The 56,333-nt window shown below is 66.6% G+C and carries 51 protein-coding genes and 1 tRNA gene (2 of these 52 cut by a window edge); 25 read left to right on the top strand and 27 right to left on the bottom strand.

Annotation, left to right across the window (positions count from 1 at the left end; translation table 11 throughout):
- Both AC1RHV_RS24790 and AC1RHV_RS24785 read left to right on the top strand, forming a co-directional pair.
- Window positions 1–509 carry the 3' portion of a helix-turn-helix transcriptional regulator gene (locus AC1RHV_RS24790; protein WP_119451421.1) on the top strand. Its footprint begins 274 nt before the window's first position, so 509 of the gene's 783 nt are visible here — the last part of the coding sequence; the start codon falls outside the window, past its left edge; the stop codon is at window positions 507–509.
- Between the two features lie 188 nt (window positions 510–697).
- Window positions 698–1,561: an alpha/beta hydrolase gene (locus AC1RHV_RS24785; protein WP_119451422.1), complete on the top strand. Its 864-nt coding sequence runs from the start codon at window positions 698–700 to the stop codon at window positions 1,559–1,561.
- An 8-nt stretch (window positions 1,562–1,569) separates the two neighbouring features.
- Here AC1RHV_RS24785 and AC1RHV_RS24780 read toward each other — a convergent pair whose 3' ends face one another.
- Entirely contained in the window at window positions 1,570–2,031 is a 462-nt protein-coding gene (locus AC1RHV_RS24780) for a YkgJ family cysteine cluster protein (RefSeq protein ID WP_059373686.1), read from the bottom strand.
- Window positions 2,032–2,270: 239 nt separating this feature from the next.
- Between AC1RHV_RS24780 and AC1RHV_RS24775 the strand changes: the two genes are divergently transcribed.
- Window positions 2,271–2,876 carry a DNA-3-methyladenine glycosylase I gene (locus AC1RHV_RS24775; protein WP_119451423.1) on the top strand — a complete coding sequence of 202 codons (606 nt, stop codon included), beginning with the start codon at window positions 2,271–2,273 and terminating at the stop codon, window positions 2,874–2,876.
- Between the two features lie 19 nt (window positions 2,877–2,895).
- Here AC1RHV_RS24775 and AC1RHV_RS24770 read toward each other — a convergent pair whose 3' ends face one another.
- Window positions 2,896–4,818 carry an LTA synthase family protein gene (locus AC1RHV_RS24770; RefSeq protein ID WP_192353537.1) on the bottom strand — a complete coding sequence of 641 codons (1,923 nt, stop codon included), beginning with the start codon at window positions 4,816–4,818 and terminating at the stop codon, window positions 2,896–2,898.
- A gap of 346 nt (window positions 4,819–5,164) precedes the next feature.
- Between AC1RHV_RS24770 and AC1RHV_RS24765 the strand changes: the two genes are divergently transcribed.
- On the top strand, window positions 5,165–7,252 hold the full coding sequence (locus AC1RHV_RS24765) for an AsmA family protein (protein ID WP_492302197.1): 2,088 nt from the start codon (window positions 5,165–5,167) through the stop codon (window positions 7,250–7,252).
- Window positions 7,253–7,255: 3 nt separating this feature from the next.
- Here the strand turns inward: AC1RHV_RS24765 and AC1RHV_RS24760 are convergent, their stop codons facing one another.
- Both AC1RHV_RS24760 and AC1RHV_RS24755 read right to left on the bottom strand, forming a co-directional pair.
- Window positions 7,256–8,845, bottom strand: coding sequence for a sensor domain-containing diguanylate cyclase (locus tag AC1RHV_RS24760; RefSeq protein ID WP_175213798.1), 1,590 nt, complete (start codon window positions 8,843–8,845; stop codon window positions 7,256–7,258).
- A gap of 4 nt (window positions 8,846–8,849) precedes the next feature.
- Window positions 8,850–9,467: a TetR/AcrR family transcriptional regulator gene (locus tag AC1RHV_RS24755; protein WP_492302196.1), complete on the bottom strand. Its 618-nt coding sequence runs from the start codon at window positions 9,465–9,467 to the stop codon at window positions 8,850–8,852.
- Window positions 9,468–9,582: 115 nt separating this feature from the next.
- Between AC1RHV_RS24755 and AC1RHV_RS24750 the strand changes: the two genes are divergently transcribed.
- The 6 genes from AC1RHV_RS24750 to AC1RHV_RS24725 all read left to right on the top strand — a co-directional run bounded on the left by AC1RHV_RS24750 (window position 9,583) and on the right by AC1RHV_RS24725 (window position 15,510).
- Window positions 9,583–10,329 carry an SDR family oxidoreductase gene (locus AC1RHV_RS24750; protein ID WP_492302195.1) on the top strand — a complete coding sequence of 249 codons (747 nt, stop codon included), beginning with the start codon at window positions 9,583–9,585 and terminating at the stop codon, window positions 10,327–10,329.
- 151 nt (window positions 10,330–10,480) lie between these two features.
- A tRNA-Lys gene (locus AC1RHV_RS24745) sits at window positions 10,481–10,556 on the top strand.
- A gap of 196 nt (window positions 10,557–10,752) precedes the next feature.
- Window positions 10,753–11,268 carry a sigma-70 family RNA polymerase sigma factor gene (locus AC1RHV_RS24740; RefSeq protein ID WP_054457552.1) on the top strand — a complete coding sequence of 172 codons (516 nt, stop codon included), beginning with the start codon at window positions 10,753–10,755 and terminating at the stop codon, window positions 11,266–11,268.
- Entirely contained in the window at window positions 11,265–12,233 is a 969-nt protein-coding gene (locus AC1RHV_RS24735; RefSeq protein WP_492302194.1) for a FecR family protein, read from the top strand. The genes AC1RHV_RS24740 and AC1RHV_RS24735 overlap by 4 nt, the downstream gene beginning before the upstream one ends.
- Before the next feature lie 87 nt (window positions 12,234–12,320).
- Window positions 12,321–14,753, top strand: coding sequence for a TonB-dependent siderophore receptor (locus AC1RHV_RS24730; RefSeq protein WP_492302193.1), 2,433 nt, complete (start codon window positions 12,321–12,323; stop codon window positions 14,751–14,753).
- A 100-nt stretch (window positions 14,754–14,853) separates the two neighbouring features.
- Window positions 14,854–15,510 carry an HAD family hydrolase gene (locus AC1RHV_RS24725; RefSeq protein ID WP_492302192.1) on the top strand — a complete coding sequence of 219 codons (657 nt, stop codon included), beginning with the start codon at window positions 14,854–14,856 and terminating at the stop codon, window positions 15,508–15,510.
- 26 nt (window positions 15,511–15,536) lie between these two features.
- Here the strand turns inward: AC1RHV_RS24725 and AC1RHV_RS24720 are convergent, their stop codons facing one another.
- On the bottom strand, window positions 15,537–16,016 hold the full coding sequence (locus tag AC1RHV_RS24720) for an Lrp/AsnC family transcriptional regulator (protein WP_054457549.1): 480 nt from the start codon (window positions 16,014–16,016) through the stop codon (window positions 15,537–15,539).
- A gap of 165 nt (window positions 16,017–16,181) precedes the next feature.
- Between AC1RHV_RS24720 and AC1RHV_RS24715 the strand changes: the two genes are divergently transcribed.
- From AC1RHV_RS24715 to AC1RHV_RS24690, 6 genes are all read left to right on the top strand, one after another.
- The gene (locus tag AC1RHV_RS24715) at window positions 16,182–16,976 is read left to right on the top strand and encodes an HpcH/HpaI aldolase family protein (RefSeq protein ID WP_175213803.1); all 795 of its coding nucleotides are present in this window, start codon (window positions 16,182–16,184) and stop codon (window positions 16,974–16,976) included.
- A 43-nt stretch (window positions 16,977–17,019) separates the two neighbouring features.
- Complete coding sequence (locus tag AC1RHV_RS24710; protein ID WP_492302191.1) at window positions 17,020–18,222, top strand: pyridoxal phosphate-dependent aminotransferase; 1,203 nt, start codon at window positions 17,020–17,022, stop codon at window positions 18,220–18,222.
- A gap of 30 nt (window positions 18,223–18,252) precedes the next feature.
- Entirely contained in the window at window positions 18,253–19,437 is a 1,185-nt protein-coding gene (argE, locus tag AC1RHV_RS24705; RefSeq protein ID WP_192353541.1) for an acetylornithine deacetylase, read from the top strand.
- Between the two features lie 41 nt (window positions 19,438–19,478).
- Window positions 19,479–20,795, top strand: coding sequence for an MFS transporter (locus AC1RHV_RS24700; RefSeq protein WP_492302190.1), 1,317 nt, complete (start codon window positions 19,479–19,481; stop codon window positions 20,793–20,795).
- Window positions 20,796–21,028: 233 nt separating this feature from the next.
- Complete coding sequence (locus AC1RHV_RS24695) at window positions 21,029–21,676, top strand: YiaD family glycine zipper/OmpA-like lipoprotein (RefSeq protein WP_054457545.1); 648 nt, start codon at window positions 21,029–21,031, stop codon at window positions 21,674–21,676.
- Window positions 21,677–21,744: 68 nt separating this feature from the next.
- Window positions 21,745–22,065, top strand: coding sequence for a 4a-hydroxytetrahydrobiopterin dehydratase (locus tag AC1RHV_RS24690; RefSeq protein WP_175209664.1), 321 nt, complete (start codon window positions 21,745–21,747; stop codon window positions 22,063–22,065).
- Here the strand turns inward: AC1RHV_RS24690 and AC1RHV_RS24685 are convergent.
- From AC1RHV_RS24685 to AC1RHV_RS24660, 6 genes are all read right to left on the bottom strand, one after another.
- Window positions 22,062–22,550 (bottom strand): MarR family winged helix-turn-helix transcriptional regulator, encoded by a 489-nt coding sequence (locus tag AC1RHV_RS24685; RefSeq protein ID WP_054457543.1) that lies wholly within the window; start codon window positions 22,548–22,550, stop codon window positions 22,062–22,064. The genes AC1RHV_RS24690 and AC1RHV_RS24685 overlap by 4 nt on opposite strands.
- On the bottom strand, window positions 22,547–22,774 hold the full coding sequence (locus tag AC1RHV_RS24680) for a hypothetical protein (RefSeq protein WP_054457542.1): 228 nt from the start codon (window positions 22,772–22,774) through the stop codon (window positions 22,547–22,549). Before AC1RHV_RS24680 ends, AC1RHV_RS24685 begins: the two co-directional genes overlap by 4 nt.
- Window positions 22,771–24,396 (bottom strand): FAD-dependent oxidoreductase, encoded by a 1,626-nt coding sequence (locus AC1RHV_RS24675; RefSeq protein WP_492302189.1) that lies wholly within the window; start codon window positions 24,394–24,396, stop codon window positions 22,771–22,773. Before AC1RHV_RS24675 ends, AC1RHV_RS24680 begins: the two co-directional genes overlap by 4 nt.
- Before the next feature lie 121 nt (window positions 24,397–24,517).
- Complete coding sequence (locus AC1RHV_RS24670) at window positions 24,518–25,216, bottom strand: DUF6776 family protein (protein ID WP_054457540.1); 699 nt, start codon at window positions 25,214–25,216, stop codon at window positions 24,518–24,520.
- Window positions 25,217–25,363: 147 nt separating this feature from the next.
- Window positions 25,364–26,050 carry an N-acetylmuramate alpha-1-phosphate uridylyltransferase MurU gene (murU, locus tag AC1RHV_RS24665; protein WP_492302188.1) on the bottom strand — a complete coding sequence of 229 codons (687 nt, stop codon included), beginning with the start codon at window positions 26,048–26,050 and terminating at the stop codon, window positions 25,364–25,366.
- Window positions 26,050–27,090, bottom strand: coding sequence for an aminoglycoside phosphotransferase family protein (locus AC1RHV_RS24660; RefSeq protein ID WP_119451437.1), 1,041 nt, complete (start codon window positions 27,088–27,090; stop codon window positions 26,050–26,052). The genes murU and AC1RHV_RS24660 overlap by 1 nt, the downstream gene beginning before the upstream one ends.
- A 169-nt stretch (window positions 27,091–27,259) precedes the next feature.
- Between AC1RHV_RS24660 and AC1RHV_RS24655 the strand changes: the two genes are divergently transcribed.
- The 3 genes from AC1RHV_RS24655 to rsmA are packed head-to-tail and all read left to right on the top strand — an operon-like array spanning window position 27,260 to window position 32,013.
- Complete coding sequence (locus tag AC1RHV_RS24655) at window positions 27,260–29,620, top strand: LPS-assembly protein LptD (RefSeq protein ID WP_054457537.1); 2,361 nt, start codon at window positions 27,260–27,262, stop codon at window positions 29,618–29,620.
- Window positions 29,617–31,203, top strand: a complete 1,587-nt coding sequence (locus tag AC1RHV_RS24650) for a peptidylprolyl isomerase (RefSeq protein ID WP_492302187.1) — start codon at window positions 29,617–29,619, stop codon at window positions 31,201–31,203. The genes AC1RHV_RS24655 and AC1RHV_RS24650 overlap by 4 nt, the downstream gene beginning before the upstream one ends.
- Before the next feature lie 18 nt (window positions 31,204–31,221).
- Window positions 31,222–32,013 carry a 16S rRNA (adenine(1518)-N(6)/adenine(1519)-N(6))-dimethyltransferase RsmA gene (gene rsmA / locus AC1RHV_RS24645; protein ID WP_119451439.1) on the top strand — a complete coding sequence of 264 codons (792 nt, stop codon included), beginning with the start codon at window positions 31,222–31,224 and terminating at the stop codon, window positions 32,011–32,013.
- Window positions 32,014–32,068: 55 nt separating this feature from the next.
- Here the strand turns inward: rsmA and AC1RHV_RS24640 are convergent, their stop codons facing one another.
- Window positions 32,069–33,211, bottom strand: a complete 1,143-nt coding sequence (locus AC1RHV_RS24640; RefSeq protein WP_313388864.1) for a glycerate kinase — start codon at window positions 33,209–33,211, stop codon at window positions 32,069–32,071.
- A gap of 106 nt (window positions 33,212–33,317) precedes the next feature.
- On the opposite strand from AC1RHV_RS24640, the gene pyk reads away from it, so the two are divergent.
- Window positions 33,318–34,760, top strand: a complete 1,443-nt coding sequence (gene pyk / locus AC1RHV_RS24635) for a pyruvate kinase (protein ID WP_054457531.1) — start codon at window positions 33,318–33,320, stop codon at window positions 34,758–34,760.
- A gap of 53 nt (window positions 34,761–34,813) precedes the next feature.
- On the opposite strand, the gene AC1RHV_RS24630 is transcribed toward pyk, so the two are convergent.
- On the bottom strand, window positions 34,814–36,043 hold the full coding sequence (locus AC1RHV_RS24630) for a nucleoside recognition domain-containing protein (protein ID WP_175181095.1): 1,230 nt from the start codon (window positions 36,041–36,043) through the stop codon (window positions 34,814–34,816).
- Window positions 36,044–36,196: 153 nt separating this feature from the next.
- On the opposite strand from AC1RHV_RS24630, the gene AC1RHV_RS24625 reads away from it, so the two are divergent.
- Window positions 36,197–38,443, top strand: a complete 2,247-nt coding sequence (locus AC1RHV_RS24625; RefSeq protein WP_125473211.1) for an acyl-CoA dehydrogenase — start codon at window positions 36,197–36,199, stop codon at window positions 38,441–38,443.
- A gap of 38 nt (window positions 38,444–38,481) precedes the next feature.
- Here the strand turns inward: AC1RHV_RS24625 and def are convergent, their stop codons facing one another.
- From def to glyQ, 8 genes are read right to left on the bottom strand one after another with little or no spacing between them, the layout of a single operon-like run.
- Entirely contained in the window at window positions 38,482–39,015 is a 534-nt protein-coding gene (def, locus tag AC1RHV_RS24620) for a peptide deformylase (RefSeq protein WP_492302186.1), read from the bottom strand.
- 33 nt (window positions 39,016–39,048) lie between these two features.
- Window positions 39,049–39,444 carry a lactoylglutathione lyase gene (gloA, locus tag AC1RHV_RS24615; RefSeq protein WP_054457526.1) on the bottom strand — a complete coding sequence of 132 codons (396 nt, stop codon included), beginning with the start codon at window positions 39,442–39,444 and terminating at the stop codon, window positions 39,049–39,051.
- A 12-nt stretch (window positions 39,445–39,456) separates the two neighbouring features.
- Window positions 39,457–40,599 carry a 2-aminoethylphosphonate--pyruvate transaminase gene (locus AC1RHV_RS24610; RefSeq protein ID WP_175213808.1) on the bottom strand — a complete coding sequence of 381 codons (1,143 nt, stop codon included), beginning with the start codon at window positions 40,597–40,599 and terminating at the stop codon, window positions 39,457–39,459.
- Between the two features lie 20 nt (window positions 40,600–40,619).
- Window positions 40,620–41,615 carry a M48 family metallopeptidase gene (locus AC1RHV_RS24605; protein WP_175213809.1) on the bottom strand — a complete coding sequence of 332 codons (996 nt, stop codon included), beginning with the start codon at window positions 41,613–41,615 and terminating at the stop codon, window positions 40,620–40,622.
- A complete protein-coding gene (locus tag AC1RHV_RS24600; RefSeq protein WP_054457522.1) occupies window positions 41,602–42,330 on the bottom strand; it encodes a lysophospholipid acyltransferase family protein in 729 nt (242 codons plus the stop codon). Before AC1RHV_RS24600 ends, AC1RHV_RS24605 begins: the two co-directional genes overlap by 14 nt.
- Window positions 42,331–42,334: 4 nt before the next feature.
- The gene (gene gmhB, locus AC1RHV_RS24595) at window positions 42,335–42,874 is read right to left on the bottom strand and encodes a D-glycero-beta-D-manno-heptose 1,7-bisphosphate 7-phosphatase (protein WP_054457520.1); all 540 of its coding nucleotides are present in this window, start codon (window positions 42,872–42,874) and stop codon (window positions 42,335–42,337) included.
- Entirely contained in the window at window positions 42,871–45,009 is a 2,139-nt protein-coding gene (gene glyS / locus AC1RHV_RS24590; RefSeq protein WP_192492663.1) for a glycine--tRNA ligase subunit beta, read from the bottom strand. Before glyS ends, gmhB begins: the two co-directional genes overlap by 4 nt.
- Window positions 45,010–45,921, bottom strand: a complete 912-nt coding sequence (gene glyQ, locus AC1RHV_RS24585) for a glycine--tRNA ligase subunit alpha (RefSeq protein WP_025136700.1) — start codon at window positions 45,919–45,921, stop codon at window positions 45,010–45,012.
- 276 nt (window positions 45,922–46,197) lie between these two features.
- On the opposite strand from glyQ, the gene AC1RHV_RS24580 reads away from it, so the two are divergent.
- The gene (locus AC1RHV_RS24580; protein WP_054457517.1) at window positions 46,198–46,965 is read left to right on the top strand and encodes a crotonase/enoyl-CoA hydratase family protein; all 768 of its coding nucleotides are present in this window, start codon (window positions 46,198–46,200) and stop codon (window positions 46,963–46,965) included.
- A 159-nt stretch (window positions 46,966–47,124) separates the two neighbouring features.
- Complete coding sequence (locus AC1RHV_RS24575) at window positions 47,125–48,648, top strand: fumarate hydratase (protein ID WP_054457515.1); 1,524 nt, start codon at window positions 47,125–47,127, stop codon at window positions 48,646–48,648.
- A gap of 452 nt (window positions 48,649–49,100) precedes the next feature.
- Here the strand turns inward: AC1RHV_RS24575 and AC1RHV_RS24570 are convergent, their stop codons facing one another.
- From AC1RHV_RS24570 to AC1RHV_RS24560, 3 genes are read right to left on the bottom strand one after another with little or no spacing between them, the layout of a single operon-like run.
- Complete coding sequence (locus AC1RHV_RS24570) at window positions 49,101–50,336, bottom strand: CaiB/BaiF CoA transferase family protein (protein ID WP_119451446.1); 1,236 nt, start codon at window positions 50,334–50,336, stop codon at window positions 49,101–49,103.
- On the bottom strand, window positions 50,333–51,193 hold the full coding sequence (locus AC1RHV_RS24565) for a MaoC family dehydratase (RefSeq protein ID WP_492302185.1): 861 nt from the start codon (window positions 51,191–51,193) through the stop codon (window positions 50,333–50,335). Before AC1RHV_RS24565 ends, AC1RHV_RS24570 begins: the two co-directional genes overlap by 4 nt.
- Before the next feature lie 7 nt (window positions 51,194–51,200).
- On the bottom strand, window positions 51,201–52,115 hold the full coding sequence (locus AC1RHV_RS24560; RefSeq protein WP_054457509.1) for an SDR family NAD(P)-dependent oxidoreductase: 915 nt from the start codon (window positions 52,113–52,115) through the stop codon (window positions 51,201–51,203).
- Between the two features lie 149 nt (window positions 52,116–52,264).
- Here AC1RHV_RS24560 and AC1RHV_RS24555 point away from each other — a divergent pair, with 149 nt between their 5' ends.
- A complete protein-coding gene (locus AC1RHV_RS24555; protein WP_054457503.1) occupies window positions 52,265–53,164 on the top strand; it encodes a LysR family transcriptional regulator in 900 nt (299 codons plus the stop codon).
- A 128-nt stretch (window positions 53,165–53,292) separates the two neighbouring features.
- Window positions 53,293–54,288: a tripartite tricarboxylate transporter substrate binding protein gene (locus AC1RHV_RS24550; protein ID WP_192354666.1), complete on the top strand. Its 996-nt coding sequence runs from the start codon at window positions 53,293–53,295 to the stop codon at window positions 54,286–54,288.
- Here AC1RHV_RS24550 and AC1RHV_RS24545 read toward each other — a convergent pair.
- The 3 genes in view from AC1RHV_RS24545 to AC1RHV_RS24535 are tightly spaced (at most 56 nt apart) and all read right to left on the bottom strand, a layout consistent with a single transcriptional unit that may run on beyond the window.
- Complete coding sequence (locus AC1RHV_RS24545; protein ID WP_125473202.1) at window positions 54,285–55,247, bottom strand: NAD(P)H-dependent flavin oxidoreductase; 963 nt, start codon at window positions 55,245–55,247, stop codon at window positions 54,285–54,287. The two genes, AC1RHV_RS24550 and AC1RHV_RS24545, sit on opposite strands and share 4 nt — an antisense overlap.
- A gap of 19 nt (window positions 55,248–55,266) precedes the next feature.
- Window positions 55,267–56,241 carry a Bug family tripartite tricarboxylate transporter substrate binding protein gene (locus AC1RHV_RS24540; RefSeq protein ID WP_175181103.1) on the bottom strand — a complete coding sequence of 325 codons (975 nt, stop codon included), beginning with the start codon at window positions 56,239–56,241 and terminating at the stop codon, window positions 55,267–55,269.
- 56 nt (window positions 56,242–56,297) lie between these two features.
- A protein-coding gene (locus AC1RHV_RS24535; protein WP_492302184.1) for a class I adenylate-forming enzyme family protein crosses the window boundary here: on the bottom strand, window positions 56,298–56,333 show its 3' portion. The gene runs 1,485 nt beyond the window's last position; the window shows 36 of its 1,521 coding nt (coding positions 1,486–1,521); the start codon falls outside the window, past its right edge; it ends in the stop codon at window positions 56,298–56,300.

Genomic DNA, 56,333 nt, shown 5'->3' with positions numbered 1-56,333 from the left:
ACGCCTGCGGGCGCCTGCCGGACCGCTGCCGCTCCTGGCCCGCGTCCAGGCTGATCGAAGCCCTGATGGACCGCTTCACGTCGGTCCAGCCGAACACGACCTTGTCTCCCGCCTACCAGGAACAGTTGTTCGATGTGCTGCTGGAAGAGCTCAAGCAGCGCGAGCATGAACCCGTGCTGTTGCCCATGCCTGTCGATCCGCGTTTGCAGGATCTGGCCAATACGCTGCTGGACCGGCCCGACGACACCGCTGGCATCGATGAGTGGGCGCAGCGCCTGAGCATGTCCTCGCGCACGCTGATGCGCCGTTTCCGCCAGGAAACGGGCGTTACGCTGGGGCAATGGCGCCAGCAGGCGCGCTTGTTGCGCGCCCTGGAGCTGCTTTGCCGCGGCGGCTCCGTCACCGAGGCCGGCCTCTCGGTGGGTTACGAGAGCACCAGCGCCTTCATCGGCAGCTTCCGCGCCGCCTTCGGCGTGACGCCTACGCGCTACCTGGCCGAACGCGAGTAGTTCAGCCCCCCGGCCGTGGGCTTTACGGATTTTCACGGTTCTCCGACAGTTTTGCCGATCTTCCCGGACACCCCCTGCCTAGTATGACGCCAGGGTCGGACAGGCCTTTTCGTCCTGCCCGCCATGCTTCAGGGGTGTTTCATGAATGACTTGTTTTTATTGGCGTTGCCGCCGTCCGGGAGTGCGCCGTGAGCCAGCAACGCGTCGGCGCGCTGCTTATCCACGGCTTGGGCGGCACAGAATTCGACATGGGCGCCATGCACAAGGTGCTGGCGCGCGCCGGGGTCGAACCCCACGGCGTGACCTTGCCCGGCCATGCCGGTTGTCCGGAAGACCTGCTTGATGTGACGGTCGAGGACTGGATGGCGGTGGTCACGCAGCGCTATCGCGAACTTTGTGCGCAATACGAGGTACTGCATGTCATCGGCATGTGCCTGGGGGCGCTGCTGGCGGTGGAGCTATGCAAGCGCGAATCGCACACGCGCGGCGCGTTGGTGTCGCTGTCCGCGCCGGTGTTCCTGGATGGATGGAGCACGCCCTGGTACCGGGCCGTGCGCTACCTGGTGTATCGCCTGCCGGGCCTGCGGCGGCGGATTCGCGTGCGCGAGGAAGATCCATATGGAGTCAAGAGCGAACTGGTGCGCGCCTTCATCAAGGCGGGGTTCGCGCGCGGCGACGGTTTCCATTACCAGTGGGTGCCGCTGGCTTGCGTGCGCCAGGTGGACCGGTTGCGCGGCATGGTGCGGCGCGGGCTGGAGCGCATGCGCTGCCCGACTTTGATCATGCATGCGGAAGAGGACGAGCTGACCAGTCCGCGCTCAGCCCGCTTCCTGGAGCGGCGCATATCCCAGTCGACGGTGGTGATGCTGGAGGACAGCTATCACATGATCTGCGTGGACCAGGAGCGCGAACGCGTGATGCGCAATGTGCTGGGCTTCCTGGGCAAGGACCCCGACATCGTCCGAATGCGCAAGCGGGTTCGGGCCCCCGCGGCCGATGTCTGCTCCAGGCAGGCGATGCTGGCGCAGGCCGGCCATTCCTGCGCCGGCTGAAACCCGACTCAGGCCGCGGCGGGCTGGTTGGGGTGCAGCGGGCCTTGCGGGTCGTTCTCGGCGTCCGGCCGGGGCGGCACCGGGGCCAATCCCAGCGCCAGGCGCAGGCGCTGGCAATCCGGATTGGGCGAGCCGTCCGGCATCCAGATGTCGAATTCCCGGCACGGCGTGGGGCGGTTTTCGTAGATGGCGCAATGGATGCCGGGCTGGCCGAGTTCGCCGCGCAGCGAGATGCAGCGGCCGCCGCCGGTTTCCGTGCCCTTCATGCACGCGCGCAGCGGGCTCATCTGGGTGACCAGTTCCACCGGCACATGGCCGCCGTTCTCGCCTGCCAGTTCGCCGCAATAAAACGACACCCTGAAATGCGCACAGCACGCCCCGCAGTCCAGACAGGGGTTGGCGGCCGGGTCGTCGCCTGCCAGGACGGCGGGAGAGACGAAGGAAATGAGAGAGGACTCTAGCAGGGACATGGCGCGCGGAAGGCTGAAAACCTGTCCAGGCCCCGGCTGGCTCGCAAAACGGGCTGCATGATGCAGACCCCCCGTGCAGCGCCGGGATGCGCGCGGACAGGGCCGGCGCGGGATCAGGGCTGCAAATAGTAGCGGGATATGATCGGCGGCCGCCATGCTTTTTTTGCGCATGGGCGGACTTTTATCGGGGACGTTGCTGCGGTAGCATCGGTAGCCCCGATAGCGCCCAGGAGCCTGCCTTGAACGCCAACATCGAATCCCCCGACGGTCTGATCCGTTGCGGCTGGGTGGACACGTCCGCCGAGTACATGGCCTACCACGACACTGAATGGGGCTACCCCGAGGGCGACGACCGGGCGCTGTTCGAGCAGCTTTGCCTGGAAGGATTCCAGTCGGGTTTGAGCTGGCGCACCATCCTGTCCAAGCGCGACGCCTTCCGCCGCGGCTTCGCCAACTTCGAGCCCGCCAAGGTGGCGCGCTTCGGCGAAAAAGAGGTGTTGAGGCTGCTGGACGACGCCGGCATCGTGCGCCATCGCGGCAAGATCGAAGCCGTCATCAACAATGCCGCCCGTGCGCTGGAAATGATCGAGCGCGAAGGCTCGCTGGGCGCCTACCTGTGGCGCTTCGAAGCCCCGAAGGGGGCGCCGTCGACCCGCGGCGCCTCGACCTCGGCGCAATCCGAGGCCTTGTCCAAGGCGCTGAAGAAACTGGGCTGGAAATTTGTCGGGCCCACCACCGTCTACGCTTTCATGCAGTCGGTGGGCATGGTGAATGACCACAGCCCCGATTGCCATTGCCACGCCGCCAGCGAGAAAGCCCGCAAAGCGTTCAAGCGGCCGGCGTAGCGGCCGCGGGGCAGGGAACTCACAGGGCCGGCTTGTCGCCGGAGGCGGAGGATGCGCCAGCCTGTTCCGGCAGGCTGTAGCGGCCTTCGCGATAGGCCCAGCTGGGCCACAGCGCATGCGCCAGCGCCTCGGCCGCCAACTCGGGATCCAGCGGCACGGGTGCGTATTCCTCGGGCGCCGTGTAGCGATATTGCAGCGGCGTCTTGTTGGGCGCCATCACTAGCAGATCGTCTTCCTTCAGATAGCCGTAGGTGTTGTCGTACTGCATGATCGCCCGGCCTGGCGTGCTGCGGGTAAGGTCGTGGCCGATCATCGGGTGCTCGGTGTCCACGCCTATCAGCGACAGCAGGGTCGGCGCCAGGTCGATCTGGCTGATCAGGCGGTCGTCGCGGCGCGGCTCGATGCCGGCGCCCAGGATCACGGCCGGAATATGGAAGTGGCGCACGGGCACCAGGCTGGCGCCGAAGACGCGGGAATCGTGGTCCGCCGCTATCAGGAACACGGTGTTTTCCCAGTACGGCGAGGCTTTGGCGCGTTCAAAGAAGCGGCCCAGCGCCCAGTCGGCGTAGCGCACGGTGTTTTCCACGGTGGCCGGGTTGCCGTCGGTCTGGATGCGGCCTGCCGGGTACTCCCAGGGCGAATGGTTGGACACGCTGAAGGCCAGCGTGAAGGTGGGCTGGTCGCCGTCTTCGCGCAGCAGCCGGTCCAGCTGGTTGAACATGTCTTCGTCCGACGCGCCCCAGGTGCCGACGAAGGCCGGGTCCACGAAATCGGGCCGGTCCACGATCTGCTTGAAACCGTTGCCCAGGAAGAAGCCCTTCATGTTGTCGAAGTGCGATTCGCCGCCGTAGATGAAGCGCGAATGGTAGCCATGGCGTCCGAGCAGGTCGGCCAGCGAGAAGAAGCCGCGCTGCGAGCGCGGCAGCTTCAGCACCGCCTGCGCCGGAGTGGGCAGAAAGCCCGTGACCACCGCTTCCAGCCCGCGCACCGAGCGGGTGCCGGTGGCATAGGCGCGGGTGAAGGTCCAGGCTTCGCGTGCCAGGGCGTCCAGTTCCGGCGTCAGGTCGGCTCCGCCCAGGCCGGCGCAATACTGCGCGCCCAGGCTTTCTTCCAGGATGATCACCAGGTTCAGCGGCCGCGCCGTTTTGCGGGTGGCCACCTGGCGGTGCAGGCTGGGGTAGTCGGGGTTGGCGGGCGGGTTGGGCAGGCCGGCCTGGGCCAGCACCCTCGCGTGCATCTTGTCGTCGTCCATGCCGCCGTACACGGCGGAGGCGGACTTTTCGTTCTTCATGCTGTAGACGGCATAGAACACGTTATAGAGCGAGTTCAACGCCAGCGTGTTGAGCATGCCGTCCGAGCTATAGGCGACCGAGGACGGGTTGATCGGGCGGTGGCCCAGCGTGCCGCGGATGGCCAGGATGACGATGGCCAGGATCGCCAGACTGGCTAGCGGCATCTGCCACCAGCTCAGTTGCGCGTCGGGCAGGGCGTGGCCGAACAGGCCGTAGGCGCCCCAACCAATGAGGCCCACGACGGCCAGACCGCCCACCAGTGCGCCCTTGTAGCCGCGCCAGAGCATGCCGGAGACTTCGCGCGGATGCTTCAGGTATTCGACGAACAGGCGGTTGGGGCGGGAGTCGTATTCCAGGATGAAGGGCGGGGTGGCCACTTCCAGGAAGGCCAGCAGGATGAAGGCGACCAAATACCAGTAGCCGGCCAGCGTGGCGGCCAGCGGGATGTGTCCGAACAAGGGCGACAGCACGGCCGGCAGCGCCGCCAGCACGGCGATCTGGTGCGCGTCGATGCGCAGCCCGCCGAGCAGCAGGGGGAGGAGCCCCCCGGCATCGCGCACGCGCTTGGACTGCCAGGCGGCCAGCGCCAGGCGGCTGAGCGTCAGCAGCGCAAATGCCGCTACCACGAAAATCAAGGTCGAATGCCGCATCGGGCCTCCAGGTTGTTCTGCTGCCCGGTCAGAGGGGCCGGGGTCTGTCGTTCAGGCATTTGAGCGTGACCGGCGTCGAAAATTCGGTAGGCGCCGACGTCTGGGTCACATTTCGCCGTAGGAAGCCATTTCGGTTTGTAACCGACCGTCCCAGGGCTGGGCACGCGCCATGCTGCGCAAACCCCGGCTGGCACGCGCCGGGCGCCACCGCCTGGAGAGCCGGGCGAGGAAAAATCCGCACACATTATGGGGCCGGAAAGCCTGGCTGGCCCTGCGGGCCGCGATACCCTTAAAGGTAACGAGGGCCGGTAGCGGTGCGCCGGCCGCAATGCCAAGGATAATAACCATGACGCGCTCAGGAAAAATAGCGATCGGGATTGTAGGGGGAGCGGCGCTCCTCGTGGCGATTTTGGTGGCGGTGATCGCCACCTTCGACTGGAACCGCGCCAAGCCCTTCATCAACGAACGGGCCAGCGCCGCGATCGGACGCCCCTTTGCCATCAACGGCGATCTCAGCGTCAAATGGACTCGCGAGCCCGATGAAGGCAGCTGGCGGGCCTGGGTGCCATGGCCGCATGTGATTGCCAACGATATCTCGGTGGCCAATGTGCCCTGGGCCAAGGCCCCCCAGTTCGCAACCCTCAAGCGCGGCGAGTTCAGCCTGGCGCTCCTGCCGCTGTTGCGCCAGCGCGTGGTCATCCGCCGCATCCAGCTGACCGAACCCGCCGCCGATTTGCAGCGCCTGGCCGACGGCCGCGCCAACTGGGAATTTACGTTGCCAGAAACCGGCGAGCCTTCGCCCTGGGTGCTGGACATCAACGAGATCGGCTTTGACAAGGGCCGCGCGGCGCTGGTGGACGAAGTCCTCAAGGCGGACCTGACCGTGATGGTGGATCCGCTGGGCAAGCCAGTGCCGTTCGCGGACGTAGCCGGGGCGGCCTTTGCGACACCGGAGGGTGGCGCCGCGACGTCGCCGCGCGACTACGTATTCGGCTGGAAGCTGGACGGCAAGTTCAAGGGCCTGGCCACCAAGGGTGAAGGCAAGGTTGGCGGCATGCTTGCCCTGCAGGACGCCAGCCAGCCTTTTCCTGTGCAGGCGGACGTGACCATCGGCGGTACCCGGGCGTCAGTCGCGGGGACCTTGACCGATCCGGTCAATCTTGGCTCGCTGGATCTGCGTTTGAAGCTGTCGGGCGCGTCCATGGCGCAGCTGTACCCGCTGACGGGTGTCACCCTGCCGGACACGCCGCCGTATTCCACTGACGGCCATCTGGTGGCCAAGCTGCGCAATCCCGGCGGGGCGGTGTTCGACTACAAGGATTTCAACGGCAAGGTAGGCAACAGCGATCTGCATGGCGACATCAGCTTCGCACTGGGTATGCCCCGGCCCAAGCTGACCGGCAAGCTTTCCTCCAAACAATTGCGCATGGAGGACCTGGGGCCGCTGATCGGCGTGCCGTCGGGCAAGGTGGCGGGCGCCGCAACGGACAAGGCCAAGGACGCGCCGGCCAAGCCCAAGGGCGGCAAGGTGCTGCCCACGCAGGCATTCCGCACGGACCGCTGGCGTGACATGGATGCGGACGTTGCGCTGGACGCCGGCCGCATCGTGCACGACAGCAAGCTGCCGCTGTCGGACCTGTCCGTGCACCTGGTGCTGCAGGACGGCAAGCTGACGCTCGACCCCCTGCGCTTCGGCATGGCCGGCGGCAACATCAATTCCACCATACGGCTGGACGGCTCCGGCTCGACCCTGACCGGGCGCGTGGACATCAGCGCGCGCCGCCTGCGGCTCAAGCAGCTGTTTCCCGCCACAGCCGCCATGCAGAAAACGCTGGGCGAGCTGAATGGCGACATGGCGGTGAGCGGCGCGGGGAATTCGGTGGCCGCCTTGCTGGGCACGGCGACGGGCGATGTGAAAATGCTGGTCAACGATGGCGTCATCAGCCGCAGCCTGATGGAGATCGCGGGGCTCAACGTGGGCAACTACGTCGTCTCCAAGCTGTTCGGCGACGACGAGGTGAAGATCAATTGCGGCGCGGCCGATCTGGAAATGAAGAACGGCGTCATGACGCCGCGCGTGTTCGTGTTCGACACCGAGAACGCGCTGATCAGCATTACCGGCACGGCTGACTTCAAGAACGAGAAGATGGACCTGGACATCACCCCGGACAGCAAGGGCTTCCGCATCTTCTCGCTGCGCTCTCCCTTGTATGTGCGGGGTACGTTCGGATCGCCGGACGTGGGCGTGCATGTGTTGCCGCTGGCGGCGCGTGGCGTGGGCATGGTGGCCCTGGGCGTACTGCTGACGCCGGCCGCCGGGCTGTTGGCGCTGGTTGCGCCCAGCACCACCGACGACAATGCCTGCGGCCCCTTGCTGAAGGAGATGCGCGTGCCGCCCAAGGCCCCGCCGCCCGCTCAGCCCAAAGGCAAATAGGGCTCAGGCCGGCGAGGCCCGGCGCGCTCCGGCCTGGGCATCGTCGTCCGCGACGCAGACGGCGTTGCGGCCATGGTTCTTGGCGTAGTAGAGCGCCTGGTCGGCGCGCTGTAGTACGGCGTCGAGCGTCGCGCCATGTGCGGGGTAGGCCGCCACGCCTGCCGAAATGGTGAGGGGCGTGGCGACGGCGCCCGGCTCCGTGGCAATGCGCTGGCGCAGCCGCTCGACCAGCGCGATGGCGGCTTCCAGGGGGGCGCCGGGCAGCAGCATGACGAATTCTTCGCCGCCGGCGCGCGCCACGGTGTCGCCGCTGCGCGAACCTTCGCCCATCAGCTTGGCCAGGGACTGCAGTGCGCGGTCTCCCACCGCGTGGCCGTAGCGGTCATTGATGTGCTTGAAGTGGTCAATGTCGATGACCACGGCGGCCACCGGTTGCTTCTCGGCTTGCAGCAGCGCCAGCGCCTCGTCCATTCCTCGCCGGTTCAAGAGGCCCGTCAAGGTATCCGTGGTGGTTTCACGGCGCAGGTCGCGGATCTTGTGATGGATCGAGGACAGGCCCGCCAGCAGCGCGCGCTTGAGTTGCGCGGCTTCAAAGTACCAGGAGCGCACGTCGCGGATGCGATCCGCCGAATCCGCGTTCTGCATGTGCTTGGCGATGCCGGCCAGTTCGCCTAGCGGCCGGGCGATCCAGCGCGACAGCAGCCAGATGGAGGCCACGGAAAGCAGCAGCAGGGGCAGGGTATGGAGAGCCGTGGTCAGAAGCAGATCGCCCAGGGGCTGCAACGTGGCGTCGACGTGGCGTTGCGCGATGATGCTCCAGCCCATGCCGGGCACTGGCGCATAGCCCGTCAGCAAGGCGTGGCCGTCGTCGTCGGTGAAGCGCATTTCACCGGTTTCGCCCCGCAAGGCGGGGGCGAACGCGTCGGATTTGGAGACGCTTTGTCCCAACCGGCCGCGGTCGGGGTGATAGATCAGGGTGCCGTTGCGATCGATGACGTAAAGAGAGGAGTCGCCGCGGTAGAAGTGCTGGCTCAGCAGGTGATCCAGCATGTTGTGCTCATGCAGGTAGAGAGTGCCGCCGAGAAACCCCAGATAGCGGTGGTCGGCCGAGAAAATAGGGTGGGTGTACAGGATCAGCCAGCGGTTCTTGAGGTCCATGAACGGAGGGCTGACCGTGGGGAGCAAGGTTGCCTGCGCGCGCCTGACGGCCTCGCTGTTCAGCTGCTGGCCCAGCAACGCGCGGTCCGATGTCGATGCCGCCAGTACCTTGCCTTGCGGCGACACGACAAACGTGGAGTTGAATTGGCCGAGTTGCCGTTCCTGCCGCTGCGTCTCGGCCACCATGTGTTCGGGGTGCACTTCCATGTCGGCCAGCATTTCCGCGCTATACGACAGATAGTTTCTGAGGTCGGTCAGGAACACGTCGGTCACGGAAGCCAGCTTGGACGCGTAGGCCTGATTGAGTTCCAGCGCGGTGCGCAGCAGAAGGTCGCGCTGCACCAGGTAGCTGGCATGCAGGCTGCCCATCAGCGCGAGCACAACCGACAGCAAGCTGATCCACAGGATGAGATGCCGCAGATTGATCCGGAACATGACGTTATCCGTTGGGTATGCTTTCGGTCAGCGCGTCCCAGGCTCTCATTGCCTGTCTGGCCACGGCTTGCAAGGTCTTGCGGCTGGCGCCGTCGCGCGCCTGGATCGACATGCCGTGCAGCACGGTGGTGTAGAAGGCGGCCAGGCTCTTGAGGTCGGCGCCGGCCGGCAGTTCGCCATGCGAGGCGCCGGCATTGAGGCGGGCCAGGATGCGGCTTTGCATGTCGCGGCGGTTGTCGCCCAGGAAGTCGCCCACGCCGGCCTGAGTTACGCAGCCTGCCGGCGCGCTCAGCACGATCATGCAGCCCGAGGGCGTGCCGGGAGCGGTGAAGCGTTCGGCGGACGCCAGCAGCATGGACTGGATGGCTTCGCGCGCCGTGGGCGCTTCTTGCAGCGCACGCCGGGCCGAGCCACCCTCGGTCTCGCGGTAGAGCTCCACCGCTTCGCGGAATAGTCCTTCCTTTGAGCCGAATGCGCCATAGAGGCTGGGCGAATTGATGCCCATCGCCGCCGTGAGGTCGGTCAGCGATGCTCCGTCATATCCCTTCGACCAGAAGACGTCCATGGCCTTGCGCAAGGCCTGGGCACGGTCGAAGTTCCTGGGGCGCCCACGTTCTGCCATAGGCGTGATTTTACCCGGCAGGGATTTTTGTGGTGATTGATAAAAAAATAGTTGACGGGCGATGGAGGGCTCGGCGAATATATTTGTACTGATCACTACAAATATGGATATCGCAATGCCGAATCTGACTGGAAAAATTGTCTTCGTCACCGGCGGCAGCCGGGGTATCGGGGCCGCCATCGTGCGCCGCCTTGCAGCCGATGGCGCCGACGTGGCGTTCACTTACGTGAGCGCCTCCTCGGCCGCCGGTGCGCAGGCGCTGGCGCGTGAACTGTCGGTGGACGGGCGCCGCGCGCTCGCCATCCAGGCAGATGCGGCAGACGCGTCCGCAGTCCGCGGCGCGGTCGACCGGGCCATCGCCGAGCTGGGCCCCATCGACGTGCTGGTCAACAACGCCGGCATCTTCCTGACCGGCGCGATAGGCGAGACCAGCCTCGACGACTACGAACGCACCATGGACGTCAACGTGCGCGCGCCCTTCGTCGCCATCCAGGCGGCACAGGCGTCCATGCCGGACGGCGGACGCATCATCAACATCGGCAGCTGCCTGGCAGGCCGCGCGGGCCGCGCCGGTGTCGCGCTGTATGCCGCCAGCAAGTCCGCGCTGGTCGGCCTGACCCAGGGCCTGGCGCGCGACCTGGGCGCACGTGGCATCACCGCCAACGTAGTGCACCCCGGCCCGATCGACACCGACATGAATCCCGCCGACGGCGCGCATGCGGCGGACCTGGTGGCGGTGCTGTCCTTGCCGCACTACGGTGAAGCGCGTGACATCGCCGGCATGGTGGCGTTCCTGGCCGGGCCGGAAGGGCGCTACGTCACGGGTGCGAGCCTGGCGGTGGACGGCGGATTTGCGGCTTGAGGCCGGTCTGGAAAAAGTTTTTTCCACCTGACTTGCACAAACCCAAAAAGCTGCATATAATCTTTCTTCTTCGCACTACACACATAACGAAACGCAGCGGCAGCGGACTAAACAACGCGCAGCAAAGCGGACGAGACTGAGTGAAGTTGCAGGGCTGTTAGCTCAGTTGGTAGAGCAGCGGACTCTTAATCCGTAGGTCGAGTGTTCGAGCCACTCACAGCCCACCAGAATTTCAAAGGCCGTTGACGTCATCGTCAACGGCCTTTTGTTTTTGCCGCGTCAAGCTGATGTCAGGGCAGGCTGCGTGAATCGCCGGGTGTAGGGAAAACGCATCCGCGCAGCGGTGGAAAAAGCGCGATGGCGGGGCATGGACTTTGATATGATTGCTAATCATTCTTATTCCAGTATTTCCTCGCGCGCACCATGTCCGCTCCCGATACCGCCCGCCACGCGGCCTTGTTGACCTGGTACAGCGATCATCATGGCTGGCTGGTCGGGTGGCTGCGCCGCAAGCTGGGCTCGTCCTGCGACGCGGCTGATTTCGCGCAGGACACCTTTGTGCGGTTGATCGGCCGCGACGATCTGGCGGCGATCAGGACGCCGCGCGCCTACCTCACGACGACCGCCACCCGGCTGGTGATCGACGACGCACGGCGGCGCAAGCTTGAGGCGGTTTGCCTGGAAAGCTGGGCCATCCTGCATGGCGGCGAGACATCGCCCGCTCCCGAACAGTTGTTGGAAACCGTCGAGATCCTGGCGGAACTGGCGCGCATGCTCGATGCCTTGCCCGCCAAGCCGCGTAGCGCCTTTCTGCTGCATCGGCTGGAGGGATGGAACTACGGCGAGATCGCGGTCGAACTGGGCGTCTCTTCCAGCATGGTGAAGCAGTATGTCGCGCGCGCGCTTGCCCATTGCTACTTGGTGATGGAGGCGGCGTGAAGGCAGAGGCTATCCCTTGCGTCGTGGCGAACGCGGCCCAATGGATGGCCACCTTGCGCGATGAGTGCGCGAGCGACGCCGACCGCGAAGCCTGTCTGCGGTGGCGGGCCGCGGATCCCGAGCACGAACGGGTCTATCGCCGGCTTGAGGATCTTTGGGGAAGTTTCGACCGGGCCGCGGCCTTCGATTCGCCTGCGGCAGCCCGCCGCATCCTGGAGCAGGCCGACCGCAAGCCGCGTACCGGCCGCCGCGCACTGGGAGCGGCCGCGCTGGCATTGCTGGTGTGTGGGGCCGGCCTGTGGCGCATGGCGCCGCCGGCCTGGCTGCTGGCCGATCACCGCAGCGGAGTCGGCGAGTGGCGCGTCATCGAACTGGACGACCACAGCCGCATTACCTTGAACAGCGATTCGGCGATCGACGTGCGCTTCGATGCCCGGCAACGGCTGATCACCTTGCGGCAAGGAGAGATCCTCGTCGACGTGGCGCACGAGGACGCGGGACGGCCCTTCGTGGTGCAGACGCCGGACGGCACGGCGCAGGCGCTGGGCACGCGTTATGCGGTGCGGCGCGGCGACGGCCATACGGATGTGGTCGTGCAGGAATCCCGCGTGCGGGCCTGCGCTCAGGCTCCCGCGCCGGTGTGCGCCGATCTGGCGGCGGGGCAGCGCGTGCGCATGGGCGCGGGCCAAGTCGGCGAGGTTGAACCAGTAGACGCAGAACAGGCGCTAGCCTGGACACGGCACAGCCTGGTGGTGGATAACCAGCCACTGGCCGATGTGCTGGCGGAGCTGAGCCGCTACCGCAAGGGGCGCCTGCAGTACGACGCGGGTTCACTGGATGGCCTGCGCGTGTCGGGCGTATTCCCGCTGGAAGCGCCCGATCAGGCCCTGGCATCGCTGGCGGCCAGCCTCCCCATCACGGTCAGCCGATACACGCCCTGGCTGGTGCTGGTGCAGCGTCGTTGAAAAAAAATCTGCATTCCGCTGTCCCTGTCGCGGTTTGCTTCGTCATGACTCATGAGTAGCCATCAATCTGGAGAGGGTCGTCCGCTCATGAGTCATTCCAAGTTCACAGTGCGCATCTTGCGCGCGCTGTCCGCCGCGGCCGCGCTGGCCGCGGTTCATCCCGTCTGGGGGCAGTCGTCGACTGCGTCCGTTGCGGCAGTTGCCCGCACGGTCAACGTGCCGCCCGGTCCTCTGGCTCCCGCGCTGAATCGCTACGCCGAGCAGGCCGGCCTGATCCTGTCGTTCGATCCGGCGTTGACTGCCGGGCTGCAAAGCCCGGGCCTGTCAGGCACGGTGGCGCCCAGGGAGGCGTTCGCCGGCTTGTTGGCAGGCACCGGGCTGGAGGCGATTGCGCGCGGCGAGGCAGGCTATACGATCCGGCGCGCGTCCGGCGCTGCCGCCAGCACGCTGGAGCCGATCACGGTGCACGGCAGCGGCGAGCAGGCCTGGGGGCCGGTCGACGGCTATGTCGCGCGTAACAGCGCGACCGCCACCAAGACCGACACGCCGCTGATCGAGACACCGCAGTCGATCAGCGTCATCACCCAGGCGCAGATGGCGGCGCAGGGCGTCAGCCGCGTGGACGAGGCCTTGCGCTATAGCGCAGGGGTGCGCACCGAGCCCATCTACGACACGCGCCGCGGCACCTACTATGTGCGCGGCTTCAACGTCGCCAACAACGGCCAGTATCTGGACGGCCTGAAGCTGGCCTACTCGGGCGGCTACGGCGGCTGGGAGGTCGACCCCTACACGCTGGAACGTCTGGAAGTCCTGCGCGGCCCTTCGTCCGTGCTGTACGGGCAGACCGTGCCGGGCGGACTGGTCAACCAGGTCAGCAAGCGTCCGCTGGATACGCGCAGCGGCGAACTGGCGGTGCAGTACGGCAGCTTCGACCGCAAGCAGCTCTCCGGCGACTTCACCGGTCCCCTGGACGATGCGGGCCAGTGGCTCTATCGCCTGACGGCGGTGGGGCGCGAGGGCGGCACGCAGACCAACCACGTCGATGACGACCGCGTCCTAGTGGCGCCGTCGCTGACCTGGAAGCCCAGCGCGGCGACCTCGATCACGCTGCTCGCGCAGTACCAGCACGATCGCACGGGCAATACGGCCAACTTCCTGCCCGCTGCGGGCACGCTCTGGCCGGTCGCCAACGGCCATATTCCGGTGGACTTTTTCACGGGTGACCCGACCTTCGACCAGACCGATCGGCGCAAGGCGCAGATCGGCTACCTGGCCGAGCATCGGGTCAACGACCAGCTGACGCTGCGCCAGAACCTGCGCTATTCCACGCTGGACGTCGATTACCGCAGCCTGGGGGCGAACGGAGGCTGGGTGCAGACGCGTGAACCCTACACCGACCTGCGCCGCATTTCGCTGGTCAGCAAAGAGGGCTTCCACCTGTTCACGCTGGACAACCAGGCGCAGTTCAATCTTGCGCATGGGCCGGTGGCGCACACGCTGCTGCTGGGCGCGGATTATCAGGAATCGCGCTTTGACCGGCTCTACGGCTTGCGTACGGCCGCGGTGGATCCGATCAATGTGTGGGACCCGGTGTATGGGCGGCCGTTCCCCGGCGCGACACCGCAGGCGTCCAACGATACCAATCAGGTGCGCCGGCAGTTCGGCCTGTATGCGCAGGACCAGATCAAGTTCTACGACAAATGGGTGCTGCAACTGGCCGGCCGCTACGATTGGGCGCGTTCCACCACGGGCGAGACGATCCTGCGCACCGGCGTGGAAACCACGACCCGCAGCAACGACGAACAATTCAGCGGCAAGGTCGGGCTGGTTTACCTGGCCGACAACGGCCTGGCGCCTTACGCGTCGTACACCGAGTCTTTCGAGCCGGTGGCGGGCGCGGGCTACGGCGGTACGCCATTCGAGCCCACGCGCGGCAAGCAGTATGAGATCGGCCTGAAGTATCAGCCGGCGGGCGCCCGCAGCTTCGCGCAGGTCTCGCTCTTCGACCTGCGGCAGACCAATGTGTCGACCGCGGACCTGGCCCATCCCGGCTTCAGCGTGCAGACCGGCGAAATCCGTTCGCGCGGCATCGAGCTGGAAGGCACCTGGGAAGTCACGCCGCAGTTGAACCTGCTGGCGTCCTACACCTACAACGACGTCAAGGTGACCAAGGCGGCGCGGACGGCGGTCAACCTGGGCAAGCGTCCGCCCTACATTCCCGATCACATGGCGTCGCTGTGGGCCGATTACCGCCTGTCGGCGACGGGGCCGCTGGCCGGCCTGTGGTTCGGCGCGGGCGTGCGCTACATGGGGTCGACCAATGACATTCCGGATGCGGTGCATGTGCCTGCCTACACGCTGGTGGACGCGGCGCTGCGCTACGACATGGGGAGCTACCAGTTCTCGCTGAACGCCAGCAACCTGTTCGACAAGCGCTATGTGGCGGCGTGCGACAGCGTGACAAACTGCTATTACGGTCTGGAGCGGACCATCATGGCGCGGGTGGCGTACCGCTGGTAGCGCGATTAAGTTCAGGCTTAATTCTGGGTAAACGCAGGTTGAACCACAGCGGCTGCGTTGCTCTTTATAGTGGGTCCGTACCCACCCGAGAGAGCCGCACATGTCCAGTCCCGCCGCAGTACCCGCCTATCCCCGGGCTGTGTTGTTCGACCTGCTGACGGCCTTGCTTGATTCCTGGACCGTATGGAACCGCGCCGCCGGCTCCGAGGCCGCCGGACGCGCCTGGCGCGCGGAGTACCTGCGCCGCACTTATGGTTGCGGCGCCTATCAACCCTATGAGCGCCTGGTGCAGGAAGCCGCGTCCGCGGTCGGCCTGCCGGCATCCGCACCCGCCGCGTTGGAGGCGGGCTGGGACGAGCTGCCCGCCTGGGATGGCGCCCGTGAATTGCTGCAGGCCTTGCGGCCGCATTGCCGCCTGGCCGTGGTCACCAACTGTTCCGCCCGCCTGGGCCGGCGCGCCGCCGGTTTGCTGGGCGTGGACTGGGACGTGGTGGTGACGTCGGAGGAGGCGGGCTACTACAAGCCCGACCCGCGCCCCTATGAGCTGGCCTTGGCCCGATTGCAGGTGCAGCCGTCCGAGGCCGCGTTCGTCGCGGGCTCGGGCTACGACATGTTCGGCACCAGCAAGGTGGGCCTGCGCACGTATTGGCATAACCGGGTGGGACTGACGCTGCCTGAAGGCGCGGCGCAGCCGGAGCTGGAATCCGCGCGGCTGGAAGCGGCGCTGCCGTGGCTGCAGCGGTTCAACGCGGCCTGATGGCCGGCCGCCGTGGATGCCGCGCGTCAGTCGGCCGGCAATGAAATCGCATCCCCCAGCCCCTTGACCTCCTTCAGCACGAAAGAGGTGTAGACCTCCTTCACGCCGGGCAGGGCGCCAAGCACGTAGCGCGCCAGGTCGCCGAACGCGTCCAGGTCGCGGGCGATGACCGTCAGCTGATGGTCGTAGCGGCCCGACACGCAATGGCAGGTCAGCACCTCCGGCACGTCCTTGATGGCGTCCTCGAACGCCTTGACGTGCTCGGCGCCCTTCATGTCCAGCGAAATCCAGACGAACGCGGTTACTCCGAAGCCAAGCTTCTTGACGTCGACCTCGGCCCGGTAGCCGCGGATCACGCCCTCGTCCTCCAGGCGCTTGACGCGTCGCCAGCAGGGGGAGGGGGTGAGCGAAACGCGCTCGGCCAGATCGGCGCTGGAAAGCCGCCCGTCGACCTGCAAGGCGGCCAGGATCTGCAGGTCCGTGGGATCGAAATTCTTGCTTTGCACGATTTTTCCAAGAAATTGAAGGTTTCGCTAATTTCAATCCAAAATATTACACATTCGCGTCGAAAATTCGGAAATATTCGCGATTCCGCTCCGGTATCTTTGTTCGATTGCTGGAGGGGGCGTCGACGTCATGAATGCTCCCCGTTTGAACACTATGGAGCAGACATGAAAGATCCGAATCCGATACGCAAGAAGCTGTTGGCCCTGGAGCCTTCCGAGGGGTGCTGGCTGACCCTGGCGAGCCCGGCCGTGGCCGAGGCGATTGCGCATTGCGGCTTCGACTGGCTGGTCGTCGACATGGAGCATGCGCCCAACGACATGGCGGGCCTGACGGCGCAATTGCAGGCCATCGACGCGGCACGCGCGCATGGCGCCGCCGCGTATCCGGTCGTGCGCGTGACGGTGAACGACGCCGCGCTGGTGAAGCGCGCGATGGATTGCGGCGCCCAGACGATCATTTTCCCGAACATCGACACGGCCGAGGACGCGGGCCGCGCCATCGCGGCCATGCGCTTTCCGTGCGAAGGCAATGGCGGCGTGCGCGGCGTGGCGGGGCTGGTGCGGGCCGGCATGTACGGGCAGGACCCTTCCTACGTCAGGCGGGCCAATGAGCAGGCCTGCGCGATCCTGCAGATCGAATCGGCGCAGGCGGTACGCAACGTGGCAGCCATTGCCGCGCTGCCTGGGGCGGACTGCCTGTTCGTCGGCACCGCCGACCTGGCCGCCAGCCTGGGCCGGCTGGGAGACATGGCCCATGCCGAGGTGCGCGAGGCCGTGGGCCGCGTGATCGACGCCGGCCGCACGGCGGGCAAGGCGGTCGGCATTTTCGCCAACGATCCCGAAGAGGCCGCGCGTTACCGCAAGCTGGGCGTGCAATTCATTGCGCTGCACTCCGACGTGGCCTGGCTGGCCCGCGGCGCCCGCCAGGCGCGCGCGCAGTTCAGCGAGGCATGCCGCTGAGGCGGCGGCGCGATCTCAATCTACTGGCAAGACAGGAACAGGCATGAATACAGCAGTATCTACCGGCGGCGCCACGGCGAGCGCGCGCGCCAGCGTGCAGAGCTTGCGTTCGTCGCAAATCCGCGAAGTCGCCAATGCGGGCATGGGCCGCGCCGACGTGCTGCCCTTCTGGTTCGGCGAACCCGACGAGCAGACGCCGCCCGCGTTCCGCGACGCGGCCATCGCCCACATCGCTTCCGGGCAGACCTTTTATGTACAGACCCTGGGCGTGCCCGCGTTGCGCGAACGCCTGGCCGGGTATGTGAGCGGGCTGCACGGTCAACGTGATGTGGACAACATCGCAGTCACCAGCTCGGGCACGTCGGCGCTGATGACGGCCGTGCAGGCCATCGTGGGCGCGGGCGATCACGTGGTCGCCGTGACGCCCTTGTGGCCCAACCTGGTGGAAATGCCCAAGGTGCTGGGGGCGCGCGTGACGACGGTTGCGCTGTCGTTCTCCGAGAGCGGCTGGCGCCTGGACCTGGACGCCTTGCTCAGCGCCCTGACGCCGGACGTGCGCGCGCTTCTGGTGAATTCGCCGAACAACCCGACGGGCTGGGTGATGACCGCCGAGCAGCAGCGCGCGGTGCTGGAGCACTGCCGCAAGCACGGCATCTGGATCATTTCCGACGACGTGTATGAACGCTACTACTACGAAGGCGCGGTGGCGCCCACCTTCCTGGACATTGCTGCGCCGGACGACCGGGTCGTCAGCTGCAATTCGTTCTCCAAGGCCTGGCTGATGACCGGCTGGCGCGTGGGCTGGGTCGTGGTGCCGCGCGGGCTGCTGCCGGAAATCGGCAAGCTGATCGAATACAGCAACACCTGCACGCCGGGTTTCGTGCAGACCGCCGCGCTTTGCGCGCTTGAACAGGGCGAGCCCGTCATCGCGCGTACCGTGCAGCGGCTGCGGCTGGCGCGCGACCATCTGGCGTCGAAGCTGTCGCAGGTGCCCGGGGTTGAACTCGCGGGTGCGGCGCCGGGGGCGATGTACACCTTCTTCCGCATTCGGGGCGTGTCGGACAGCCTGGTGTTCTGCAAGGATCTGGTCGTGCGCGGCGGGCTGGGCCTGGCGCCGGGCATGGCGTTCGGTCCCGAGGGCGAGGGCTATCTGCGATGGTGCTATGCCAGCGCGCACGAGCGCCTGGATGAAGGCGTGGCTAGACTGGCGCGCTTTCTGGATGCGGCGCGGAGCAAGGCTGCCTGAGCGCCAGGCCTCAACCTTAGGGTACGACCCATGAATACTGCAGAGCTTCCCCGTTCCCTGGAATGGATAGAACGGCTGGTGCGTTTCGACACGACCAGCCGCCTGTCCAATCTGGGCTTGATCGAAACGGTGCGCGACCACCTGGCCGCGACCGGTCTGGCGCCCCGATTGATCTACAACGCCGACGGCAAGAAGGCGAATCTTTTCGTGACCGTGCCTGCCGCGGACGGCGGCACCCAGGGCGGGGTGGTGCTGTCCGGCCATACCGACGTGGTGCCGGTGGACGGCCAGGCCTGGAGCAGCGATCCGTTCGCGCCCGAGGTGCGCGATGGCCGCCTATATGGCCGCGGCACTTGCGACATGAAGGGCTTCATCGGAACCGCGCTGGCCATGCTGCCGTCATTCACGTCGCGGCGTTTGCGCGTGCCGCTGCATCTGGCGCTGAGCTATGACGAGGAGGTCGGCTGCCTGGGGGCGGACATCATGCTGCGTGAATTGGCCAAGCTGGATATCCGCCCCGATAGCTGCATCGTGGGCGAGCCCACCGAGATGCGCGTCATTTCCGCCCACAAGAGCAGCAATCTGTACCGCTGCACCGTGCATGGGCATGCTGCGCATTCTTCGTTGACGCCGCGCGGCGTCAACGCGATCGAATATGCGGCGCGCGCCATCTGCCACATCCGCGACATGGCCGACGCCCATCGCCAGAACGGCCCTTTCGACCAGGACTTCGAGGTGCCGTACACCACGGCCAACACCGGCACGATCTCGGGCGGCTTGTCCGTCAACACGATCCCGGACCGTTGCCAGTTCGAGTTCGAATTCCGCACCATCCCGGGCGTGCTGGCGCCAGATGTGATCGGCGGTTTGCGCCGCTACATCACTGGCGAGCTGCGCGACCGCATCAAGGCGGAGAACCCGCAGGCCGACATCGAGCTGGAAGCGCTGGCCGAGGTGCCCGGTTTCGATACCGCCGCCACCGCCGAGATTGCGCGGTTGGCGCAGGCGCTGACTGGCGCGCGCGGCACCGAGAAGGTGGCGTATTGCACGGAGGCCGGCCTGTTCCAGCGGGCCGGCATGACGGCGGTCATTTGCGGTCCCGGCAATCTGCAGCAGGCGCACCGGCCGGACGAGTATGTCGCGCTGTCGCAGATCGGCCTGTGCGAACAGTTCATGGAAAAGCTGGCGGGCCATCTTGCGATGGCCGGCCAATGAGTTGATCGATCGTTAATTTTTAGAAAATAACAGAGGGAAAAATGGCTTATTCGGAGAAGACAACGTGGAATGCGGCCGCCGCCGGCCGCAGCAAGGCGGCGCCGGCAGGCGACCGGCGCGCCCAGGCGCGGCGCGCGGTGATCGCCGCGTCCATCGGCAATGCGCTGGAGTGGTTCGACATGATCGCGTACGGCACCTTCGCGCTGATCATCGCCAAGCTGTACTTTCCGTCCGCCAGCGAGAGCTCCTCGCTGTTGCTGGCGCTGGCCACCTTCGGCGTGTCGTTCCTGATGCGGCCGCTGGGCGCCATCGTGTTGGGCAGCTATGCCGACCGGGCGGGCCGCAAGGCGGCGCTGACGGCGTCCATTTTCCTGATGATGATAGGCACGCTGATCATCGTGGTGGTCCCCACGCATGCGCAGATCGGCGTGGCCGCATCGATCATCATCCTGGTCGCCCGGCTGATCCAGGGCTTTTCGGCGGGCGGGGAATTCGGCAGCGCCACGGCCTTCCTCATAGAATATGCGCCGGACCGGCGCGCCTATTACGCCAGCTGGCAGGTCGCCAGCCAGGGCGCGGCGATCCTGCTGGCGGCCTTGTTCGGCGCGGTGCTCAATGCGACGCTGACCCAGGCCCAGCTGGAAAGCTGGGGCTGGCGCATTCCGTTCGTGTTCGGCCTGCTGATCGCGCCGGTGGGCTACTACATCCGCCATCACATGGATGAAACGCCGGAGTTCAGCGCGGCAGAGGCATCGGCTTCGCCGTTGAGCGACATGTTCGCGGGGCAGAAGCTGCGGCTGCTGGTTACCGTTGGCTTCGTGGCGCTGGGCTCGGTGGGCAATTACCTGGCCCTGTACATGCCTACGTACTCGATCCGCCAGTTGGGTCTGCCGCCTGCCATCGGTTTTCTGGCGACGCTGGTCACGGGCGTCATCATGACGGTAGGCGCGCCCTTCGTCGGCGCGCTGGCCGACCGCATCGGACCCGCGCGCATCATGATGGCCGCGGCCCTTTCGACCGCGCTGCTGTGCTATCCCTTGTTCTATCTGCTGGTGTCGTATCCGACGGTGGGCGTTTTGATGATCGTCCAGGTCATCCTGGGCATCCTGGCGACGGCGTACTTCGCGCCCATGCCGGCGCTGATGTCCGCCATCTTCCCCGTGCAGGTGCGTACCACCGGCTTGTCCCTGGGCTACAACATTGCAGTGACGATCTTCGGCGGCTTCGCGCCATTCATCCTGACCTGGCTGATCGCGACCACCGACTCCAAGCTGTCGCCCAGCTATTACCTGCTGGCTATTGCGCTCATGGCGATGGTGTCGCTGAACGTGGCGCGCCGGACGTTCCAGCAGCGTTAGGCGCCGGGCGCCGGCCTTCGCATCGGAGGCCGGCCGGCGGCGGGTGGAATGTAGCCCATTGTTGCGGGCCTGAGCGTTTTTCCGCCCAGGCTGCGGCCGTGTTCCACAGCGCGGCCGCACTATCTTCAGGACCTTCCTGATAGTACAAAATGTTGCCTGCCTCCCTTCGTGTGCTTGCTAGCATGGTCTGGCCGGAATGATCCGGCACACCGACGGAATAAGTGGAGGTTGCCATGAGCTCAAGAACAATATTCAACCGGATCGCAGTCGTTGCGGCGGCGGGTGCATTGCTGGCGGGATGCGCCACGCAGCAGCAGACCAATACCGCCGTGGGCACGGGCGCGGGGGCGGCAATCGGCGCCGGCATCGGCGCCTTGATCGGCCACGGCAAGGGCGCGGCCATCGGCGCCGGCATCGGCGCGGTGGCGGGCGGCCTGGTTGGCTACAACTGGAAGGTCGTCAAGGAAGACGTGCAGAAGTCGGGCGCTTCGTCGCTGGGCATCGACGTGGTCGAAATGCCCGACGGCAGTCTCAAGGTCAACATTCCCAGCGGCGTGTCGTTCGATACCGACAAGACGCAGCTCAAACCCGCGCTGTTGCCGGTGCTGGACAGCGTGGCGCGCTCGCTCAACCAGCATCCTGAACTGCGGGCCAAGGTGGTCGGCCACACGGACAGCACGGGCGCCCTGGCGCATAACCAGACCTTGTCGGTCAACCGCGCCAAGAGCGTGACCGACTACCTTAGCAAGCAGGGCGTGGCAGCGGGCCGTCTGACGGTCGAGGGCCGCGGGCCGAACGATCCGATCGGCGACAATGCGACCGCCGAAGGCCGCGCGCTGAACCGCCGGGTGGAGATCTACCTGTACGCGGTCCAGCAGTAAACCTGGGCCAGCCCAGTGTCCGAGGCGGCTGGCGCAACGCGCCGCCGCCTGTTTTTTTGGAGTCCGTCATGAGCATGTTCCCTCCCGCCCGCATCGGCACCGATACCGCCGTGGCCGCCCTGTCTGGCTGGCAGGCAGTGGCGATGCGCGACGCCATCGAAAAGCGTTTCCGCTTTCCCAATTTCAATGCGGCATTCGGCTTCATGGCGCGCGTCGCCATGTTTGCGGAGAAGCTGAATCATCATCCGGAATGGACCAACGTCTACAACCGCGTGGACGTGACCTTGACCACCCACGACGCCGGCGGCGTGACCGAGCTGGATGTGCGCATGGCGCAGTTCATGGACGAGGCGGCAGCGCAATTGGGCGCCACCGCGCCCAAGGCTTAGGGCGCGTTTCCTGGCGGCGTGGGCGGGAGCGGCTCTTCCGAGCCGTCCGCGTCGGGCTGCAAATGGCTGTTCACGCGGTCCAGCATGTCGCCCAGCAGGCGCTGCTCGTCGGCGCTGAGGCAGCCGAAGATCTCTTCATTGCGGCGGGCGATCAGGTCGATGACGCGCTGGTATTGCACCAGGCCTTCCGGGGTGGGCGCCAGCACCACGCCGCGTCCATCCGAGGCGGACATGGTCTTTTCCACCAGGCCGCGGTCCACCAGCGCCTGTGCTGAGCGGCTGGCCTGGCCTTTGTTCAGATTGGCCGCCAGCGCCAGATCGTTGACCGACAAGGGCGCGTAGCGGCCGATGGCCGCCAGGCAGCGCGCCTCGCCCAGAGGAATCCCGCATTCTTCCAGATAGGCGCGATTCGTGTCCCTGTCCGTGATCTTGTTGAGCACGTGCAGGCGGTAGGTCAGGAATCGTTCCAGGGCGGGCTGTTTCACGTCGGGCGGGCAGGGGCGGAGGCGGGATAGTGTGCCACAGGGCCGTTGGCCAGGCAGGCGGCTTCCGCCTGGGCCAGCAGCGCGGCGGCGTCGCGCGCATCGCTCACGCGGGCCAGCAGCGACAGGCTCAGGATCGACAGGAAGAGCGACGCCTGTTCTTCGCCGACGCGCGTCAGGGTCTGCGCCATGGCGGTATAGACCTGGTCCAGTTCATCGTTGTTCATGCTAGCTCTTCCTTGTGCGCGTCCAGTGCGATCGAGGGGTAGTAGGGCTTGAGCGCGGCGCGCAGGGTGGCGGCCGAGGGGGCAATCCAGCGTCCCAGGACGTAGCCGTCGGGCCGCAGCAGGTAGACGGCGCCGGCTTGCGCGCCGTAGCGCTGGCGTAGCTGCCCGTGTGGGTCCTGCAAGGCATCATCGCCCGTCTTCAGCACACGCAGCGGCTGGGGCGAGTTGCGGGTGGCGGCGGCCAGGGCGTCCAGTTCGGCCGCCAGCGTGGTGTCGGGGGCCAGCGCCAGCGCGACGAAGCCGGCGCCAAAGCATGCGCTGAGATGCAGCGGCGCGCCGCGATCGTGCAGCAGCGCTTCGGGCGCGGGCTGGCCGGGCGCGGCGGTTGCGCCGGCCTGCGGCGCGTCGTCATCCAGGTTCAGCGGCGAGGCATCGTAGGAGATGGGCGCCGACTGCCGCGGGTTGATCAGCTGGCGCACCCGCTCATCCGTCAGCGCCAGGCGCAGGGCGGCCTCGCGCATCAGGCGGAATCCGAAGTCCGGCGGGGCCATGAATTCGGTGCTCTTGGCGCCATAGGCCAGGTTCTGGCGGGTAGCGTGGACGCGCTCCACGCTGTAGCTGTCCAGCAGGCTGTCGGGAGCCTGGCCTCGCAGCACCCAGGCCAGCTTCCAGGCCAGGTTGCCGGCATCGTCCAGTCCCGAGTTCAGGCCCCGCACGCCGAAGATCGGCACCAGGTGGGCGGCGTCGCCGGCGAACAGCACGCGTCCGTGGCGGTAGTTTTCCAAGGTCAGGCACTTGGCGTTGTAGATGGAGATCCACAGCGGCTTCCAAGGCGCGGTTTCGCCGATCATGTCCAGATGGCTTTGCACGCGGGGCAGCACGTTCTCGGGCTTTACGGCCTCTTCGGGGTCCTCGTCGTCGCGGATCTGGTAGTCCACCCGCCACACGTTGCCGGGCTGGCGGTGCATGAGCAGGGTGGAGCCGGGATTGGAAGGCGGATCGAACCAGGCCAGGCGCTCCACGGGGCGGCTGGACTCCTGTTCGATGTCCACGATCACGTAGCGTCCTTCGTACTGCATGCCTTCCAGCTTCAGGCCCATGGCCTCGCGTACGGTGCTGCGGCCGCCGTCGCAGGCGATCAGCCAATCGGCGCGCACAGTCTGGCGGCCGCCTTCGATGTCCACTTCAGCCGTGACGCCGTCCGCGTCGGCGCTCAGGCCGGCAAGCCGCGCCGACCAGCGCAGCTCGGCCAGCGCCGGATGGCGCTGCATGGCCTGATGGGCGTACTCCTCGACGGCGTATTGCTGGATGTTGACCATGGGCGCGTAGCGCTGCAGCGGATCGTGCGGCATCTCGAAATGCAGGACTTCGCTGTTGCGGAAGTAGCTGCGGCCGCCGGTCCAGGCCAGACCGGTGGCGGTCAGGGGCCGGTCGGCGCCGACCCAGCCCATGATTTCCTGCGACCGCCGCGAGATGCAGATGGCGCGGCTGCCGTTGCAATAGTCGTCGTCGGCCTCCAGGGTCAGCGAGGGGATGCCGTATTCGGCAAGCAGGGCGGCCAGCGTCAGGCCGACGGGGCCGCCGCCGGCGATAAGGACGGGAACGTGCGCGGGGAGCGGCATGCTGTCTCCAGAAATTGGTTGTTTACGCAACTATATGCTTAAGAGGTTGCGCACGCAACTATATTTTTGGGGCAAAAAAAACCCGCCGGATCAGGGCGGGTCTTCGGGCGCGGCGTATCTATCAGTTGCGCACGTAATAGATGCGCATCGCCTGCTGCTTCTGGGCGCCGTCCAGCACGCGCAGCACCACGACCTTGGCAGTGAAACCGTCGGGCAGCTTCAGTTGGCCCAGGGCGTAGTCGTAACGGTCGACGTTCAGGGCGGGGCCTTCCGGCGTGACGGTGGCGGCGCGGCCGTTGGGGTAGGTGCCGTCGATGGAGAAGGTCAGGGTGCCCTTGAACGGCGCGCCCTGGCGATCCTCGCGCATGACCAGCACCTGGTAGTCCAGCAGACCGGGCGCGCGCTTGAAGGTGGCCGAGCGGATGCCCAGGTTGCCGCCGCGCGGGTCGGCGGGCATGGCGTCCTGGAACAGCACCAGTTCCTTGTTCAGCGTGTCAATCTTGCTGCGGGCTTCAGAAAGGTCGGCGGTCAGCTTTTCATGGCCGGACTTGTTGGCGTCGCGTTGTTGGGTGGCTTCCTCAAGCTGGCTTTGCAGGCGCTGGCGCTCCAGGTTGGCGGTGCTCAGTTCGCTGTGCAGCTGCTCGGATTGCTCCACGGTCAGGCGTTGCGGGCCGTAGTTGGTCTGCAGGAAGAGCACGCCGCCGGCGCCCAGGGCGATGCCCACCAGCAGCAGGACCAGCCAGCGCGGCATGCGGCGCGTGCGTTGGCCGGGCTGGTATACGGAAGGCTTGAATACAGCCCGTTGCGATCTTCCAAACATCCCCATTCCTAGAAAACTTCCTGTGTGTTTGCTCGCCCGCGCGCTGCGCGCGCAGGTCAAAGCGCTAGAGAATACCCCGTTAGCCGGGACCGTTGGGTGCGCGGACAAGCCTGGTTGCGCACCTTGATATTGTGAAATATGTGGACATCAGCGTGCTTGGCCGGTGAGCTCGGCATCCAGGTCGGCGAGCCGCTGCGGCGTGCCGACATCCGTCCATTTGCCCTGGTGGCGCGCGCCGCGCACCAGGCCGCGGGCCATGGCTTGCCGGAGCAGCGGCGCCAGGGGCGCTGCCGCGCCCCGGGGGACGTCGGCGAACAACGAGGGATGGTAGACGCCGATGCCCGCAAAGGTCAAACGAGGTTCGCCCTGGGCATGGACGCTGCCGTCGGCATCCAGGCGGAAATCGCCAGCCGGATGCTGGGGCGGGTTGTCCGCCAGCAGCAGCCAGGCGCCGCCTTCAGGCAATGTGCGCGCCAAGCCTGCGGCCGCGGCGGGGTCCCAGTCGCACCAGACGTCGCCGTTGACGACGAGGAAGGGCTCGTCGCCCAGCAACGGCAGCGCCTGGACGATGCCGCCGGCGGTTTCCAGCGCGGAGGTTTCGGCCGAATAGCGGATCTGTACGCCGTATATGCTGCCGTCGCCCAGCGCCCTCTCGATTTCGTGGCCGAGCCAGGCATGGTTGATGACCACGTCTCGGATGCCGGCGGCCGCCAGCCGCCGCAGGTGCCAGACGATGAGCGGCTGGCCGCCCACGGACAACAGGGGCTTGGGCAGGCGGTCGGTGAGGGGGCGCATCCGTTCGCCGCGGCCCGCCGCGAGGATCATGGCCCGCATCAGAAGGTGTATCCGACGCTGACCTGGCGGTCGTCGAGCTTGTCCAGCAGGCGCAGCAGCGGCGTGAAGACGCCGTAGCGCTGGGCCACCTGGCGCACGTAGCCGTTCATGCGCGGAATGTGGGCCAGGTAATGCGCCTTGCCATCGCGGTGATTCAGGCGGGCGAACACGCCCAGGATGCGCAGGTTGCGTTGCAGGCCCATCCATTCATAGGCGCGGTGGAACTCCGCGAAATCCGAGTCCACCGGCAGGCCGGCCGCCCGCGCCATTTCCCAATAGCGGATGGCCCAGTCCAATTGCTGGGGTTCTTCCCAGGTCGTGCGGGCATCCGTCACCAGGGAGGCCAGGTCATAGGTGATGGGGCCGGCCAGCGCATCCTGGAAGTCGATGATGCCCGGGTTCGGTCCGTACTTCGGCTGGTCGCAGACCATCAGGTTGGGCGAATGGTAGTCGCGATGCACCAGCACCTGGGCCTGTCCGCCATTGCTCGCGGACAGCAATGCGAAGATCTTTTCCAGCGCGTTTGCGGTCTTGTCGTCCAGCGTCACGCCGTGATGCTTCTGCACGTACCACTCGGGGAAGAGCTTGAGTTCGTCAGCCAGGCGGGCGGTGTCATAAGTGCCCAGGCCGGCAGTGGAGGCCTGTTGCAGGCGGACCAGGGCGGCCAGGGCCTCTCGATACAGCGTCTGCAGTTCGCTGTCCGGCAGTCCGGCCTGAATGCGCTGGTAGTAGGTCTGCTCGCCCAGGTCGGACAACAGCAGCAAGCCCTGGTCCAGATCCTGCTCCAGCACTGCAGGCACGTTCAGGCCGACGTCCGCCAGCAGACGGTCCACGTGCAGGAAGGGCCGGCAATCCTCGTGTGCGGGCGGGGCGTCCATGACTATCAAGGTGCGCTCGCCGGCGTCCAGCCTGAAATAGCGGCGGAAGCTGGCGTCGGCCGACGCCGGACGCAGCGTGTCGATGGCCAGGTTCAGGCTGGCGGGCAGGCCGCCCAGCCAGTGGCGGATCTGCTCCAGGCGGGGGTCGTGATCGTTTTTCAAGGAAGATCCGTGTCAGAAAGGCAATATTGCTGAGAATTGTGTCCCGAGCACATAAGTCTGGGCCTATGGCGCGGCTTCTCTATAATACCGGCTCGTTTCCGTTAGCATTGGCCCTCCGTGGGTGCCGGTGTCGCGTTCCCACCATCGTCAAAAAGGGCTGTTTTCACTCGTGCGCAAGGTTCGATGGTTGATCCTCTCTGCTGTCAGTGTCGCCGCCGGAGCCGTCCAGGCCCAAGGTAGCCAGGGCAGCGCTCCCGCCGCGTCGTCGACCTCGGCGACTCCCGTGTTGCGCACCTCGCCGGGCCTGCGGATCCACCGCCTGCCGGACGACAGCATTCCCGCCTTCATGGAGGCGGACAGCATTGATGGCGATCCCGACTCTGACCTGACCCTGACGGGCAATGCCCAGGTGCGCCGCATCGACAGCGTGATCAAGGGCGACCGCATCAACTACCGCAAGGACACGGGCGAAGTCGACGTGCAGGGCAGCGCGCGCATGATGCGCGACGGCACCCTGGTGATCGGGCCGAATGCCAAGTTCAACGTCGACAAGTCCTCGGGCGAGATCGAAAAACCCAATTTCTGGATGGGCGCCAACGGCGGCTTCGCCGTCGCCGAGCATGCGGACATCTTCAGCCGCTCGCAGATGCGGCTGCACACGGTGACGTACAGCGGCTGCGCCTGCGAAACGCCGTCCTGGTACATCAAGGCCAATACCGTCGACATCGACTTCGATGAGAACGAAGGTGTGGCCCGCAGCGGTGTGCTGTATTTCAAGGACGTGCCCATCCTGGCGTCGCCTTACATGACCTTTCCGGTCAAGCGGGAGCGCAAGTCGGGCTTCCTGATGCCGACCTATGGCACGACCAGCCAGGGCGGTTTCGATTTTTCGATTCCGTACTACCTGAATCTGGCGCCGAACTATGACATGACCGTGCAGCCGCGCTACTTCTCCAAGCGCGGGCTGCAGTTGGGGGGTGAGTTCCGCTATCTCGGTGGCTCCTATAGCGGCATCCTGGATGGTACGTACCTGCCCAACGACAAGCTGACCGACAGCGACCGCTGGATGTACTGGTGGCGCCATCAGCAGATCCTGCCCTACGGCTTCTATGCGGATTGGGATGTCGCGAAGGTATCGGACGACAACTATTTCCGCGACATTTCGCAGTTGGGCCTGAATCAGGCTTCAACGACCTATTTGCCCCAACGCGCGCGGGTGGGTTGGTCGTCCGCGTCGGGCTATTGGAGCGGGTATGCGCAGGTCTACAAGTACCAGACGCTTCAGGATCCCGACGCGCCGCTGGCACCGCCGTATGACAAGGAACCAGAGCTCTCCTTCCGTGGCGCCCGCTATGACTGGGGAGGCTTTGACGTCGACTGGACTTCCACGGCGGTGCGCTTCCGCAGATCGTTGTTCGAAGGGCAGCGACTCGGACCTGATGGCAACCGCTTCCAGACCTATCCGACGGTTTCCTACCCCATCGTCAAACCGGGCTGGTTCATCATCCCGAAGGCTGGCGTAAATTACACCCAGTACGACACCGACTGGTACAACCTGAGTCCGGGCACACCGCGCTCGCAATCGCGAACCGTACCGATCCTGTCCCTGGATTCCGGCCTGGTTTTCGAACGGGATACCACGCTGTTCGGCAAGGCCTCCACGCAGACACTAGAGCCTCGGTTGTACTACCTGTACGTGCCGTATCGTGACCAGTCCAAGCTGCCTGTCTTCGATACGGCTTTGGCGGACTTCAGCTTCTCGCAGGCGTTCGAAGAGAACATCTATACCGGCGGCTGGGACCGCATCGCGAACGCTAACCAGTTAACCGCTGCTTTGACGACGCGTTGGCTGGATGCCAACACCGGTTTCGAGCGCATGTCCTTGGGTGTCGCGCAGCGGCTGTATTTCGCAGACCAGAAGGTGACGCTTCCCTACGAGACGCCACGCGAGAACGTGCGCTCCGACTTCCTTTTGGGGGCGAGCGCGGCTCTCACCGACACGCTTAGCACCGACATTGCTGCGCAATACAATCCCTACGACAGCAACTGGTCGCGCGGCCTGATCAGCGCGCGCTGGTCGCCGCAGCGCCTGACGACGGTGGCAGTGTCCTACCGCTACCAACGCGATCCCCAGCCCGGGGTCCAATATCAGGCGCAGGGTCAGAACCAGGTGAGCCTGGCCATGCAGTGGCCGTTCTCCAAGCGCTGGTACGGCGTCGGGCGCGTGGACTACTCGCTGCGCAGCGGTCCGTCCAGCACGCTGGCCGGCACGATGGATTCGCCTCGCGTCACGCAGGCCATTGCCGGCCTGGAGTACAAGGGAGATTGCTGCTGGGTGGGCCGCATGGTCTACCAGCGATACGCGGTATCCGCCACGGACGCCAACTCGGCACTGTTCTTCCAGCTTGAACTGACCGGTCTGGGTTCCCTGGGAACCGACCCGATGAACCTGCTGAACAGAAGTATCCCCGGCTACACGCGTGTTACGCCGCCTGTGCCCACCGGGACCACATTTGAAAGGTATGAATGATGCGTAGGTTGCACTCTTTGCGCCGCCTCTCTGGCAATGCGCTGCTGTTGGCCGTGTGCGCCGGCTTGCCCGTGGCCCATGCGGCCGAGCAGGGCGGCAAGGCCGCGAACAATGGCGCCAAGCCGAATTCCGCCGCGCAGAAGAACGCTGCGCCCGCGCCGCAGCGCGAGCAGTTCGTCGATGGCATTGCTGCTGTCGTGGACAAGGACGTGATCACGCTGCGCGAATTGCGCGATGCGTCGTTGCGCATTTCGAGCGAGCTCAAGACCCGGGGCATCCAGGTGCCCGATGATCAGACCTTGCAGCATCAGGTATTGCAACGCCTGATCATGGAGCGCGTGCAGCGCCATGAGGCGGATCGCCTGGGCATACGCGTGGATGATGCGCAAATCGACCAAGCCATCCAGACCATTGCGTCCCGCAACAAGATCACCGTGGCCCAGCTACGCCAGGAAATCGAAAGAACCGGCACGAGCTGGGACGGTTATCGCAAGTCGCTGCGCGACGAGATCCGCACGGATCGCCTGCGTCAGCGCGCGGTGGATTCCACGATTGTGATTTCCGACGCCGAAGTCGACGCGTTCCTGAAGGACCAGCGGCGCAATCCGGCGTTCGGCGCCGCGCCGCAGGCAGCCCCGCAACCGCAGGCCCAGCCGCAGCCCGAACCCCAACAGGCCGCTGCGCCGTCGGGCCCGATGCTCTACGCCCTGGCCCAGATTCTGGTGCGCGTGCCGGAAGGTTCGTCGCCCGAGCAGCTGGCGGTGCTGCGCAAGAAGGCCGAAAGCCTGCTGGCGCAAGCCAAGCGTGGCGATGACTTCGCCAGCCTGGCCGCCGCGGCCTCGGACGGTCCCGAAGCCTTGCAAGGCGGCGTCATGGGTGTGCGCCCGCTGGACGGCTGGCCCGACCTGTTTGTTCAGGCCGTCGGCAATCTGCAAAAAGGCCAGGTCAGCGGCGTGATCCAGAGCGGCAACGGTTTCCACATCATCAAGGTGATGGACCGCGGCACCGCCCAGCCGGCGCCCGCCCGCACGGCCCGCGCTCCGGCGCCGGCCCAGGCGCCGCAGCCCGCCGCCGCGCCCGCGCAGGCGCCTGCGCACCAAGGCCCTGTGGAAGTGATGCAGACTCGCGCGCGCCACATCCTGATCAAGACCTCCACCGTCATGAGCGACGAAATGGCGCGTCAGCGCCTGGAGCAGGTGCGTCAGCGCCTGGTGAGCGGCGGCGCCAAGTTCGAGGACATGGCGCGCCAGTATTCGCAGGACGCGACCGCCCCGCAAGGCGGCGAACTGGGTTGGTTGAACCCGGGCGAAACCGTGCCGCCGTTCGAGGCCGCCATGAACGCCCTGAAGCCGGGTGAAATCAGCCAACCGGTGCAATCGCCCTTCGGCTGGCACCTGATCGAAGTGGAAGAGCGCCGCCAGCACGACGCCACCGACGATATGGCTCGCATGAAGGCCCGTCAGACCTTGTTTGAACGCCGCGCCCAGCCGGCTTTCGAGGATTGGCTGGAGCAGTTGCGCGCCCAGGCGTACATCGACAATCGTCTGGAAAAGCAGCAGAAGATCCAGCAGAACAACCGCTAAACGCATTACAGGCTTTACATGTCCCAGCACCAGGCGCGCAAGCGCTTTGGCCAGAACTTCCTGACCGACGAGAGCGTGGTCGAGTCCATCGTCCGGGCGGTTTCGCCCGCCCGCGACGACACCGTGGTCGAGATCGGCCCGGGCTTGTCCGCGCTTACCCGGCCGTTGCTCGAACGCCTGGATCACCTGACGGCGGTCGAGATCGACCGCGACCTGGCGGCGCGCCTGCGCAAGCAGTTCGACGCCAGCCGCCTGACCGTGGTCGAGGCCGATGCCTTGACGGTGGATTTTTCCCAGTTCGGGCCTGCGCTGCGCGTGGTGGGGAACCTGCCCTACAACATCTCCAGCCCGTTGCTGTTCCATCTGATGACCTGGGCCGATCACGTCCGCGACCAGCATTTCATGCTTCAGCGGGAAGTGATTGACCGCATGGTCGCGCAGCCCGGTTCAGGCGACTTCAGCCGCCTGTCGGTGATGCTGCAGTCGCGCTACCGCATGCACAAGCTGTTCGACGTGCCGCCGGAAGCCTTTGACCCGCCGCCCAAGGTGGTGTCGGCGATCGTGCGCATGGTGCCCTTGCCGGCGGACCGTCTGCGTCCGGTCAGCGAGCGGGCCTTCGAAACCGTGGTGGCGCGGGCATTCTCACAGCGCCGCAAGATGCTGCGCCGGGTGCTGGCGGACTGGGCGCAGCAAGTGCCCTGGGAAGCGCTGGACATCGCGCCTACGGCGCGCGCCGAGGATATTTCGGTGGACCGGTACATCCGTCTGGCGGATGCGCTCGTGGCGGCCGGAGTGCTGCAGGCCGAGTGAAGCTGGATCCGCAAAATGAAGAAGCCCGCGCAAGCGGGCTTCTTCATTCGGGTTTCTACAACATGCGCTTCTGCGCGGTCATCCAGAGCTGCATGACGTCGCGGGCGCGGTCGGCCAGCAGTTTTTCGGCGTCCGTGAGCGCCTGCTGCAGCGTGATGGGGCCGGGCGCCAGGCTGAACGCGGCGCTGATGCCGCAGGCGTGCAACGCTTCGTAGCCTTCGCCCAGCGAGCCGGCCAGCGCCACCACGGGCACGCCCGCGCGCTGCGCGATCTTCGCCACGCCGGCCGGAGTCTTGCCGCGCAGGGTCTGCGCGTCCATGCGGCCTTCGCCCGTGAACACCAGGGTCGCGCCTTCGACCGCCCGGGCCAGTCCGCCCAGTTCGGCCACGATCTCCACGCCGGGCCGGAAACCGGCACCCAGGAACGCCTTGGCGGCGAATCCCAGGCCGCCCGCCGCGCCCGCGCCTGGGTGGTCGCGATGGTCGGAGCCCAGGTGCTTGGCGCACACATCGGCGAAATTCGTCAGCATCTGATCCAGGATCAGCACCTGTTCAGGCGTCGCGCCCTTTTGCGGGCCGAACACATGCGAGGCGCCCTGTGGGCCGCACAAAGGGTTGTCCACATCCGAGGCGATGTCGATGCGGATCTGGGCCAGGCGCGGATCCAGGCCGTGGGTATCGATGCTGGCCAGCTTGCCCAGCGCGCCGCCGCCGGGCGGCAGGCTGCGGCCGTCAGCGTCCAGCAGGCGCACGCCCAGCGCAGTCAGCATGCCGGCGCCCGCGTCGTTGGTGGCCGATCCGCCCAGGCCCAGGATGATGCGCTTGGCGCCTGCGTTCAAGGCTGCCAGCATCAGTTCGCCCACGCCGTGGCTGCTGGCGCGCATCGGATCGCGCTTGGCAGGGGCGATGAGTTCCAGGCCCGCCGCCGCGGCCATCTCGATCACCGCCGTGCCGTCCTCGAGCAAGCCCCAGACGGCGTCGACCTTGTAGCCCAACGCATCGTTCACCGTCTGTTGGCGTTCCTTGCCGCCGGTTGCCGCGAGCACGGCTTCGACCGTGCCTTCGCCGCCGTCGGCCATCGGAATGCATACCGTGTGAGCGCCGGGAACAGCGGCCTTCACGCCGCGTGCAATGGCTGCCGCGGCATCGGGGGCGGACACGCTTTCTTTGAAAGAGTCGGGGGCGATGACGATTTTCACGGGTTCAGTCGAGCTCGTTTTTCGGTTGAGGTGATGCCCATGATACCTGCGCGGGCGCGGCCGGCGTACCATAGCGTTTTTGTTGTTTTAGCGAGAGTGGATCGTCATGCCCGTATTGCGCCGCACCAAAATTGTCGCCACCCTGGGACCTTCGACTTCGACGCCTGAACGCATAGAAGCGCTGATCCGCGCGGGCCTGGACGTGGCCCGCCTGAACTTCTCGCACGGCAGCGCGGACGACCATCGCGAGCGCGCCCGCATGGTGCGCGAGATCGCCGCCAAGCAGGGCCGCTTCGTCGCCATCATGGGCGACTTGCAAGGCCCCAAGATCCGCATTGCACGCTTCAAGGACAAGCTGGTCCAACTGCAGATCGGACAGCCGTTCACGCTGTCGCGAGTGCATCCCAAGGAAGAGGGCACGGCCAGCATCGTCGGCATCGATTACCCCGAACTGGTGCAGGACTGCCGCGTCGGCGACGAGCTGCTGCTGGATGACGGCCGCGTGGTGCTGGTGGTGGACAGCGTCGAAGGCGACGAGGTCCACACCACCGTCACCGTGGGCGGTCCGCTGTCGAACAACAAGGGCATCAACCGCCGCGGCGGCGGCCTGTCCGCGCCCAGCCTGACCGACAAGGACCGCGTCGACATCAAGCTGGCCGCCGAGATGGAACTGGACTACGTGGCCGTGTCGTTCCCGCGCTATGGCAGCGATATCGACGAGGCGCGCACGCTGCTGGCGGCCGCCGGCAGCCAGGCGTGGATCATCGCCAAGATCGAACGCGCCGAAGCCGTGGCCGACGACGAGGCGCTGGACGCGCTGATCCGCGCCAGCGACGGCGTGATGGTGGCGCGCGGCGACCTCGGCGTGGAGGTGGGCGATGCCGAACTCGTCGGCATCCAGAAGCGCATCATCCAGCACGCCCGCACGCTGAACAAGGTCGTCATCACCGCGACGCAGATGATGGAGTCGATGATCTCCAGCCCCATGCCCACGCGCGCCGAAGTGTCCGACGTGGCCAACGCGGTGCTGGACTACACCGATGCCGTCATGCTGTCGGCGGAAAGCGCATCGGGCCAGTATCCCGTGGAAACCGTGCAGGCCATGGCCCGCGTCTGCCTGGGCGCGGAAAAGCACCCGACCTCGACCAAGTCGCATCACCGCCTGGGCGAGACCTTCACCCGTTGCGACGAGACCATCGCGCTGGCGGCCATGTACGCGGCCAACCATTTCCCCGGCGTCAAGGCCATCATTTCGCTGACCGAAAGCGGTCACACGCCGCTGATCATGTCGCGCATCCGCTCGGGCGTGCCTATCTACTGCTACAGCCCGCACAGCATCACGCAAAACCGCGTGGCCATGTTCCGCGGCGTCTACACGATTCCGTTCGCGCCGTCGGACTACGAGCCTGCCGACCTGAGCAACGCCGCCATCGATGAACTGCGCAAGCGCAACCTGGTGCAGACCGGAGACTGGGTGATCCTGACCAAGGGCGACTTCTACCGCGACAGCGGTGGCACCAACGGCATGAAGATCCTGCTGGTGGATTGATACGGCGGGGCAGGAGCGCCGCCCGGGCGCTCCTTGCCGCCGCGCGGCGGGTTTCAGCCGAAGAACCAGTAGCACACGCCGATGGCCGCCAGCACGCCGGCCAGGTCGGCAATCAGGGCGCAGCCCACCGCGTGGCGCGCCCGCAATATGCCCACCGATCCGAAGTACACCGCCAGCACGTAAAAGGTGGTCTCGGTGCTGCCCTGGACCACCGCGGCCAGTAGCGCGGGGAAGCTGTCCACGCCGAAATGCGTCATGGTTTCCAGCATCATGGCGCGCGCCGCGCTGCCCGAGAATGGCTTGACCAGCGCGGTAGGCAGGGCATCCACGAAGCGCGTGTCCCATCCCGCTTGCACCGCCAGCCAGCGGATGCCGTCCAGCAGGAAATCCAGCGCGCCCGATGCGCGCAGCACGCCCACCGCGCAGAGCATCGCGACCAGATAGGGCAGCAGGCTCTTGGCGATGTCGAAGCCTTCCTTGGCGCCTTCGATGAAGGCCTCGTAGACCGGCACCTTCTTCCAGGCGCCCGCCACCAGGAAGGCGATCAGGATGCCGAACAGGACCAGATTGCCCAGCAGCGACGACAGCGAGGCGATGGCCGCCGCCGACATGCTGGCCAGCAGCGCCATGAATCCGCCCATGAGCAGCGCCGTGCCGCCCAGCCACAGCATCACGACCGGATCGATCAGGCGCAGGCGCTGGCAGGCCGCCACGGCCAGGAAACCTGCCAGGGTCGATGCGCTGGTGGCCAGCAGGATCGGCAGGAACACCAACGTCGGGTCCGGCGCGCCCTGCTGCGCGCGGAACATGAACAGCGTCACCGGCAGCAGGGTCAGCGATGACGCATTCAGCACCAGGAACAGTATCTGCGCGTTGCTGGCGGTTTCGGGCGTGGGGTTGAGCGACTGCAGTTCGCGCATGGCGCGCAGGCCGATGGGCGTGGCGGCGTTGTCCAGGCCCAGTCCGTTGGCGGCGAAGTTCAGCGTGATCAGACCGATGGCCGGGTGGTTGCGCGGCACGCCGGGCATCAGGCGCGCGAACAGCGGTCCCAGCACGCGCGCCAGTTTTTCCACCAGGCCAGCGCCCTCGGCGATGCGCAGAAAGCCCAGCCACAGCGTCAGCGTGCCGAACAGCAGCACCATCACTTCCACCGACACGCGCGCCATGTCGAACAGGCTGGCGACCATCATGCGGAAGACATCGGGGTCGCCGATGACCAGCCAGCGGTACAGAGCCGCCGCGGCCGCGGTAAGGAAAAAGCCCAGCCAGAGTTTGTTCAGCATGCGGAGACTGCCCGGATAGCGATGGATTGCGCGCTGCGCGCCGAGGCCCATTGTCGCAGAGTCGGCAGGCCGCAGCTTGGCCCGACGCCGCCAATTCTGGTACTTTGACCTGATACGCCCTGGGGCCTGGGGCCATAACAGTGAGGAAAACTCATGGACTTCAACGCATGGCGCCGGCGCCGCATCTCGGAACCCGCTTACCGCTGGGCGCGCAACGCACTGCCCGCCATGTCGGCGACGGAGCGCGAAGCCATCGAGGCCGGCGACACCTGGTGGGATGCGGATCTGTTCACCGGCAATCCCGACTGGCGCAAGCTGCTGGACGTGCCGGCGGCCACGCTGACCGCGGACGAGCAGCGCTTCATAGACGGCCCGCTGGCGCGGCTTTGCGCCATGCTGGACGAATGGGACATCACCTGGAACCGGCGCGATCTGCCGCCCGAGGTATGGGACTTCCTGAAGGCCGAACGCTTCTTCGGCATGATCATTCCGCGGCGCTACGGCGGCCTGGGCTTTTCGCCCTATGCGCACTCCGAGGTCGTGCGGCGCATTTCGGCCTACTCCATCACCGCGGGCGTCACCGTCATGGTGCCCAATTCGCTGGGCCCCGGCGAATTGCTGATGCAGTTCGGCACGCCGGCGCAGCGCGACTACTGGCTGCCGCGGCTGGCCGACGGCCGCGAGGTGCCATGCTTCGGCCTGACCAGCCCCGAGGCCGGTTCGGACGCCGCGTCCATGGTGGACACGGGCGTGGTCTGCCGCCAGGTGATCGACGGGCGCGAACTGATCGGCATCCGGCTGAACTGGCACAAGCGCTACATCACGTTGGGGCCGGTGGCGACGGTGCTGGGGCTGGCTTTCAAGCTATCGGACCCCGACGGCATCCTGGGCGGCGCCAAGGACATTGGCATATCGGTCGCGCTGGTGCCGACCGAAGCGCCCGGCGTGGAGATCGGGCGCCGCCACCTGCCCGCCATGCAGGTCTTCCAGAACGGCCCCAACCGCGGGCGCGACGTGTTCGTGCCGCTGGACGCGCTGATCGGCGGCGCCGAGCGCGCCGGGCATGGCTGGCAGATGCTGATGAGCGCGCTGGCGGCGGGGCGGGGCATTTCCTTGCCGTCTCTGTCGGCCGCGGCCGCCGTGATGTGCGCGCACACCACGGGCATGTATGCCCGCGTGCGCGAACAGTTCGGCATTCCCGTCGGCAAGTTCGAGGGCGTGCAGGAAGGGCTGGCCCGGCTGGCGGGCAATGCCTATCTGGTCGAAGCCGCCAGGCGCTTGACCTGCGCCGCGCTGAACCAGGGCGTCAAGCCGGCAGTGGTCTCGGGCATCATGAAGTACCACGCCACCGAGCGCATGCGCGGCTCGGTCAACGACGCGATGGACATCCATGCCGGCCGCGCCGTCATCGACGGTCCCAGCAATTACCTGGGCGCGCTGTACCGCGCCGTGCCCATCGCCATCACGGTCGAGGGCGCCAACATCCTGACGCGCAACCTGATCATCTTCGGCCAGGGCGCGATCCGCGCCCATCCCTATCTGATGCCGGAAATCCTGGCGCTGGGCAACCCCGACGAAGACCGTGGCATGGAGGTCTTCCACGACGTGTTCTGGCGGCATCTGCGCCACACAGGCATCAACGCGCTGCGGGCCATCGGCCGCGCCTGGACTGGCGGGGTGCTGGCGCCTGCGCCTTCATCCGGTCCCGTGGCCGGCCACTACCGGCGGCTGGGCCGCTATGCCTCGGGCTTCGCGCTGCTGGCCGATGCCACGCTGGCGCAGCTGGGCGGAGGCCTGAAGCGCCGGGAAATGATCTCCGCCCGCCTGGGCGACATCCTGTCCGAACTGTATCTGCAGTCGGCGGTGCTCAAGCGCTGGGAAGACGAGGGCCGCAAGCACGACGATCTGCCGCTGGTGCAGTGGTGCCTGGAGCAGGGCTACGCCAGCATCGAGAAAAGCATGGATCAGGTCCTGCGCAATCTGCCGGGCCGCGTGTTGTCGTGGGGACTGCGCGCGGCCATCCTGCCGCTGCGCCTGGCCAAGGGGCCGAGCGACGCCTTGACCCGGGAATGCGCTGAACTGCTGCTCAAGCCTTCGCCCACGCATGTGCGCCTGGCGGCCGACCTGCATCGCGACGCCGGCGCTGCCGGCGACGATCCGGTAGGCCTTCTGACCCGCGCCTTCGCGCTGGCGGACGCCGTGCAGCCGCTGCGCGACCGCCTGCGCCAGTCCGGCGTGCGCGATTGGCGCGAAGCCCATCAGCGCGGCGCCATTACCGACGCGCAGGCGGCCTCGCTGGAAGAGGCCGAAGCCCTGGTCTCGCGGGTGTTGCAGGTGGACGATTTCGCGCCCGAGGAGTTGTCGCCGCAGGCCGCCAAGGCGGACTCCGGCGAGGCTTAGGGTAGGGACGCAAGCCCCCGCAAGGCGGGAGCGGGGCCTTAGTCGTCCTGATTCGGATCCATGTCCGGGAACAGGATTTCAGTGAACCCGAATTTGCTGAAGTCCTGGATGCGCGACGGGTAGAGCCGGCCGATCAGGTGATCGCATTCGTGCTGCACCACCCGGGCGTGAAAGCCCTCGGCCTCGCGCTCGATGAGCTGGCCGTAGGGATCTCGCCCGCTGTAGCGGATGCGGCGGTAGCGCGGCACCACGCCGCGCAGGCCCGGCACCGACAGGCAGCCTTCCCAGCCGTCTTCCGTCTCGTCCGACACCGGCGTGATGACGGGATTGCACAGGATGGTCTGCGGCACGGCGGGGGCGTCGGGATAGCGCTCGTTGCGGTCAAAGCCGAAGATCACCAGCTGCAGATCCACGCCGATCTGCGGCGCGGCCAGGCCCACCCCTTGCGCGGCGGCCATGGTTTCGAACATGTCGTCGATCAGCGCATGCAATTCGGGCGTGTCGTAGCGCTCCACGGGCGCGGCCACGCGCAGCAGCCGCGGATCGCCCATTTTCAGGATGGTGTGGATCATGGAAGTGTCTTCCTGGCTTTGGCCGCGCGGGGCTCAGTCCTGGCGGCCCTTTTTCTGGATGAACTCGATCTTGTAGCCATCGGGGTCTTCGACAAAGGCGATGACCGTCTTGCCGTGCTTCATCGGGCCGGCTTCGCGCGTGACCTTGCCGCCTTTTTCCTTGACCTTGTCACAGGCTTCGTAGGCGTTGTCCACTTCCAGGGCGATGTGGCCGTAGCCGGTGCCCAGGTCGTACTTGTCCGTATCCCAGTTGTGGGTCAGTTCGATGACGGCGCCTTCGGATTCGTCCTGGTAGCCGACGAAGGCCAGCGTGAACTTGCCTTCGGGGTAGTCGTTGCGGCGCAGGACGCGCATGCCGAGCACATTGGTGTAGAAGTCGATGGACTTGTCGAGATTGCCGACTCGCAGCATGGTGTGGAGCATACGCATGGGATGGTTTCCTTAAGCGGTGAGGGGGAACGGGAAGAATCCGCCGTTGCCGGCGGCTTCCCGGGTGATGCCGATGTCGCGCAGCGCGCCGCCCATGGCGTCGACTGCCTGCCGCATCTGGTCTGGCCCGAAGGCGCCGATGCAGCCGACCCGGAACGAAGGTTGTTCGGTGTTGTAGAAGTTGCTGAGCACGTAGCCGCGGCGCTTGAGGGCGTCCACGAACAATTGCAGGTTCCAGGTCGGCGCGTCCGGGGCGCGGACGTTGACGACGATGGGCCCCTGCAGCGCGGGCGGCAGGTAAGGCGCCAGGCCCAGTTCCCTGACGCCATCATATAGCGTGTGCATGTTGGCGGTGTAGCGCGCCAGGCGGGCTTCGCGGCCTTCTTCGCGGTGCAGCTCCAGCGCCACGGCCAGCGCGGCCAGCGTGGGCGCGGGCGGCGTGAAACGCGGGCCGGCATTGGGCTGCTGGCTTTGCTGGTAGATGTCGGCCAGGTCCAGCGACCAGCTGCCGGCGATGCCGCGCGCCGCTTCCAGGCTGTCGCGCCGCGCCACCACGAAGGCGGCGCCGGGCATGCCTTCCAGGCACTTGTTGGCCGTCAGCACCACTGCCTCCACGGCGGGCAGGGCGTGCAGCTCCAGGGGCAGCGCGCCGAAGGCGGATACGGCGTCGACGATGACGCGGCGGCCCAGCGCATGCGCGATGCGCGCGAGTTCGGGCACGTCGTGGCAGATGCCGCTGCCGGTTTCGCTGTAGACCAGCGCCAGGTGCGTGAGCGTGGGATCCTGTTCCAGCGCCTGCGCGACCGCTTGCGGATCGATCCGCTCGGTGGGGCCTACGGGCAGCGGCACGGCGACGCGGCCGGCATCGCCGGCCAGCTTCTGCAGGCGGGCGGCGTAGGCGCCGGTGGAGGGCGCCAGCAGGCGGCCGCCGGCGGGGATGAAGCTGCGGATGGCGGCTTCCACCGCGAAGTGGCCGCAGCCCGGCAGCGCCAGCGCAGCGTGCTCGTCGGGCGACGCCTGCGCCGCCCGCAGGACGCCATCGCAGACCTGCCGGTAGGTCTGACGGAAATCGTTGTCCCACGGCGCATAGTCTTGCGCCATGGCGGCCTTCACCCGCGCGTCGGTCGTGACCGGGCCCGGAATCAGCAGCAACATTTTCGTGTCTCCAGAATGCTTCAGAACTGAGGCAAGGATGCGGGGTCGTGACGTCGCAGGATGTTCTTGGCGTCTTCGAAATCGGGCAGGATCTGCCCCACTTCGCGCCAGAAGTCCTGACTGTGGTTCATTTCGCGCAAATGGGCAAGCTCGTGCGCGATGACGTAGTCGATGATGGCGGGCGCGAAATGGATCAGGCGCCAGTTCAGCATGATGTTGCCGTCGCTGGTGCAGGAGCCCCAGCGGGTGGCGGCCGACGACAGGCGCCAGCGCCGGATCTTCAGGCCGCTGACCTGCAGGAAATGGGCCAGGCGCGCGCCGAACCAGGCGCCGGCGCGCTGCTGCAGCCAGGCTTGGGCCGAATCGCGGATGCGGCCCTGGTCCGCCGAGGACGGCAGCGCCAGCCACAGGGTGTCGCCGTCCTGGGGGGCGTCGGCGTCGCCCGACAAACTGGCCTGGCGGCTGTCGCCGCCCACGCCGATCACGATGCGCTTGCCCAGGTAGGGCAGCTCGCCGCCCGGCTGCCAGCGGGTGTGCGCCATGGCCAGTTGCTGCTTGCGGGCATGCCATTCGCGCAGCTTGGTCAGGATCCAGCGGGCCTTCTCGCGCACGGCGTCGTCCACCTGCGTCAGCGTCACCCAGTTCGGGGCGGTGACGCGCAAGCCGTCGTCAGTGATCACGAAGCCGATGCTGCGGCGACGCGAGCGCAGCAGCACGAAGCCGATGGACTGCTGCTCGGTCGCGACCTCGCGCCAACGCGCGCCGGGCGGCAGCGGGTCGGGGCAGGGCGTGGGGACGAGCGAGGCCGCGTTGGGCGACAGCGTCAGCAGCGGTTCGCCCGCAGGGGCGGCGGCCGGCGGCAGATCGGGGAAGAGGGGCTTGGGCGGGACCGGCTTGGGCGAGGCCGCCTCAGGCGCGGCCGGAGCCTTTGGCGCGGCGTTCAGCGGCGGCGCGCCCGTGGGCGCGTCGTGCTGCTGTTCGTCGAACAGGAGTTCGAGCTGATCAGTGCTGGCCATACCTTTCTGGATTGAGACGCCGCATTTCCCCTTCGATCCAGTCCTGAACCTTTTTGTTCAGTTCCTCGGGGGAGAGTCCCTTGGATTCTATCGCGGGACCGATGGACACGGTAACCATGCCCGGATACTTCACGAAGGCGTTGCGGCGCCAGCATTCGCCGGCATTATGCGCCACGGGGATGACGACCGCGCCGGTGCGCGAGGCCAGCAGCGCGCCGCCCATCTTGAAGCGGCCGGTCTTGCCGGGCGGCACGCGGGTGCCCTCGGGGAACAGCAGGGGCCAGCGGCCTTCGTCCAGGCGCGTCTGGCCTTGCTTGACCACTTGATCGAAGGCATCGCGACCCTTGGCGCGGTCGATCGGGATCATGCGCAGCAGCGCCAAGCCCCAGCCGAAGAACGGCACCATGTGCAGTTCCTTCTTGTAGACGAAGCAGACTTCGCGCGGCATGTGGGCCGGGAAGAACAGCGTTTCCCAGGCCGACTGGTGCTTGGACAGCAGCACCGCCGGGCCGTCGGGCAGGTTTTCCCAGCCCTTGACCTGCCAGCGGATGCCGCAGAAGAAGCGCGCGCCCCAGATGGCCAGGCGCGGCCAGCCCACGGTTAGCTTGTAGCGCCAGTGCAGAGGCAGCGGCGCCCACAGGATGCAGGCGAAGGCATAGGGAATGACCGTGACGGCCAGGAACAGGAAGTACAGCAGCGAACGTAGGCGGGCCATTGGATCAATGGTCCTGCAGCAGCGCGTCGACCACGGCCGACAGGTCGTCGCAGACGCGGGTGTTGTCAGGCAAACCGCCCTTGGCCAGCGTTTTCTTGCCGTTGCCGGTCAGCACCAGCCAGGGCGAGCAGCCGACCGACGACGAGGCCTGCAGGTCGCGCAGCGAATCGCCCACCGCCGGCACGCCAGCCAGGTCGACGTCGTAGCGGTGTCCGATCTGTTCGAACATGCCGGGCTTGGGCTTGCGGCAGGAGCAATTGTCATCGGGGCCGTGTGGGCACATGAAGACCGCGTCGATACTGCCGCCAGCGGCGGCCAGTTCGCGACGCATCTTGGTATGGATGGCCGTCAGGGTGTCCATGTCGAACAGGCCGCGCGCCAGGCCCGACTGGTTGGTGGCGACCACCACCTTCCAGCCCGCCTGCGTCAGCCGGGCGATGGCCTGCAGGCTGCCGGGTAGGGCGATCCATTCGTCCGGATTCTTGACGAACGAATCGCTGTCCTGATTGATGACGCCGTCGCGGTCTAGGATGATGAGTTTCACTGTGCCAGCCTGGAGATGTCAGCGACCTGGTTCATCAGGCCATGCAACTGGCCCAGCAGGGCCAGCCGGTTGGCGCGCACGGCCGGGTCTTCGGCCATGACCATGACGTCGGCAAAGAAGGCGTCCACGGCTTCGCGGACCTGGGCCAGCGTGCTCAGGCTGCCGGCGAAGTCGCCCGCGGCCAGTTGCGCCTCGGCCTTCGGGCGCAGCGCGGAAACGGCGGCGGCCAGGGCCTTTTCAGCCGGTTCCACGAGCGCGCCGTCGTTCACCGCGCCGATCTCGCCTTCGGCCTTCTTGAGCAGGTTGCCGATGCGCTTGTTGGCGGCGGCCAGGCTGGCGGCCTCGGGCAGCTGCGCAAAGGCGGCGGCCGCGCGCACGCGCTCGGCCACCTGGTGCAACGGCGGGGTCAGCGCGATCACGGCTTCGACGGCATTGCGGTCGAAGTCGTTGATGAGCTGGTTGCGGTAGCGTTCGTAGATGAAGGCGCGGACTTCGGCCAGCGTGTCGGCGGGGATCTTGCCGGCGGGGAAGGTCCCCGCGGCCAGTTCCAGCAGGCCGTCCAGCGACAGGGGGCCGGTCTCGCTGATCTTGAGCCAGCCGCCTGCGGCCAGTTGTTCGAAGGCGCTGATCAGGCCCAGCGCGGCGCGGCGCAGGCCGAAGGGGTCGCGCTCGCCGGTGGGCGCCAGGCCGATGGCCCAGATGCCGACCATGGTTTCCACGCGCTCGGCGATGAACAGGGTGGCCGCGGTCAGCGTGTCGGCGGTGACGGGCGCGTCGTAGCGGTTGCGGTACTGCGTGCGCAGGGCCTGCACCACGCTGTCGGGCTCGCCGTCGCCGGCCGCGTAGTAGGCGCCCATGACGCCTTGCAGCTCGGGGAATTCGCCCACCATGTTCGAGCCCAGGTCGGCCTTGGCCAGCATGGCCGCGCGGTCGGCGGCGGAGACGTCGCCGCCCAGTTGCTCGGCCACGCCGCGGGCGATGGCGCGCACGCGCTCCACGCGTTCCAGCTGGGTGCCCAGCTTGTTGTGGTAGACGATCGAGCCCAGTTGTTCGACGCGCGCCGCCAGCGGCGTCTTGCGGTCGGTTTCGAAGAAGAACTGCGCATCGGCCAGGCGCGGGCGCACCACGCGCTGGTTCCCTTCAACGATGTTCACCGGATTGTCGGTGTGCATGTTGCTGACGATCAGGAAGCGGTGCGTCAGGCGGCCGGTAGCCGGATCGAACAGCGGGAAGTATTTCTGGTTCAGCCGCATGGTCAGGATCAGGCATTCCTGCGGCACTTGCAGGAACTGCTCTTCGAACTGGCCCACGTAGACGGTGGGGTGTTCGACCAGGGCCGTGACTTCGTCCAGCAGCGCGGCCACTTCGGGATCGTCGCCCAGGGTGGCGTTCAGGCGGCCGGCATGGTCCAGCAACTGGCGCTGGATCTCGTCGCGGCGACCTTCGAACGAGGCCACCACGCGGCCCTTTTCGGCCAGGGTGGCGGCGTAGGCGTCGGCGTCGGCGAAGGACACGGGGCCCGCGCTCATGAAGCGGTGGCCCAGCGTGTCGCGGCCGGCGGCCAGGCCCAGCGCGGACACCGGCACCACGTCGGCGCCGAACAGCGCGACCAGGCCGTGCGCCGGACGCACGAACTTGACGGTGGTGACGCCGTCGGCCAATTGGTAGCGCATGACCTTGGGAATGGGCAGGCCGTTGATGGCGGCGTCGATGCCTTCCTGCAGGCCGGCGGCCAGCTGGGCGCCGGGAGCGGTGCCGCGCGCGACCAGGTAGTCCTGCTTGCCGTCGGATTCACGTTCCAGGGTCGACAGGTCGATGTTCTCAAGGCCCTTGGCGGCCAGCTTCTTCTGCAGCGCGGGCGTGGCCTGGCCGTCTTCGGTCAGGCCGATCTTCACCGGCATCAGCTTTTCGGCATAGGGCTGGTCGGGCGCCTGAGCCAGCACGGCGGACAGGTGCACGGCCAGTCGGCGCGGCGTGGAATACGCGGTGGCGGCGCAGCCGGCGGCCAGCAGGCCGTGGCGCTCCAGCGTGGCGCGCACGCCTTCGGCAAAGGCCTGGCCCAGCTTCTGCAGGGCCTTGGGCGGGAGTTCTTCGGTCAGCAGTTCGACCAGCAGCGGGCGGATGTTCGTCGTCATTTATGCAGCCTCCCCGGCGGCCTTGTCGCGGCCCAGCATGGGAAAGCCCAGTCGTTCGCGGGAATCGTAGTAGGCCTGCGCGACGGCGCGCGACAGGTTGCGGATGCGGCCGATGTAGGCGGCGCGCTCGGTGACGCTGATCGCGCCGCGCGCGTCCAGCATGTTGAACGTGTGCGCGGCCTTCAGCGCGGCCTCGTAGGCGGGCAGCGCCAGCGGCACGTCCATCAGGCGCTTGGCCTCGGCTTCGTAGTCATTGAAGTGCGAGAACAGCATCTCGGCCGACGAATGCTCGAAGTTGTAGGTGGACTGTTCCACTTCGTTCTGGTGGAACACGTCGCGATACAGCACGCGGTTGCCGTTGGCGCCTTCGGTCCAGACCAGGTCGTACACGCTTTGCACGTCCTGCAGGTACATGGCCAGGCGTTCCAGGCCGTAGGTGATTTCGCCGGTGGTCGGCGTGCAGTCCAGGCCGCCCACTTGCTGGAAGTAGGTGAACTGGGTGACTTCCATGCCGTTCAGCCAGACTTCCCAGCCCAGGCCCCAGGCGCCGAGGGTGGGGTTCTCCCAGTCGTCCTCTACGAAGCGGATGTCGTGCTGGGTGGGATCGATGCCCAGCGCCTTGAGCGAACCGATGTACAGGTCCAGGATTTCCGGAGGCGCGGGCTTCAACACGACCTGGTACTGATAATAGTGTTGCAGGCGGTTGGGGTTTTCGCCGTAGCGGCCGTCCTTGGGGCGGCGCGAGGGCTGCACGTAGGCGGCGCGCCAGGGCTCCGGGCCGATCGCGCGCAGGAACGTGGCGGTATGCGAGGTGCCGGCGCCGACTTCCATGTCGTAGGGTTGCAGCAGGGCGCAACCCTGCTTGTCCCAGTATTCCTGGAGCGTAAGGATGATTTGCTGAAAGGTGAGCATAGGATTCTTGGAATTCGGCCGCCGGGCAAGGCTTGCCCTGGGCGTGGGAAACCCGACATTTTAACTGGCCTGGGGCGGTCCGGTTCCCGAATGCCGGGCGGACGGTTACATCTGGGCCTTCGGGGCGGTTCGCAGGGGGACAGTGTGCCGCTGGTGGACGCCCCGCGGGCCTGTCGCTGCGCCTGGAAACCAATGATCGTATGATTCCAGGTTGCGTACCAAGTCTTATATAAAACCCGGAACCTGATTCCGAGAATTCCCGGAAGGAGCAGTCCCATGTCAGACCTGATCAAGGTAGAAGTCACCGACGGCATCCAGATCATCACGATCAACCGTCCCGAGGCCAAGAACGCCATCAACCTGGAGACCGCGCAGGCCATGGCCGCGGCGCTGGACCAGTTGGACAGCCGCGACGACATCCGCATCGGCATCCTGACGGGCGGCGGCGGCACGTTCTCGTCGGGCATGGACCTGAAGGCTTTCGCCAAGTCGGGGCAGCGTCCCTACGTGGAAGGCCGCGGCTTCGCGGGCCTGAACGAGCGGCCGCCCAAGAAGCCGCTGATCGCGGCGGTGGAAGGCTATGCGCTGGCCGGCGGCTGCGAAATGGCGCTGGCTTCCGACCTGATCGTGGCCGCCAGCAACGCCAAGTTCGGCCTGCCTGAAGTCAAGCGCGGCCTGGTGGCGGGCGCTGGCGGCATGCTGCGCCTGCCGCGCCGCCTGCCGTACCACATCGCCATGGAAGTGATCCTGACCGGCGAAATGTTGACGGCCGAGCGCGCCCATTCCTTCGGGCTGGTCAACCGCATCACCGAGCCGGGCGCCGCCCTGGCGGGCGCTCTGGAACTGGCCCGCGCCATCGTCGAGAATGGCCCGCTGGCGGTGCAGACCGCCAAGAGCATCGTGGCGCAGTCGGGCGACTGGGATCAGGCCAGCATGTTCGACCAGCAGCGTCCGCTGATTGCGCACATCTTTTCGTCCGCCGACGCCAAGGAAGGCGCGACCGCCTTCGCCGAGAAGCGCAAACCGGTCTGGCAAGGCAAATAGGAAATGCCCCCACGCCGCGCCCCTGCGGGGCTAGCTGCCCCCCGAGGGGGCGCTGTTTGCCTTGGGGCGGCCCGGCGGCAAAAATAGTTCTTTCTCCATCGCGGCGGGCTAGTCACGCCGGCCGCGTTTTCACGTTTTTCATCTAGACCCGATATCGCCATGTCAGTCATCATCAAAGAAGAAGACTTCATCCAGTCGATAGCCGATGGCATCCAGTTCATCAGCTACTACCACCCGGTCGACTACATCCGTCACCTGGCCCGCGCCTACGAGCGCGAGGAAAGCCCCGCCGCGCGCGACGCGATGGCCCAGATCCTGACCAACTCGCGCATGTGCGCCGAGGGCAAGCGTCCGCTGTGCCAGGACACGGGCATCGTCAACGTGTTCCTGAAGGTCGGCATGGGCGTGCGTTTCGAGACCAAGCGCACGCTGCAGGAACTCTGTGACGAAGGCGTGCGCCGCGGCTATCTGAACCCGGACAATCCTTTGCGCGCCTCGGTGCTGGACGATCCGCTGTTTGCGCGCAAGAACACGCGCGACAACACGCCCTGTATCCTGCACGTCGAGCTTGTCCCGGGCGACAAGGTCGACGTGCAAGTCGCTTCGAAGGGCGGCGGTTCGGAAAACAAGTCGAAGTTCGCGATGCTGAATCCGAGCGATTCGCTGGTGGACTGGGTGCTGAAGACGGTGCCGACGATGGGCGCGGGCTGGTGCCCGCCGGGCATGCTGGGCATCGGCGTCGGCGGCACGGCCGAGAAGGCCATGCTGATGGCGAAGCAGTCGTTGATGGAAGACATCGACATGTACGAGCTGCTGGCCCGCGGTCCGCAGAACAAGCTGGAAGAGCTGCGTATCGAGCTGTATGAGAAGGTCAACGCGCTGGGTATCGGCGCGCAGGGCCTGGGTGGTTTGACGACGGTGCTGGACGTCAAGATCAGCACGTTCCCGACGCACGCGGCGTCCAAGCCCGTGGCGATGATCCCGAACTGTGCGGCGACGCGCCACGCGCACTTCGAACTGGACGGCTCGGGCCCCGCTCGCCTGGATCCGCCGTCGCTGTCGGAGTGGCCGGAAGTGCACTGGGCGCCGGACTACAACAAGTCCAAGCAGGTGGACCTGAATACGCTGACCAAGGAAGAAGTGGCCAGCTGGAAGCCGGGCCAGACGCTGCTGCTGTCGGGCAAGATGTTGACGGGCCGCGATGCGGCGCACAAGCGTATCCAGGACATGCTGGCCAAGGGCGAGCCGCTGCCGGTGGATTTCAAGAATCGCGTCATTTACTACGTGGGTCCGGTGGATCCGGTGCGCGACGAAGTGGTCGGCCCGGCGGGTCCCACTACCGCTACGCGCATGGATAAGTTCACGGACATGATGCTGGAGCAGACGGGCCTGATCGCGATGATCGGCAAGTCGGAGCGCGGTCCGGTGGCTATCGAATCCATCAAGAAGCACAACTCGGCTTATCTGATGGCGGTGGGTGGCGCGGCTTACCTGGTGTCGAAGGCTATCCGTGGCGCGAAGGTGCTGGGTTTTGCGGACCTGGGCATGGAAGCCATCTACGAGTTCGACGTGAAGGACATGCCGGTGACTGTGGCGGTTGACGCTCAGGGTACCTCTGTCCATACCACGGGGCCCAAGGAATGGCAGGCCAAGATCGGGAAGATTCCTGTCGCTGTGGCTTGATTCCGTAGGCTGTGAGAAAAACGGCTGCCAGGGGACTGGTGGCCGTTTTTTTTGGCTTTAGTGCTTAGTGCTTCGTAGGCGGCCCGTCGGCGCGGGCGCCTGGGTGGCGAGCGCCCACGATTGCGGTCCGGAGCGTTCGCTCCGGACTGCCCCGTTGTCATCCTCGTCCTCGCCTTCGGCGACTCCTACGGATTCCCTCGGGCGCATCGAGGTTGCTCGCCACCCAGACGCCCGCGCCGACGGGCTACGAGTGTCTTGGACTGGTGCGCTGCTGGAGCCGTGGTCGGGGGAGAGGCTTGATTTGCCCGTCATTATTGGCCGCCCGGGCGGCCAATAATGACATACGTGATTTATTTGATTGCTGTGGTGGTCGCTAGCGCGCATGCGGTGAGTGGCGTGTGGGGCTCATCGTCGTCCTGTGACTGGAGTCTTCGCTGTAGGCGCGGCCCTCGTCAGTTCGTCGTCTTTAATCCCTCGCGAAACACGGCGATCTCTTCTTGCGTCTTCCCCAGCACCTCCCGCAGCACTTCCTCCGTGTGTTCCCCCAGCAGCGGCGGCGCGCGACGGTATTCCACCGGCGAGGCCGATAGCCGCAACGGGCTGGCTGTCACCGCCGCCATGCCGCCCGCCGGATGCGGCATATCGCGGCGCAGCTGACGTGCCAGCGCTTGCGGATGTGCCTGGGCCTGGGCGATATCGTTGATCGGCCCGCAGGGCACGCCCACGGCCTCGAGCTTGGCGATCCAGTCGTCGCGCTGGCCCTGGCGCATGATCTCGGTCAGCAGGCCGACCAGCAGCTCGCGGTTGGCCAGGCGCATGCGGTTGGTGGCGAAGCGTGGGTCGTCGCCCAGTTCGGGTGCGCCGATGGCGCGGCAGTATGCGCGGTACTGCGATTCATTGCCTGTGGCCACGATCAGGTGGCCGTCGCTGGCGGCGAACACCTGGTAGGGCACGACGTTCTGGTGGGCATTGCCGGCGCGCTGGGGCGCCACGCCGGAGTTGAAGTAGTTCGAGTTCTGGTTGGCCAGCAGGGCGACGTGGCTGTCCAGCAGGGCGATGTCCAGGTGCTGGCCCAGGCCGCTGTTGTGGCGTTCCTGCAGGGCGGCCAGGATGGCCACGGTGGCGTACATGCCGGTGACGATGTCGGTGACCGCCACGCCGGCTTTTTGCGGACCGCCGCCGGGCAGGTCGTCGCGTTCGCCGGTGATGCTCATCAGGCCGCCCATGCCCTGGATCATGAAGTCGTAGCCGGGGCGTTGCGCGTAGGGGCCGTCCTGGCCGAAGCCTGTGACGGAGCAATAGATCAGGCGCGGGTTGATCTGCTTCAGGCTGTCGTAGTCCAGGCCGTACTTGGCGAGGCCGCCCACCTTGAAGTTCTCGACCAGGATGTCGCTGGCGGCCGCCAGTTCGCGGATCAGCGCGGCGCCTGCGGGCGTGGCCATGTCGGCTTCGACGGAACGCTTGTTGCGGTTGGTGCTGAGGTAGTAAGCGGATTCCTCGGTGTCTTGGCCCGCGCCGTCCTTGAGGAACGGCGGGCCCCAGGCGCGGGTGTCGTCGCCGACGCGCGGGCGTTCGATCTTGATGACGTCGGCGCCCAGGTCGGCGAGGTTCTGCGTGCACCAGGGGCCGGCCAGGATGCGCGACAGGTCCAGTACGCGGATGCCGGTCAATGCGGGCGGGCGGTTCATGGCTTCAGCTCCGCGGTGCCGTGGCTCATGACCACCACGCCGCGTTCCTGCGCGCGGGCCTGGAAGCGGAGCTGGCCGTCGGGCAGGCGCCAGATGTCGCACTGCAGGGTTTCGCCGGGATAGACCGGCGCCGAGAAGCGCGTGTTCAGGCTGACCAGGCGCGAGGCGTCGTAGCCGCAGCAGCTTTTGACGATGGCGTGCGCGACTACGCCGTAGGAGCACAGTCCGTGCAGGATGGGTTTGGGGTAGCCGGCCGCGCGTGCGACCTCGGGGTCTGCGTGCAGCGGATTGCGGTCGGCGTTCAGCCGGTACAGCAGGGCGGCGCTGGCGGGGATGCGGATTTCGCGGCTCAGGTCTGGGGCGCCGTCGGGCGCTGCGGGCAGGGCGGCGGGGCTGTCGTCTCCCTGTCCGAAGCCGCCGTCGCCGCGGCAGAAGGTGCTTTGGCGCAGGGTGGCGAGGCAGGCGCCGTCTTCGCCGTGCAAGGTGCGTTCGGTGATGATGATGGCGCCCTTGTCGGCGCCCTTGTCGATCACGTGCGTGTTGCGGCTTCTGCCGGTGACCACGCCCGCCGCCGGCAGGGGCGCATGCATGGTCAGCCGTTGTTCTCCGTGGACCACGCGTACCCAGTCGATGCCGGCGCGCGGATCCTGGACCCAGAAGCCCGGATAGCCCAGCACCACGCTCATGGTGGGGAAGGATTGCAAGCCTTTTTCGTACACGTAGCGCAACTGGCCGGCGTCTTCGGGGTCTTGCCCCAGGCCTATGCCCAGGGCGTACAGCATGGTGTCTTTTTCGTCGTAGCGCTGGCGGACTTCGTCGAAGCGCCAGTTCTTCACGGTTGCGTAGTCCAGGGGCATGGCGGCCTCAGATGGGATCCCAGTCGATGACGTCAGGCGAACGCTCCAACGCGTAGAAGTGCTTGCGCATGGCGGGAACGGCGATCTCGGCGATGCGCTCGGGCGTCCAGCCTTCGCCGTGGTGCACGGTGCGCAGTGGGCGCGGCTGGCTCATCAGCATGATCTCGTTGGCGCGCACCGCGAAGATCTGCGCGGTGACCTCGCTGGCCGCGTCGCTGGCCAGATAGACGGCCATGGGCGCGACCTTGCCGGCTTCCATCTTCTTCAGCTTTTCGACGCGGGCTTTTTCTTCGTCGGTTTCGGCGGGAATGGAGCTGGTCATGCGGCTCCATGCGAACGGCGCGATGCAGTTGGAGCGCACGTTGTAGCGCGCCATGTCCAGCGCGATGGATTTCGACAGGGCCACGATGCCCAGCTTGGCCGCCGCGTAGTTGGCCTGGCCAAAGTTTCCGATCAGTCCGGACGTGGAGGTCATGTGCACGAACGCGCCGGACTCCTGTTCGCGAAAGTAGGGCGCCGCCGCGCGACTCATGAAGAAGGAGCCGTTCAGGTGCACGCCCAGCACCTGACTCCATTCCTCTTCGCTCATCTTGTGGAAAACCCGGTCGCGCAGATTGCCGGCATTGTTGACCACGGCATCGATGCGGCCGAAGGCGTCGATTGCCGTCTGCACGCAGCGGCTGGCGCTGTCGTACGCGGCCACGCTGTCGGTGTTGGCGACGGCCTGGCCGCCCGCCGCGACGATCTCCTTGACGACCGCTTGCGCGGGGCCATCCGCGCCGCCTTCGCCGGTGAGCGATACGCCGATGTCGTTCACCACCACCTTGGCGCCGGCCTGCGCCATGGCCAGTGCAATGCTGCGGCCGATGCCGCCGCCCGCGCCAGTCACGATCACCACTTTTCCGGAAACTATGCCGCTCATTGAAGCTGACTCCTGTGCTGCGGCGCGCGCGCCGTGTGGAAAACAGTTCCGCATCGAACGCTCTGGTTCGAGGGGATGCACCATGGTAGATTCGACGAGGCATGCGAAGAATTCAAAATTAGATATGCCCCCCTTCTGCGTGGTGGAACATGAGACACGATCTGACGGACCTGCGTTTGTTTCTGAACGTGGGGGAAACACTCAATCTGACCCGGGCTGCGGAACGCACCTTCCTGTCCCTGCCGGCGGCAAGCGCGCGGGTGAAGAACATGGAAGAGGCCTTCAAGGCCCGGCTACTGGTGCGCATGGCCACGGGCGTGGCGCTGACGCCGGCGGGCGAGGTGCTGCTCAAGCATGCGAACGCCGTGTTCCGCCAGCTGGAATGCCTGAACGCGGACCTGCAGCCCTATGCCAGCGGCCTGAAGGGACGCCTGCGCCTGCTGGCCAACACCACGGCCACCAATTCGTTCCTGGCCGACGCCTTGTCCACGTTTCTTGCGGAAAACCCTGACGTGGACGTGGAACTGGAAGAAAAAATATCTGGCGATATCGTCATCGCCATACGCGCAGGCCAGGGAGACCTGGGGCTGGTGGCGGGCAATATCGACGTGTCGGGCCTGGACGTCACGCCGCTGTTCCGCGATGAACTCACCGTGGTCACGTCGCTGGACCACCCCCTGGCGGCCACGGAGTCCGCGCATTTCGCCGACTTGGTCGATGCCTACCAGTTCGTCGGCATACATCCCGACAGCGCCATCCAGACCTTCCTGGAAGATATCGCCAGCGGCCTGGGCAAGCGCATCTGCCAGCGCGTGCACGTGGGTAGCTTCGAGGCCGTGTGCCGCATGGTGGAGGCGGGCGCGGGGATCGCGGTGGTGCCGCGCGCCTGCGCGGCGCGCTACAGCCGTCCGGATGCGCTGCACGTGCTCAAGCTGGATGACCCCTGGGCGTTGCGCGACCGTCTGCTGTGCCGCCAGCGCGGCCGCGACCTGCCCAGTTTCGCGGAATGCTTCATCGAACATGTGCAGCGTGCGGCGCGCGGCCTGTAGCGCGTTCCGAAGAGGGGCTTTTGCAAATATGTAGCGGTGGCTCCGCAGGTTCGGCAAATAATAAAAAAGGCGTCAGGCAGCAGTCCTAGAGCTTGGCCGCCCATAAAACCGAGAACCAGGAGACTGCCGTGACCGATCTACTACGCCGCCGCGCCGTTGCGCGGCTGGGCGCCGCGTGCGCCGCCGCCGCGCTGCCCGCGCTGTTCCCCAAGATGGCCCGCGCCGCCGCCTGGCCGGCGCATGCCGTGAACTTCATCGTGCCGTTTCCTGCGGGCGGCCCCGTGGACACGACCGCGCGCTTCACCACGCAGCCGCTGGGACAGCTGTGGTCGGTGCCCACGGTGGTCGACAACAAGTCGGGCGCTGGCGGCATCGTGGGCGCGCAGTTCGCGGCCAAGTCCGAGCCCGACGGCTACAACTATTTTTTTGCCTCCATCCACCATGCGGTGCTGCCCAGCCTGCGCGGCAATCTGAGCTACGACATTACGCGGGACTTCGTGCCGGTCGGCATGGCGGCGGTGTTTCCCATCGTGCTGGTGGTGAACGCGACGCTGCCCGTGAATTCGGTCAGCGAGCTGATCGCCTATGCCAAGGCCAATCCGGGCAAGCTGTCGTTCAGCTCGTCAGGCACGGGCGGCGGCACGCACCTGGCCGGCGAGTTGTTCAACGCCATGGCCGGCGTGCGCATCCAGCACGTGCCCTACCGCGGCAGCGCGCCCGCCATGCAAGACCTGCTGGGCGGACAGGTGCAGGTGATGTTCGCCGACGGTCCATCCGCCGTGCCGCATCTGAAGGGCGGCAAGGTGCGTGCGCTGGGGGTAGGCAATCCCACGCGTTCCAGCATGCTGCCCGACGTGCCTACCATCGCCGAGTCCGGTCTGCCAGGCTACGAGGCATACTCGTGGAGCGGCGTGATGGCGCCCAAAGGCACCCCGCCCGACATCGTGAAACGCGTGAATGCGGATCTCGTGAAGGTTCTGTCTGACCAGGCCACCGCGCAGGGCATGATCGCCGCAGGCGCCGAGCCCAAGCCCGGCACCCCAGAACAGTTTGGCGAGTTCGTCCGCGATGAAATCGCGAAATGGCGCGACGTCATCAAGACCGCCAACATCAGGCTGGACTAAAGCCGGCGCAGGGCTTCGCGCGCGGCGAGATATTCGGATTCCAGCTGATCCACCAGCATCGCGGCAGGCAGGATTTCCTGCGCCGCGCCCACGCCCTGGCCCGCGCTCCACACATCCTTCCAGGCCTTGGGCCGCGAACTCTTGTCCATGTTCGCGGGCGGGGCCACGCCGTTCCTGGCAAGCTCCAGGGGATCCAGGCCGGCTGCCCGGATGCTGGCCGACAGGTAGTTCGCGGGCACGCCCGAGAAGTAGGGCGTGTAGGTCACGTCTGCCGCCTGCGCCTGCAGCACCATTTCGCGATAGGCGTCGCCGGCCAGCGATTCCTGCGTCGCGATGAAGCGTGTACCCATGTAGGCGAAGTCGCAGCCCAGCACCTGCGCGGCCAGAATGTCCTTGCCGTGGCTGATGCAGCCGGACAGCGCCAGCGGGCCGTCGTAGAAGGCGCGGATCTCGTTGACCAGCGCGAATGGGCTGATCTGCCCTGCATGGCCGCCTGCGCCCGCCGCCACCAGGATCAGGCCGTCGACCCCGGCGTCCAGCGCGCGCTTGGCGTGCCGCACATTGGTGACGTCATGGAATACCAGCCCGCCATAGCCGTGCGCGGCGGCCACCACGGCTTCGGGGGCATGCAGCGAGGTGATGATGAGCGGCACGCGGCGCTCGGCGCAGATGGCCAGATCGCCCTGCCAACGCGGATTGCTGGGGTGGACGATCAGGTTGACGCCATAGGGCGCGATTTGCGCGTCGGGTGCGGCCTGGCGCTTCGCGGCCAGGCCGTTCTCGATGCGCGTGAGCCAGTCGTGCAGCTGCTCCTGCGGACGGGCGTTGAGCGACGGAAAGGTGCCGATGATCCCCGCCGCGCATTGCGCCACCACCAGGTCCGGTCCGGAGACCAGGAACATGGGGGCGCCGATGACGGGGAGGCGGGTGTGGGCGTGCAGCGCGAGCGGGGGATTCATCTGGATGCTCCGGTGGTACTCAATTGGCCTGGATGTTGGCGCTTTGGATGACGTCGGACCACAAGGCGTATTCACGGTCGATGCGCGATTGCAGCGCCTTGGAGTCGCCGGTGTTGATGGTGTAGCCGCCATCGGTCATGGCCTGGCGGAAGGCCGGATCGCTGGAGACTTCGTTCAGCGCGCGGGTCAGGCGGGCCGCGACGGCGTCGGGCAGTTTCTTCGGCCCAACCAGCGCGTACCAGCCGACCACTTCGTAGTCCTTCATGCCGGCTTCGACCATGGTGGGCACGTCGGGCAGTTCGGGGTTGCGGGTCTTGGACGTGACCGCCAGGGCGCGCGCTTTGCCGCTCTTGACGAAGGGGATGGCGGTGCTGGTGATGTCGAACATGAAGGTGATCTTGCCGCTGATCACATCGACCATGGCAGGCGAGTTGCCGCGGTAGGGCACGTGCAGCATGGGCGCGCCCGCCTGCTTCTTCAGCAGCTCGGCCGACAGGTGGTTGGACGCGCCGATGCCGGCGGAACCGAACGACACGGCATCCGGATGGGCCCGGGCGTAGGTGACCAATTCGCTGACGTTCTTGGCTGGGATCTGCGGGCCGATCAGCAGGACGTTGGCGTAGTCCACCACCAGCCCGATCAACGAGAAGTCCTTGCGCGGATCGAACAGCGTGCTGCGCTGTACCAGCGGCGACATGGTGAGGGTGGGGCTGGCGGCGAAGCCCAGCATGTAGCCGTCGGGCGCGGCCTTGGCGGTGGCGTCGGAGGCGATCATGCCGCTGGCGCCGGCGCGGTTTTCCACCACCACGGACTGGCCCAGCTTGTCGCCCAGGTACTTGGCGAAGACGCGGGCGGTGGTGTCCACGGGGCCGCCGGGGGCATAACCCACCAGCAGCCGGATGGGGCGTTCGGGATAGGCGTCGGCCCAGGCGTTTGAGGCCGTGGCCAGCGCCGCCGTGGCGGCGGCCGCGGCGAGCAGGGTCTTGATGTTCACGCTGTAGTCTCCTTGTGGGTAAGTGGCGGGTCGTGCAGCGGAACAGCTAGCCGCGGCTACGCCAGCCTTTCTTTCAGCGGCTGCTTGAGGAT

The organism is Achromobacter sp. GW823-FHT04E03, assembly GCF_058796095.1.
Note: the sequence above shows the minus strand (reverse complement) of the source record. Positions and strands in the feature narration are given on the sequence as shown.

Coding starts and splice junctions, on each gene's coding strand:
- AC1RHV_RS24605 (WP_175213809.1), bottom strand. CDS start 41,615: ATGGCCAGCACTGATCAGCTCGAACTCCTGTTCGACGAACAGCAGCAC.
- AC1RHV_RS24580 (WP_054457517.1), top strand. CDS start 46,198: ATGTCAGACCTGATCAAGGTAGAAGTCACCGACGGCATCCAGATCATC.
- AC1RHV_RS24570 (WP_119451446.1), bottom strand. CDS start 50,336: ATGAACCGCCCGCCCGCATTGACCGGCATCCGCGTACTGGACCTGTCG.
- AC1RHV_RS24715 (WP_175213803.1), top strand. CDS start 16,182: ATGAAAGATCCGAATCCGATACGCAAGAAGCTGTTGGCCCTGGAGCCT.
- AC1RHV_RS24575 (WP_054457515.1), top strand. CDS start 47,125: ATGTCAGTCATCATCAAAGAAGAAGACTTCATCCAGTCGATAGCCGAT.
- AC1RHV_RS24700 (WP_492302190.1), top strand. CDS start 19,479: ATGGCTTATTCGGAGAAGACAACGTGGAATGCGGCCGCCGCCGGCCGC.
- AC1RHV_RS24675 (WP_492302189.1), bottom strand. CDS start 24,396: ATGCCGCTCCCCGCGCACGTTCCCGTCCTTATCGCCGGCGGCGGCCCC.
- AC1RHV_RS24760 (WP_175213798.1), bottom strand. CDS start 8,845: ATGTTCCGGATCAATCTGCGGCATCTCATCCTGTGGATCAGCTTGCTG.
- murU (WP_492302188.1), bottom strand. CDS start 26,050: ATGCGGGCCATGATCCTCGCGGCGGGCCGCGGCGAACGGATGCGCCCC.
- AC1RHV_RS24625 (WP_125473211.1), top strand. CDS start 36,197: ATGGACTTCAACGCATGGCGCCGGCGCCGCATCTCGGAACCCGCTTAC.
- AC1RHV_RS24725 (WP_492302192.1), top strand. CDS start 14,854: ATGTCCAGTCCCGCCGCAGTACCCGCCTATCCCCGGGCTGTGTTGTTC.
- argE (WP_192353541.1), top strand. CDS start 18,253: ATGAATACTGCAGAGCTTCCCCGTTCCCTGGAATGGATAGAACGGCTG.
- AC1RHV_RS24680 (WP_054457542.1), bottom strand. CDS start 22,774: ATGAACAACGATGAACTGGACCAGGTCTATACCGCCATGGCGCAGACC.
- AC1RHV_RS24730 (WP_492302193.1), top strand. CDS start 12,321: ATGAGTCATTCCAAGTTCACAGTGCGCATCTTGCGCGCGCTGTCCGCC.
- gloA (WP_054457526.1), bottom strand. CDS start 39,444: ATGCGTATGCTCCACACCATGCTGCGAGTCGGCAATCTCGACAAGTCC.
- glyS (WP_192492663.1), bottom strand. CDS start 45,009: ATGACGACGAACATCCGCCCGCTGCTGGTCGAACTGCTGACCGAAGAA.
- AC1RHV_RS24650 (WP_492302187.1), top strand. CDS start 29,617: ATGATGCGTAGGTTGCACTCTTTGCGCCGCCTCTCTGGCAATGCGCTG.
- AC1RHV_RS24750 (WP_492302195.1), top strand. CDS start 9,583: ATGCCGAATCTGACTGGAAAAATTGTCTTCGTCACCGGCGGCAGCCGG.
- AC1RHV_RS24710 (WP_492302191.1), top strand. CDS start 17,020: ATGAATACAGCAGTATCTACCGGCGGCGCCACGGCGAGCGCGCGCGCC.
- AC1RHV_RS24670 (WP_054457540.1), bottom strand. CDS start 25,216: ATGTTTGGAAGATCGCAACGGGCTGTATTCAAGCCTTCCGTATACCAG.
- AC1RHV_RS24780 (WP_059373686.1), bottom strand. CDS start 2,031: ATGTCCCTGCTAGAGTCCTCTCTCATTTCCTTCGTCTCTCCCGCCGTC.
- def (WP_492302186.1), bottom strand. CDS start 39,015: ATGATCCACACCATCCTGAAAATGGGCGATCCGCGGCTGCTGCGCGTG.
- AC1RHV_RS24565 (WP_492302185.1), bottom strand. CDS start 51,193: ATGCCCCTGGACTACGCAACCGTGAAGAACTGGCGCTTCGACGAAGTC.
- AC1RHV_RS24545 (WP_125473202.1), bottom strand. CDS start 55,247: ATGAATCCCCCGCTCGCGCTGCACGCCCACACCCGCCTCCCCGTCATC.
- AC1RHV_RS24630 (WP_175181095.1), bottom strand. CDS start 36,043: ATGCTGAACAAACTCTGGCTGGGCTTTTTCCTTACCGCGGCCGCGGCG.
- AC1RHV_RS24755 (WP_492302196.1), bottom strand. CDS start 9,467: ATGGCAGAACGTGGGCGCCCCAGGAACTTCGACCGTGCCCAGGCCTTG.
- AC1RHV_RS24560 (WP_054457509.1), bottom strand. CDS start 52,115: ATGAGCGGCATAGTTTCCGGAAAAGTGGTGATCGTGACTGGCGCGGGC.
- AC1RHV_RS24695 (WP_054457545.1), top strand. CDS start 21,029: ATGAGCTCAAGAACAATATTCAACCGGATCGCAGTCGTTGCGGCGGCG.
- AC1RHV_RS24740 (WP_054457552.1), top strand. CDS start 10,753: ATGTCCGCTCCCGATACCGCCCGCCACGCGGCCTTGTTGACCTGGTAC.
- AC1RHV_RS24690 (WP_175209664.1), top strand. CDS start 21,745: ATGAGCATGTTCCCTCCCGCCCGCATCGGCACCGATACCGCCGTGGCC.
- AC1RHV_RS24610 (WP_175213808.1), bottom strand. CDS start 40,599: ATGTTGCTGCTGATTCCGGGCCCGGTCACGACCGACGCGCGGGTGAAG.
- glyQ (WP_025136700.1), bottom strand. CDS start 45,921: ATGCTCACCTTTCAGCAAATCATCCTTACGCTCCAGGAATACTGGGAC.
- rsmA (WP_119451439.1), top strand. CDS start 31,222: ATGTCCCAGCACCAGGCGCGCAAGCGCTTTGGCCAGAACTTCCTGACC.
- AC1RHV_RS24765 (WP_492302197.1), top strand. CDS start 5,165: ATGACGCGCTCAGGAAAAATAGCGATCGGGATTGTAGGGGGAGCGGCG.
- AC1RHV_RS24555 (WP_054457503.1), top strand. CDS start 52,265: ATGAGACACGATCTGACGGACCTGCGTTTGTTTCTGAACGTGGGGGAA.
- pyk (WP_054457531.1), top strand. CDS start 33,318: ATGCCCGTATTGCGCCGCACCAAAATTGTCGCCACCCTGGGACCTTCG.
- AC1RHV_RS24600 (WP_054457522.1), bottom strand. CDS start 42,330: ATGGCCCGCCTACGTTCGCTGCTGTACTTCCTGTTCCTGGCCGTCACG.
- AC1RHV_RS24770 (WP_192353537.1), bottom strand. CDS start 4,818: ATGCGGCATTCGACCTTGATTTTCGTGGTAGCGGCATTTGCGCTGCTG.